Origin of the sequence: Streptomyces achromogenes subsp. achromogenes (assembly GCF_000720835.1) — a bacterium.
Taxonomy (GTDB): domain Bacteria; phylum Actinomycetota; class Actinomycetes; order Streptomycetales; family Streptomycetaceae; genus Streptomyces; species Streptomyces achromogenes.
In genome coordinates, this window is record NZ_JODT01000049.1 from 1 (window position 1) to 49,392 (window position 49,392).

Genomic DNA, 49,392 nt, shown 5'->3' on the forward strand with positions numbered 1-49,392 from the left:
GAGTTCAGGTGGGGGGCGTGGGGGGAGTTCAGGGCGGGGGGAACACGTGGGGGGAAGTGCGGTTGGGGGAAAATCGGTTGTGGGTAGGTGCTGCAACAGCCCAGCGCGTTCGGTGCGTTGACCTGCGCCTATGACGCTACGGCCCGGCAGACGGGTCGGCAATGTCATCTAGCATGCAGAAACAGACATCGACGTTGCCGGCCGGGGGAGCTTGTGCACACCGTTGAACGACTGATCGTCATCGTCCTGTTCGAAGGCGTCGACCTGCTCGACGTCACGGGGCCGCCGGAGGTGTTCTCGCTCGCCCGGCGCGAGACGGAGGACGCGGCGGGTTATCACGTGGTCCTCGCCGCCGAGACCATGGCCCCCACCGTCACCGCCGCCGGAGTCCGGATCCTGCCCGATGTCACCTTCGACGAGCTGGCGAACCGGAGCATCGACACGCTCGTCGTGCCGGGCGCGGTCGAGGTCGACGGGCACCGGCGCGTGCACGCGCTGGTCGAGCCGGCCGTGGTGGAACGGGTCAGACAGCTCGCGCCCCGGACCCGGAGGGTCACCTCCGTCTGCGTCGGGGCCCACATCCTCGCCGCGTCCGGGCTCCTGGACGGCAAGCGTGCCACCACCCACTGGTCGACCGCCCAGCAGCTCGCCGCCGACCATCCCGCGATCGAGGTCGACTCCGATCCGATCTTCATCCGCGAGGGCAACGTGTGGACCGGCGCGGGCATCAGCGCCTGTCTCGACCTGTCCCTCGCGCTCATCGCCGAGGACCTCGGCGAGGCCGTCGCGCTGCGCGTCGCCCGGCAGCTGGTGATGTATCTCAAACGGCCGGGCGGACAGAGCCAGTTCAGCGTCCCCCTGGAACAGGTCGCCGCCACCCGGCGCATCGAGGTGCTCCGCCACTACATCCTGCGCCACATCACCGAACCGCTCACCGTCGCGCACCTCGCCGACCACGCCCACGTCAGCGAACGGCAGCTCACCCGGATCTTCAAGAACGAGCTGGGCACGACACCGCACGCCTACATCGAATCGGTACGCGTCGAACGGGCCCGCAATCAGCTGGAGGCCACCGACGCCACCCTGGAACGCATCGCGACGGCCTGCGGGTTCGGCACCGTCGACACACTGGTCAGGGCCTTCCGCCGCCGTCTCGACACCACACCCACCGACTACCGGCGCCGGTTCCGGACCAGCCCGGGCTGAGCGCCGAGGCCCTGCCACGGCCCGACCGTGTGCCGTGGCTGTGCCGCGCCCGCCGAGGACCGCAGCCCTGCCGCGGCCCTCGGCCGGTCGTGGCGCCACCTCGGACCGGCGGTGTCACTCGTCCGAGAGCGTCAGGTTCGGCACCCGCCAGGCCGCGATCAGGAAGGCGACCAGGGCCACCGCCGCACCGGTGAGGAAGACGAGCCGCATCGAGGCGATGTACCCCTCCAGGAACGGCAGCGCCGCACCCCGGTCGAGCGACCGCAGGAAGGCCGAGTCCTCCAGGTCGACACCCCCGCCGGGGCGCAGCACACCCGCGAGGGCGTGGGCGTTGTCGGGCTGGGCCAGCAAACGGCGGTAGGCCGGGTCGTGGCGCGCCTCGGCCAGCCGCTCCGCGATGCGGCCGCCCGCCGTGGAGAACAGGATGGACAGGAAGGCCGCGGTGCCCACCGTGCCGCCGTTGGAGCGGAAGAAGTTGACCGACGCCGTCGCCGCGCCCATGTCCGTACGGGGCACCTCGGACTGCGCGAGCGTGGTGAGCGTCTGCATCGACGCCCCGAGCCCCGCGCCCATCAGCGCCATGCCGAGGGCCGCCTGCCACAGCGGACTGTCCACGCGCAGGGTCGCGAACACGAGCATCGCGGCACTGAACGAGCCGATACCGGCGACGAGATGGACCTTGAACCGGCCGGTGCGCGCGATCAGCCGGCCCACCAGCAACGTCACGGCGAGGTTCGCGGCGACCGTGGGAAGGGTGGCGAGCCCCGCCTCCATGGGGCTCATGCCGCGGACGAGCTGGAGATAGAGCGGCAGGGTCGTCATCGCGCCGAACATGCCGATGCCGACGACGAAGTGCAGCCCGACACCCAGCCGGAAGGAGCGGATGCGGAACAGCCGCGGCGGCAGCAGCGCGGCCGCACCCATCCGCCGCTCCACCACGACGAAGGCGACGAGCCCCAGACCGCCGACGACGTACATCAGCAGCGCCGGGAGCGAACCCCAGCCCCAGGTGCGGCCCTGCTCGGCGACGGTCAGCAGCGGCACGATCCCCACGGCCAGCGCGAGGGCCCCGCGGTAGTCGAGCCGGTGCCGCACCCGCCGGTGCGGGAACCGCAGGACCCGGACGATCGCCACGGCGGCCACGGCCGCCAGCGGCACGTTGAGCAGGAAGATCCAGCGCCAGCCGTCGATGCCCAGCAGCGATTCCCGGTCCGCGAGGGCCCCGCCCGCCAGTGGGCCGACGATGCTGGCGCCGCCGAACACGGCCATGAAGTAGCCCTGGTAGCGGCCCCGTTCACGCGGGGTGGTGATGTCGGCGACGATCGTCATGGCCAACGACATCAGCCCGCCGCCACCGAGCCCCTGTACGGCCCGGAACGCCGCCAGTTCGTAGATGGACGTGGCGCATCCGCACAGCAGCGAGCCGGCCGTGAACAGGCCGATCGCCGCGAGGTACACGGGCCGCCGGCCGTGGATGTCGGAGAGCTTGCCGTACAGCGGGGTCGCGAGGGTGGCGGTGATGAGGTAGGCGGTGGTCGCCCACGCCTGGGCCGTCAGCCCGTGCAGGTCGTCGGCGATGGTCCGCAGCGCGGACGCGACCACCGTCTGGTCCAGCGCCCCCAGGAACATGCCCAGTACCAGTCCGGACATCACCGTGGTGATCTGCCGGTGGCCGAGCCGCACGGGCGCGTCCCCGGCCGCGTTCTGCCGTCGGGTTTCGGAGGAGGTCACGTGTCGTCCTAGAGGGGTGGGTGCCGGGGGAGTGGTGCCGGGGGCCGTGCCCGTGCCGTGGGAACGACCCCCTGTGTGCCGTGACCCGGGAAACTATCCGGCGAGCCCCTCCAGGTCGCCGACCGCCTGCTCGATGTCCGGCAGGGTCAGCATCGCCAGCTGGGCCGCCCGGGCCCGCGCCCTGGGCGCCGGGTCGGCGAGCAGCGTCCGGCACGCCTCGGCGATGCCTCGCGCGCTGCGGTCGGTGATGTGACCGCCGAGGCCCAGCTCCACCACGCGGTCCGCGTTGGCGTACTGATCCCCGAAGTGCGGCAGCACCGCCAGCGGAGTGCCGGTGCGCATCGCCTCGCGGACGCTGTTGAAGCCGCCGTGGGTGAGGAACAGGTCCACCGACTCCAGCAGCAGCGGCTGCGGCACCCGCTCGGCCACGCGGACGTGCCCGGGCAGCCCCTCGGTGTCCACGGGGAGCCCGGAGGTCGACACGACCACCGTGCAGTCGTCCAGCTCGGCCGCCGCCCCCAGGATCGCCTCCAGGCTCTCGGTGGCGTCGGGCATCTCCACCGGCAACGGGTTGGTCCCGCTCCCCATCTGCTCGCGCACCAGCGGCAGTGCGGTGCCGATCGCGGCGTACACCAGGGGCCGGTCCGTGGGCAGTCCGACGACCCACTCGGGCAGCACCTGGTGCCGCTCGACGTCCACCGTCTGCCGGTACGACAGCGTCGGCGGCAGGTGCCGGGAGAAGGAGAAGGCGGGCGGTACGTAGTCGACGCGGCCGTGCGCCACGAGGGAGAGCGGATCGTCCCGTTCGGGCAGCCCCAGTTCCCGGCGCCGTTCGTTCAGCCGGGGCAGTACCTCTTCGGGCTCGATGGTGTTGGAGAACCCGGAGGGCGTCGGCAGCTGCGGCACGCCCAGCCGCTCGGCGGTGAGCAGCGCGCCCATGTCCATGCCGTCCCGCAGGATCAGCTCGGGCCGGAAGTCCCGGGCGATGGGGGCGAGGATGTCCAGGTGCGGTTTGACGCCCGGCCCGGCCAGGGCCCGCATCAGCAGGCGCGGCAGCACCGGCGAGGACAGGGACAGCCCGGCGCTGTCCTGGAGTTCGCCGAGGTGCGGGCCGAGCAGGGCGACCGGGTCGAACTGCGGTAAGACGGCGCGGACTTCCACGTCGTCGTCGCGGAACACGGGGGCCAGGGCCTCGGTGGTGACCACCAGGACCTGGTGCCCGGCTTTGGCGAGGGCGCGCAGCAGGGGCAGTTGAGCACGCCCGTGCGAGGGGCTGCCGAGCGTGGTGCACAGGACTCGCATGGGGGGTGGGCCTTTCTTTCGTGGAGTTTCGGCGGTGGCACGCGAAGGGGGAGGGTGGCGCGGGGCGTTGGGCGTCGGGCGGGGTGGATACGGTGCCGGTCGGGCGCGTCAGGGACGGTCGGCCATGGTGCTGGTCGGGCGCGTCAGGCGCGGTCGGCCACGGCGCCGGTCGTCCGCTCCCGGCTCAGGCCACCCGCGCCGACGCGCTCGCGCGTCCGATGCCCTGCCAGCTCAGTCCGGCCCGGGCGAGCCGGTCCGGGTCCAGCAGGTTGCGGAAGTCGTGGACCTCGTGGCCCGCCATGCGCGCGGCGATCGCCGCCCAGTCGAGGTCGCGCAGCTGCGGCCACTCGGTGAGGACGACACAGGCCGCGGCCCCCTCCGCCGCCCGCACCGGGTCGTCGGCGAGCTCCGCCAGATCGCTCAGGTCGGGTTGCTCCTCGCACAACGCCGGGTCGTACGCGGTGAGTTCGGCACCCCGCTCCCGCAGCAGCCGGGCGACGGCGAGCGCGGGCGAGTCGCGCAGGTCGGAGGTGCCGGCCTTGAACGTCAGTCCGTACAGGGCGAGCCGTACGCCGTCCAGCGAGCCGTCCGGGCCGCGCCCGCACGCGGCGGCGATCCGCTCGACGAGCCGGCGCTGATGGATGACGTTGGTGTCGATCGTGGCCCGCAGCAGCGGGAAGTCGACCCCGGCCTGCTCGCACACGGTGAGCAGGGCGTGGGTGTCCTTCGGCAGGCAGGAGCCGCCCCAGCCGGGCCCGGGCAGCAGGAAGGAGGAGCCGATGCGCGGGTCCCGCCCGATGCCCTCGGTGACATCGCCGATGTCGGCGCCGAACCGCTCGCAGGCGGTGGCGAGGTTGTTGGCGAAGGACAGCTTCATCGCGAGGAAGAAGTTCGCCGCGTACTTGGTCAGTTCGGCGCTCGCCGGGTCGGTGAGCACCAGCGGTGCGTCCAGCGCGACGTACAGGTCGGCCACCCGCCGGGCCGCGTCCCGTTGGGCGGCGCCGATCACGATCCGGTCGGGGTGCAGGAAGTCGTGGACGGCGCGGCCCTCGCGCAGGAACTCGGGGTTGCTCACGACGGCCACGTCCGCGCGGCCGAGCAGTGCGGCGACGCGCTCGCTGGTGCCCACCGGCACCGTCGACTTGTTGACGACCACACAGCCGGGCGGCAGGACGTCGCGTATCTGCTCCGCGACGGCCTCCACGGCGGCGAGATCGGCCGCGCCGCCCGCGCCCATGGGCGTGGGCAGGCACAGGAAGACCACCTCGGCCTCCGCGACGGCCGCAGCGGTGTCGACGGTGAACTCCAGCCGGCCCGCCTCCAGGGCGTCCCGGACGGTCTCGGGCAGGCCGGGCTCCAGGATGTCCACCCGGGCCGCGCGCAGCCGTTCCACCTTGCGGGGGTCGGCGTCCGCACACACCACCGCATGGCCGAGAGAGGCGAGACAGGCACCGGTGGTCAGACCGACGTAACCGGTACCGACCACGGCGACGCGTTGAGCAGGCACAGTAGATCACCATTTCCGGTCGATGGGGCCCGGGGGACGGCCTCGGAGACGCGCGGGGAGGGCACGCGCCGCCGTGCCGTGCGGGCGACCTGGAACGGGCCGACTCCGTCGTACGGCCCTGGGACTGAGGGGAACCGAAGTCATCAAACGTTGACCTGTTCCAGGTATGGCATGCGAAGCGAACACAAGTCAACGATTGATGACAACGATCGGTGACTTTGAGCCAGCCGCCACAGGCTGGAACATGGGCCGTTGGCGGGCGGGCCGCCTGACGATGGAGGTTTGGTGACGTGACGGGAGTACAGAACGGCGAGACGTCGAAAGCGGTGGCCGACCGGCCCGCCCGGAGGCGCTCGGCCACGGCCACGCGCGCGGCGCTCAGGACCGCCGCGGCCTTCCGGTTCGGCAAGTACGGCTACGAGGGCACCAGCGTGCGCGACATCGCCGGTGACGTGGGTGTGGACGCGGCTCTCGTCTACCGCTACTTCGGCTCGAAGGAAGCGCTGTTCAACGATGTGACGGGCGCCGGCAAGATGTTCGAGCCCCTGCTCCAGGAACCGGTGGAGGCGATACCCGACTGGCTGTGCGCCATGCTCCTGGGAGCGCCCAAAAACGGAGAGTTCACCCACCCGGTGCTCTCGGTGCTGCGGTCCTCCGGCAGGGACGAGGCGGTCGCGCGGCTGCGGGCGGACTTCAGCGAGGTGTTCTCCACCCGCCTGGCGGCCCGCCTCGGCGGCCCCGACGCCGAGCTGAGGGCTGAGCTTTTGGCGGCCTGGATGCTCGGTACCAGCCTCGTCCTCACGGAGATCCGCCCCCCGGCGCTCCAGTCGGCGCCGGACGCCAAGCTGGAGAAATACCTCCGGTCGGTCATCGCGACCCTCCTCGGCCCGCCGGCATGCGACTCGGGGACGCCCGAGGCGGAGGGCGGCGGCCGGGTCACGGGCGACCACTGAGCCGCGGTGCGGACCGGCCGGCTTGTGCCGGGCCCGCCGTCACGCGGCGATGGTCGGCACTTGGCCCGGTACGCCCCTGCCCAAGGCGCACCCCCGCCCAAGGCGCACCCCTGCCCAAGGCGCACCCCCGCCCAAGGCGCACCCCCGCCCAAGGCGCACCGCCGGCGAAGGCGTGACGGCACGGGGTGGGCGGACCGGCGTTCAGGGCCTGCGGTGAGCCAGGGTGGCGACGGGCTCCCGGACCCTCGCCATGGTGGCCCGGCCCGACGCGCAGAGGTGCACGCGCTCCGCGCTCGGCTGGTTCTCCGGGAGGTGGCGGGCGTCTGTCAACGCTCGCCGGGCGCGGTGGGCGCTCTTCGCCCGGCTTCGCCCAGTACGGCGGCGAGGAGTCCCGGGAAGCGGGCGTCGAGAACGGCGCGTCGCAGGGTCATCAGGCGGGCCTTCCCGGCCCGGCGGGTCTCGGTGATCCCGGCTTCGCGCGCAGGATCCGCCAGTGGTGGGACAGCGTCGACCTGGGCACGTCCAGGCCGTCCGGGCTGCACGCGCTCCCGCCGTCCTCGGCCATCCGGCGGATCAGCGCCAACCGGACGGGATCGCCCAGGGCGTGCAGCACTGCGGCCAACTCCGCGTCCCCACGCTCGCGTTGTTCCCCCGGCCCACCCCCGTGTCCGCCCGATCGTCGAGTCCATCGACCAGGTCCTGGGCCTCACCGAGCGGCACGGCGGGGAGATTCTCGACGGTTCCACGCGACCGCGCGCTCGGCGTTCGCCTGAGCGGACCGGTGGGATGGGCCGGTGTCAGTGGAATTGCGTCGTGTAGAGCCGCGCCTTGTAGATCTGGGCGCCGGGACGGGTGCGGTCGCCGCCCGCGGAGAAGTGGACGGTGGGTCCGCCCCACACGGAGTCCTCCGCGTTGGGGTCGGTGGTCCACATGGCCTGACCGTTCGCGTGGCGCACGTAGGACTTGGGGTGGGGCAGCGAGGCGACGGTGGTGAGGGCGCGGGTCGCCTTGTTCAGCGAGTAGACGTGGCGGCTGTCGGCGACCAGCAGGGTGCCGGGCCGGCTGTAGTCCGGCTGGAGGTCGTGGCCGTTCCCGGCGATCTTGATGTCCGGTCCGTGCTTGACCAGCCGGGAGTCGCGCATCGAGCCGGTCACGCGGTAGCTGCGCACGACGGTGCCGCCGGTCACCCACAGCAGCTTGTTCTGGTCGTCCCACAGAACGGCGTGGGCCTTGGTGAACTCGAGGGTCTGCACCTCCTTCAGGGTCGCCGGGTCGCTGCTGGACGGCCCGAAGACGTGCAGCCGGTCCCGTGACCCGGCGACCACGACCGTGCCGGCGTCGGGCACCCGCTCGACGCAGTGCGGGTAACTGGTGATGCGCGCCGACCACAGCAGGTCGGCCCGGGTCAGATGCGCCTTCGAGGTCACGTTGACGATCGCGGCCCGGCCCTCGCCGGGGCGGCCGAACGTCATCAGCGCGATCATGCCGTAGCGCCGGGTGTCGCGGAAGCGGATCTCGAAGGGATGGTCCCAGCCGGGGGCGTTGCCCGTGCTGAAGCTCCAGCGGACATTGGCGTCGGTCCACTGGGCGTTCCGGTCGAAGAGCAGGATCCGGCCGGTGCGCTGCTCGGTGATCGCCACCTGGTACGTCGCCGCCGCGGCCGCGCCGGAGCTGTCCTGGGAGGTGCTCATCTGCGGTTCTCCTGGTCCGTGAGGGAGGGATGAGGTGGGGGACGGACGGGAGGGGACGGGCGATGCCCGTCCCCTCCGCGCGGGACCGGAAGGCCGACCCCCGTGACGGTCTTCCGGTCCCCGTGTGCCGACCGTGCCGACCGCTCAGAACGAGTCGGCGTTCAGGGCCTTCTGCAGGGCGCGGGTGGTCGTCGCGTCCCACTCGCCGCCTGCCGGCGTGGCCAGGTGGTTCTGCAGGGCGGTGACCGTCTTGGGCCCCACGATGCCGTCCGCCGTCACCTTCAGGTAGCGCTGGAGCGCGGTGATGGTGAGCGGACCGAACGCCCCGTCGACCTCCAGGCCCGCCTTGTCACGGCTGTTGAGGGTGCGCTGGAGCGCCGCGCAGGTCGCCGGGCCGAAGATCCCGTCGAGCTCCAGCGTCGCGGGAGCGGCGACGAGGGCCTTCGGGCGGATCGGCGCCTTCTTCCCGGCCAGCGCGGCCTTCATCATCGCCGCCGACTGCGGACCGTACTCGCCGTCGGCCTTCAGGTGGTGGTTGGCCTGGAAGGTCTTCACCGCCTTCTGCGTGGCCGGCCCGAACTCGCCGTCCACGGTGAGCCCGGCCTTCTGCACGGTGTTGAGGTTCTTCTGCAGGGTCTTGACGGCCTGCCCCTTCGAGCCCAGCCGCAGGATGCCGTCCCCCGACGGCAACGGCGCGCTGCCTCCGGTGTAGGCGGGACGGCCGTAGCCCACTATGCAGGCGGAGCTGCGCCGCCTGCGGCGGAAGGCGTTGGAGGTGTTGCCCTCCAAGGTGGTGATGGTGCGGTTGGAGTGCACCGCCTCGACGATGCCGACGTGGTCGATGGCACCGATGGAGCGGGAGCCGGACCAGTCGAAGAACACGATGTCGCCCGGGCGGATCCCGCCGATGCCGTAGTGCCAGCGGCCCTTCTTCTGGAAGGCGCGGGCGTGGGCGGTGGTGAGGGCGAACTTGCCGCCGATCGCCGGGAGGTTGTCGGAGTGGGCGGCGGCGTAGCTGACGGCCATGTCGCACCACGGGCCGGTGAAGCCGTACCACTTGGTGATCGCGTTGCGGTTGGAACCGGGCGGGTGCTCGGTGGTGCCCAGCAGCTTGCGGGCGGCGGCGAGCATGCCTTGAACGTTGCCCATGTCAGAACTCCACGTCTTCGGGAAGGGCCTGGATGTCTCCGGTCACCGCGTCATCGGGGTTCTGGCTGACGCCGGCCTGGTCGGGGTCGACGTCGAAGATCCCCGCACCGCCCACCGGATAGGGCGGCTGCTCCACGGGCTCGGTCATGAGCGCTCCTTCGTGTGCGAGATGTGTGAGATGTCCGGACGGACGGCGGCACGGACGGCCCGGAAAACGGCCGGCCGGCACGTTGCGGCGTGCCGTGGCGGTGCCGCCGGACAACGAGTTCAGCCGCCGCGGAGTTGGTTAGCAGCCCCTGTTCGCGCAGGTAATCAATGTGCGGCGGGCCGACGCGCCGCCTGGCCGCCGCAAAGGCCCGGCCCTACCGTGGTGGCGCGGCGCGAGGGGACGGCGCCGATGCGGTGAAGGGGGAGCGGGGATGGGGCGTCCGGAGAATCCGATCGACCCGGAGGCGGGGCCGGTCCAGCGGTTCGCGGTGGAGTTACGGAGCCTGCGGGCGCGGGCCGGCGGGCCGACGTACCGCTCGATGGCACAGCGCACCCCGTATTCGGCGGCGGCGCTGTCCCAGGCGGCGGCGGGCGAGCGGCTGCCGTCGGCGGAGGTGACACGGGCGTACGTCACGGCGTGCGGCGGGGACCCGGACGAGTGGGAGAAACGCCGTCAGGCCGTCGCCGACGAACTGACCGCCCTGCCCTCCGAGAGCCAGGACGCCCGGGACTCCCCGTACCGGGGGCTGGCCCGGTTCGAGCCGGGCGACGAGGCGGTCTTCTTCGGCCGCGACCAGCTCGTGGCGGACCTGACGGAGCTGGTGCGCGGTCACCGCTGCGCGGTGGTGCTCGGGCCGTCGGGCAGCGGCAAGTCCTCCCTGCTGCGCGCCGGACTGATACCCCGGCTGCGCCGGACGGCCGACGCCGGCGCACCCCTCGCCGCCATCCGCGTCCTCACCCCCGGCCCGCACCCCGCCCGCTCCCACGCGGACAAGCTGCGGCCCGCCGGGGAAACCGGCGACACCCTGGTCGTGATCGACCAGTTCGAAGAGGTCTTCACGCTGTGCCCGGACCCACGGGAACGCGCCCGCTTCATCGATGCGCTGCTGGCGGCCCGGGAACCGGGCAGCCGGCTGCGGGTGGTCCTGGGCGTCCGCGCCGACTTCTACGGCCGCTGCCTCGAACACCCCGAACTGGCCCGCGTCTTGCGGGACGCCGCGGTCCCGGTCCCGGTCATGGGCCGCGAGGAACTGCGCGAGGCCGTGGTCAAGCCGGCCATGGCACGCGGCCTCACCGTCGAACGGGCGCTGACCGCGCAGTTGGTGGAGGAGGTGGCCGGCGAGCCCGGCGGCCTGCCCCTGCTGTCCCACGCGCTGCTGGAGACCTGGCGGCGCCGCTCCGGCCGCACCCTGACCCTGCGCGCCTACGAGGCGGCCGGCGGAGTGCGCGGCGCCATCGCCCAGACGGCCGAAGACCTGTACGCCGGACTCTCCGACAGCCAGGCCGACCTCGTACGCCGGGTATTGCTGCGGCTGATCGCGCCCGGCGAAGGCACCGCCGACACCTGCCGGCCGGTGCGCCGCGCCGAACTGCGCACCGCCGACCCGCACTCGGCCGGCACCGTCGACACGGTCCTGGAACGCCTGGCCCGCGCCCGGCTGATCACCCTGGACGGAGAGACCGTCCACCTCGCGCACGAGGCACTCATCACCGCCTGGCCACGGCTGTGGGGCTGGATCGAGGACGACCGGCACCGGCTGCGGGTACTGCGCCGGCTCACCGAGGCCGCCGAATCATGGCGGGAACTGGGCCGGGAACCGGGCGCGTTGTACCGGGGCACCCGGCTGGCCGAGGCCGCCGAGGCCTTCGACCCGGCCGACCGGGACCGCGAACTGAGCGCCGTGGAGCGGGACTTCCTGCACGCCAGCACGGCCGCGCACGCCCGCGAACGCAGACGGCTGCGCGGGCTGGCCGGGTCGGTGTCCGTGCTGCTGGTGCTCGCCCTGGTGGCCGGTGCCGTGGCCTGGCAGCAGCACCGTACGAACGAACGCCGGCACCTGGCCGCCACCGCCCGCCGCGCGGCCACCACCGCCGACGGCCTGCGCACCACCGACCCGGGGACGGCACTGCGGCTGGGGGTCGCCGCCTGGCGGCTCAGCCGGACCCCGGAGACCCGGTCCGCCCTCATCGGCGCACTCGCCCAGCGCGACCTGCCCACGTTCACCGTGCCCGGCCCCGCGGACACCCAGCTGCTCAGCCCGGACGGGCGGACCCTCTTCGGCCTGGGCGACGGCAGGTTCGTCCGCCGGGACCTGGTGACGCACCGGGTGACCGACAGCAGACGGCTGCCCGTCGGCGCGGACGACCTCACCATGGCCGACCTGAGCCCCGACGGACGGTATGTGTCCGTGCCGGCCGGGGAGGACGGCCTGCGCGTGCGGATGTGGGACACCCGCACCGGCCGGTACCACGGAACCGTTCTCGGGCCGTCCGACGACGAGTCCGGCGCGCTCGGCGAGCCGCCGCCGGAAGACGTCCCCGAGGGCGCCGGAGGGGAGGAGGGCACGCTGGTCGAAGACATGAGCGGCACGCGGGCGGAGTTCGGCTTCAGCTCCAGCGGGCACGCCTACCTCTTCCTCACCGGCAGTCGCCTTCAGGTGTGGGACACCGGCAGCGGGCACCGCCTGTTCACCCACACCGCCAAGGAAATGGAGACGGCGGGCGGCGGCGACATCAGCCCCGACAACCGGCTGGTGGCGATGTGCGCGCAGGGCGGCGTCAGGGTCTGGGACATCCCGGCCCGGCGCCGTGTCGACACGGGCTGGCACAAGCGGTTCGCCTGCGGACCGGAGGCCCAACTCCAGTTCTCGCCCGACAGCCGTACCCTGACGACGACGGACACGACGGGGATCCGGCGGGTCACGGTCCGGACCGGAGCCCAACCGCCCCGGCTCGCCCAAGTGGCGCCGCTGAGCTGTGTGTTCAGCGCGGACGGCACGCTGCTGGCCGGGGTGGGCGGCAACGACCTCCTGCTGTGGCGGCTGGACCATCCCGAAGCGCCCGTGGTCCGGTACCCGCTGACCGACATCCAGCCGGACGACATCCGCATCGACACCACCGCCCGCGTCCTGCGCTACACCGCCGCCGGTCCGAACGGGGCGACCGTCGTGCACGGCGTCGACATCAGCGGCGCGCTGTCGCCGCACTGGAGCACGCGGGCCGCCGCCGCGGCGGCCCTGAGCGCCGACGGCTCGGTGCTGGCCGTCCTGGACGGCGGCGGCAAGGACCCGGCCCGGCTGCGGATCCACGACGGGCGGACCGGCCGGCCGCGGTACTCGATCCCCGTGGCCGGGGTGCCCGAGGAGCCCGACGCCGTACGCGACAGCGGCTGGACGACGATGTTCCTCAGCGCCGACGGCCGGCGCCTAGCCTTCGGTTCGGGCCCGGCCGACCCGATGGGCCCGACCCGCATCACCGTGTGGGACACCGTCCGCAACCGCAAGCTCACCGAGCTCAAGCCCTACGAGGACGACATACCCCTGGCCGGGTGGGTGCTCAGCCCGGACGGCCGGGAACTGCTGACCACCGGTCTCGGCGACGCGACGGTGACCGTGTGGGACGCCGGCAGCGGCCGGAAGGCCAGGGACATCCGCTTCCCGGACCCGGACAAGGGGCAGGACGATGCCGGCGCCGGGGACTCCGTCAACTCCATGTCGGACGACGGCGGTGTCCTGCTGATGAGCGACGGGACCCTGCTGCCGGCCGACGGCCACGGCCGGCGTCGGGAGACCATGGACTGCGCGTGCGCGAGTGTCCTGAGTCCCGACGGCAAGCGCGCCGCCTTCGCCGGCATCGACGGCGGCATCACGGTGTGGGACGTCGAGCGGGCCACCTCGCTCGGCACGTTGCCCGGCGGCTACTTCAGAGGCGCCACCGGCGAACAGGAGGAGACGACCGCGCTGGAGTTCTCCCCGGACGGCAGCGTACTGGCGGCGGCCGGAGCGCAGGGCACCGTACGGCTGTGGGACGTCGACTCCCGTCGGCAACTGGGCACCGATCTGCCCGCGGCCGGCGACCGCGTCCTGGACCTCGCCTTCACCGCCGACGGCGGAAGCCTGTACGTCGCGGGTGAACACGTGCCCTTCCAACGCGTCGACCTGGACCCGGACCGCGTGGCCGAGACGGTGTGCCGCCGCGCCGGGGGCGGGCTGTCCCACGCGGAATGGCGGGTCTACGTGGCGGACGTCCCCTACCGGAGGGTCTGCTAGCGGGCGCGTGCACGGCGGGTGGCCGGCGGACAGGGGCCGGGAGGCTGTCGGCGGCGGGTGTGCGCCGGAGCGTTGTACGGGCGTGTGCCCCGGTGTCGTACGGGCGTGTGCCCGACCGTTGTACGGGCGTGTGCCCGGACTGTTGCAGGCGTGCGCGGGTGGGTGCGCCGGCCGGAGCTAGGCGTCGTCGGGGCGGGCGCCGCGGGTGGCGCCCGCCGATGCGGCCACCACGCACAGCACCGCGATCCACTGCGTCCAGTGCAGCGACTCCTTGAGGACGACCAGGCCGATGAGGGCCGCCATCGCCGGTTCCAGGCTCATCAGGATCCCGAACACGTGCGGTGGGACCTTGCGGAGCGCTTCCAGGTCGAGCGAGTACGGGATCACCGACGACAGCAGGGCCACGCCGAGCCCCGCGACCAGGATCCAGGGCCGTGCCAGCGCCGCTCCGCTGTCGGCCACACCGAACGGCACGGCGACCAGCGCCGCGACGGCCATGCCCAGAGCCAGGCCGTGGCCCTCCGTGGTGTGGCGGCCCAGCGCCGCGCCGACCAGGATGTACAGGCCCCAGCACGTTCCCGCGGCGAGGGCGAACAGCAGACCGACCAGGTCGAGTTCGCCGCCTCCCTCCATCAGCAGGACCACACCGCCCCCCGCGAGCAGGGCCCACAGACCGTCCAGCCAGCGCCTGGATCCGGCCAGGGCCACCGCCAGCGGTCCGAGGAACTCGGTGGTGACCGCGATCCCCAGGGGAATCCGGGACAGCGCCAGATAGAAGCACAGGTTCATCAGGCCGAGCGTCACGCCGTAGCCGAGCACCACCGCCGACGCGCGGCGCGGCATGCGCAGCGACGGCCGCCACAACAGCAGCAGGACCGCCGCCGCGAAGAACAGGCGCAACGCGACCGTCCCGAAGCTGCCCACCGCGTCGAACAGGTGCTTGGCCAGGGCCGATCCCACCTGGACGCTGACGATGCCGAGCAGCACCAGGGCGGTCGGCGGGATCGCGCCGAAGCCGCGTCCGGCCAGTGCGGTCAGGGAGGACCGGGGGGACGGGCCGCGTTCCGTCCTGTCAACACTCATGGTGGCCACGCGTGGATTATCGGCGCCCGGGCTTCGCGAGGCACATGATTTTCCGGCGCCAGGGTGCTACGGCACGAGAGTCATTCCCGTTGCCAAATCCCTTCAGCCTCCTTCCCCTTGGTCCACCGCCGCCGCACACGGCGCCCCGTGCCGCTGGTCTCCGGCTTGCTCGAACGCGAGGAACTTCGCGGACTTCTCGGCGAGCACGGCGGTGAAGAACGCGGGCGCCTCCTCGCCGAGCATCCGGTACAGCGACACCAAGCTGGTGATCGCCGTGTCCGCGACTTCCTCCTGCACGTGCCGCCAGGTGTGGCTCCGGCCCTTTCTGGGGTTGGTGCCCCAGGCGCCGATCACCGCCTGCGCGGTCTCCCCGGCCTCCTCGGAGATCTTCAGCACCTGCAGCGTCCATTGCTGTTCCGGCGTGATCCCGCGCTCGGTGTCCAGGCTGGTGAAGAGCGCGGCGAGGCGGCCGATGTCGTCCCACGGCGGTGCGTTGGAGGGAATGTGTCCGTCGGGGATGCCCATAGAGGGTCACGCTCCTTCGAGTCGCGCCGGCTCGGCGGCCGGACCGCGTTCATGATTGCGGGCGGCGGGGCTGCGGCGGGGCCCTTTCCCTGAGCCGGCCCGGACCTTTTCCGCCCTGGGGCCCGATTGTCCCCTGAGCGATCCCGGACCGGTCCCGGAGAAGCCCCTGACACGGGCTCCACAGCGTGGACGGCGCGCCTAACCTGACGACGGTGCCCCGGCCGGGTCCGCACACCCGACACCACCGCTCCCTTTACGAGGAGGACCATGCTGTCAAGGAACAGATCCGCGCCGTGGCGCATCGCCGCGCGGGGCACGGCCATGGCCGCGGCAGCCACCATGGCCGTCATCGCCGGCCTCGCCGCCGCTCCCGCGGTCCACGCGTCGCCGTCTGCCGAAGGGGCCTTGCGGTGGGCACCGTGTGACGACCCGGAGAAGCCGGGAGCCGAGTGCGCCACTTTGTCGGTGCCGGTCGACTGGAACCACCCGGACGGGCCCGGAATCGACCTGGCCGTGGCCCGCCGCAAGGCCACCGACCCCGGTGCACGTGTCGGTTCGATGGTGTTCGGCCCCGGCGGGCCGGGCGATTCGGGTGTGGCGATGGTGGTGGGCCGGATCGGCCGGTTCAGCCCCGAGGTCCGCCGCAGGTTCGACATCGTCGGCTTCGACCCGCGCGGCGTGGGCGGCAGCAACCCGGTGACCTGCTCCGGAGCCCTGCTCGCCGAGCGGCCGTCACCCGAGCTGAGGAGCCAGGCGGACTTCGACGCCACCATGGCGTACAACAGACGGCTCCGTGCCGACTGCCGGGCCCGCACGGGCCCGGTGTTCGACCACCTCGACACCAGCCAGACGGTCCGGGATGTGGACGCCCTGCGTGCCGCCCTCGGCGAACGGCAACTCACCTTCCACGGCAGCTCGTACGGCACGCTGCTCGGCGCCCAGTACGCCGAGACCTACCCGCGCCGGGTACGCGCGATGGTGCTGGAGAGCGTCATGGACCACAGTGTGCGGACCACCCGCCACTTCCTGCGGTCCGAGGCGGCCACGGCGGAGGATTCCTTCCAGGAGTTCGTGAAGTGGTGCGACAGTGCCGCGGACTGCGCGCTGCACGGCCGCGACGTCCGCGCGGTCTGGCAGGGCCTGTTGGGACGAGCCGGGCGCGGCGAGCTGGCGGACCCGGCGAGGCCCGGTACCCCGTTGTCGTCCGCGGACCTGGTCAACAAGACGGCCTTCAGAAGCTTCTACCAGGCCGACTACGCGGGCCTGGCCAAGGCGATAGCGGGGATGGAGGCGAGCGGTCCGCTCCCGGCGTCGCCCACCTCGGTGGCGCCGCTGCCCGCGGCCACCCCGGTCTTCTGCTCGGACTGGCACCTGCCCGTGCGCGACTACCGGGAGTACGCCTCGCTGGTCGCCGAGATGAACACGACGGCGCCCGACCTGCCTTATCTGCTGCCGATCCACATGGCAGCGGCGTGTCTGGGCGCGCCGACCGCCAACCCGCAGCACCGCCTGGACGTACGGGGCGCCCCGCCGATCCTGGTGTCCAACGCGCTGCACGACCCCGCCACCGGCCACCCGTGGGCGGTCTCGGTGGCCCGGCAGCTCGGCCGCAGCGGCGTGCTTCTCACCTACGAGGGCCACGGCCACGGCAGCGTCACCAGCGGCCCGTGCATGGAGGAAGCCGTGGACAGCTACCTCACCGACCTCACAGTCCCCCCACCGGGCACCCATTGCCCCGCCGTGCCGTTCTGAACAAACGCCGATCCGGTACCGCTTGGAAGGCGGATCCGGTAGGAAGACGGATCCGGTAGGGAGGCGGCCCCCGCGCACGCTGCCGGTACTGCCGGTGCCGCCACCGGTCAGCGAACGCGGCGCAGCGCCTCCGGGGTGAGGTCGGCGAGCGTGGGATAGCCGTCGACGGCCATGAGGAGGTCGGTCTCGGCGAGCAGGGAGCGCAGGACGTGGACGATGCCGTCGGTGCCGCCGAGGGCCGCGCCGTAGGCGTAGGGGCGGCCGACGCCCACGGCCGTGGCGCCCAGGGCGATGGCCTTGACGATGTCGGCTCCGGTGCGCACCCCGGAGTCGAACAGCACGGGCAGGCCGTCGGCGGCCTCCACCACGGCGGGCAGCGCGTCGAGCGCGGGCAGGCCGCCATTGGCCTGCCGGCCGCCGTGGTTGGAGCAGTAGACGCCGTCGACACCGCCGTCCTTGGCGCGGCGGACGTCCTCGGGGTGGCAGATGCCCTTGAGGATCAGCGGCAGATCGGTCATCGACCGCAGCCAAGGCAGGTCGTCCCAGGTGAGCGGGTTACCGAAGAGCCCCACCCAGTGCATCACGGCGGCCGCCGGATCGTCCTCGGGAGACTGGGCGAGCCGGGAGCGGAACACCGGGTCGGAGAAGTAGTTGGCCAGGCAGTGGCCGCGGAGCTGGGGGAAGTTGGCGGTCGTCAGATCACGCGGTCGCCAGCCGGGGATCCAGGTGTCGAGGGTGACCACGATGCCCCGGAACCCGGCGGCCTCCGCCCGGTGCACCAGGCTCTCGGCCACCTCCCGGTCGTTGGGGGTGTAGAGCTGGAAGAATCCGGGCGTGCCGCCGAACTCGGGGGCCACCTCCTCCAACGGGTCGACCGTGAGAGTGGAGGCGACCATGGGCACGCCGGTGCGGGCGGCGGCCCGCGCGGTCGCGAGATCACCGTGGCCGTCCTGCGCGCACAGCCCGATCACCCCGACCGGCGCCATGAACAGCGGCGTGGCCAGCCGCATGCCGAACAGGTCCACCGACAGGTCGCGTCGGGTGGGGCTCACCATCATCCGCGGCACCAGCCCCCACCCCTCGAACGCGGTGACGTTCGCGCGCTGGGTGTACTCGTCGCCGGCACCGCCCGCCACGTACGAGCGCACCGACGGCGACATCGCCGCCTGGGCCTGTGCTTCGAGGTCCGTGTAGGTCATCGGCAGGCCGGGCAGCACTCCGCGCAGCCCGTCGAGGTAGATCTCGTACTGGTAGTCGGCGTAGGTCATGATCCGGCTCCCCGGTGCTTCGCTGTTTCCGGTACGGCCCGTCGGTACGGGCTTCGAGCCCTACAGTGGAAGAACAGTCCCACCGACCCGACCGAACGCAGGATTCTCGCCAGACACATGCCCCGGATGCAGGAATCGGCGACGCCGCTCAGCGAGGACGACCTGACGCTCATCCACGCCCTCCAGCTCCGGCCCAGGGCGTCCTGGACCGAACTCGGCCGGGCCCTCGGGGTGGACCCGGTCACCGTGGCCCGCCGCTTCCACCGTCTCACCGAGCGCGGTACGGCCTGGGTGGGGCTCTCGCCCGGGCCACGCCTGCTCGACCGACTATGCCTGGCCTACGTCGAGATCGACTGCGCCCCGGGAGCCACCGCCCGGACGGTCGACGCGCTCGGCCGGCACGCGCACATGCTCACCATCGAACGTGCCGCCGCGGACCACGACATCCTCGCGACCGTCGCCACCGCCGACCTGCCCGCCCTGTCGCGTTACACCCTAGACCTGCTCCCGCGGATCCCGGGCGTCACCGCGGTGCACGCCAGGATCGTCACCCACATGTTCACCGAGGGCGGCCGCTGGCGTATCGCCGCCCTCGACCCCGGTCAGCGCACCCGGCTGACCGCACCGCCCACCGCCCGGCCTCCCCGCCGCGGACACCACGAGATCACTCCGTTCGACCGGGCCCTGCTGGGCCGCCTGGTGCACGACGGCCGCGCCTCCTACCAGAGCCTGGCCACCGGTCTGGGCGTGAGCCTCTCTACTGTCAGACGGCGCGTCGAGCAACTCGTCCGCCTCGATGTGCTGCGCTTCCGCTGCGACTTCGCCCGTCCCCTCGGCGGCTGGCCCGTCGCCGTCACCTTCTGGGCCAGGGTTCCGCCGACCGACCTTGCCGAGGTCGGGCACGCCCTCGTCCGCCGGCCCGAGACCCGTAACTGCGCCGCGATCAGCGGGCCTCGCAACCTCATCCTCCAGGCCAGCCTCCACTCCGTGGACGACGTCCTGCGCCTGGAGTCCCGACTGGCCGACGCCCACCCGAGCCTGGACATCACCGACCGCGTCATCACCCTGCGCCACGACAAGCTCCTCGGCCACCTCCTCGACCCCTACGGCCGCTCCACCGGAGTCGTCCCACCCGACGTCTGGGCCGAGCCACGGGCCTGAACTCCCCGCCGGTGAAGGCAGATCGGGCCCAGCCGCCGGTTGATCGCGTCGACGGCGCGTGCAAGGCTCGGGCCCCGTGATCGACGATGCCGCGAAGGAATACCTGCACAGTGATCTGCGCGAGGCACGGGAGGTGATGCTCTGGAAGCTCGACGGACTCGGCGAGTACGACGTGCGCCGCCCCCTGACCTCGACGGGGACCAACCTTCTCGGCCTGGTCAAGCACCTGTCGGTCTGGGAATCCCGGTACTTCGGCGAGGTCTTCGACCGGCCGTTCCCCGAGCCGCTGCCCCGATGGGACGACCTGGGGGCGCGCGGTACCGACCTGTGGGTGACCGAGCACGAGACGCGGGCGGAGATCATCGACCGTTACCGTCGCGTAGGGCGGCACGCGGACGCGACGATCAGCTCGCTTTCCCTCGACTCCCCGGGCCATGTGCCCTGGTGGCCGCGCCCCCGGGTGAAGCTGTTCAACATCCTGGTCCACATGCTCACCGAGACCAGCCGGCACGCCGGGCACGCCGACATCCTGCGCGAGCAACTGGACGGCTCGACCGGGACCGCGGCCCGGTCGGCGGCTCCGGGGCAGGACGCGGCCCACTGGGAAGCCCATCGCGCGAGGATCGAGCGAGCCGCCGAAGCAGCCGTCGCCGCGCCCGCTCAGCACGGAGACGGCCCGGCCCCGGGGCCCGCTCGCACCGCCCCGTGACGCCGGTCGGAACGAGGTCGCCGGGTGATCGTAGGGCGGCCGATGTCACTGACGGTACGTCACATCCCAGTGCCCGGGCCTCCATTGCGGCTGCCTGACCCCCCGGATAGATTCCCTACTCGCCAAGTCATTCGGGGCGAGTGCCGAGGTCCGGCCCTGAGTCGATCGGGCCGATTCCGGCGGCGGCGAGGAGGGGGAACGTGAGCGGACATCACGACGAAGGCCACACGGTGGCGGGTTGGACCGGTTGCGCCGTGGCGACCATAGGGACCACGGTCATCGGTGTCGGCATCTGCGGCTGGCGCCCGGGGATCTGGCTGGGACTGGCCCTCACGGTGGCGGCAGTGGTCGTCACATGGGTCCTCCACCTCGCCGGCTGGGGCAAGCCGCCCGGGGTGCGGCCGACCGACCAGCACCCCCTGGGCGTGCGGGACCGGTCCGTCCGGCAGGGTCACGCGGGCTGTGTCGCCTGCCGGCTCGCCGGGCGACGCCCGGCCTGGGCCCCCGCGAAGGCGGTACCCGTGCCCGCCCCCGAGACGGCGGGTGCCGGGGCGGACACGCCGGCCTGAGTGTCCGAAGAGCACCTACGCCAGGCCCGGACCGCCACTGCACGCAGCGACCGCCCCGGGCCTGACCTCGCCCGCGCCCGCACCTGGCCCGTACTCGTACCTCGCTCGCGCCGCTGCCCGCACCGTATCGGGCCCGCCCCCGCGCCCGCACCTCACTCGAGCGCGTACGTCGCCTCAGCCCGTACCCCGCGCGCGCACGCACCGCCTGCGCCCCCCGCCGCGCCGGCTCACGTGCGGCGCGCGGCCCGGCCGCGCGGCGCGGCTACTCGCCCGCCACGGCGTCCAGTGCCGGCGCGATGACCGCGAAGCACCCGCCGGTCAGTGCGGCGGGGTCCTCCGTGCCGTCGCTCTCGCTCCACCGTTGCAGCACCGTGTGGAAAGCGGTCAGCGCCATCCCGGCGGCCATGCGCGGGTACAGCTCCGTCGCCGGGTCAAGGCCGAGGCGTCCGGCCAGCACCGCCGCCAGCTCCTCGCGCCACTGGGCCTGGCGTTCGAGGAAACGGGCGAGCAGGGCGGGGGTGCCGAGGATCAACTGCACGACGCGCAGGGTTCGTTCGGTCTGGCCGGCGCAGGCGTCGATGGACCGCCACACCGTGTGCCGCAGGGCGGTGGACGGCGGTTCCGGCGCCGGACGGCTCGCCAGCTCCTCCCGCATCGCCTCGCCCAGCCCGGTCAGGAACTGGACGACCACGTCCTCCTTGGAGGCGAAGTACCGGAAGAACGTCCGCTTGGACACCCCCGCGGCGGCGGCGATCTCGTCCACCGTGACCGCGTCGAACCCGCCGCGCGCCAGCAGCCCCAGCGCTGCCTGGGTCAACTCGTCGGCGACGAGCTGCCGCTTGCGCTGGGCGAGGGTTCCTGCGGGGCGGGACGTCATGCGCCCATCGTATCCGCCGTGCCCTGTCTGACTCTCGATGTCATACTTGACACTCGATGACACGTCGGGCACGGTGAGCCGTATGACACGTCAGAAGAGCTGGACCGCCGAACGGATTCCGGACCAGAAGGGGCGGGTGTTCGTCGTCACGGGCGCGAACAGCGGCCTCGGTCTGGCGACCACCCGGGCACTCGCACGCAAGGGCGCCCAGGTGATCCTCGCCGTCCGTGACGAGGCCAAGGGGCGGCGAGCGGTCGCGCAAGTGACGGCCGGCGGAGCCGGGGCCCGGCTGGAGGTGCGGCGGCTGGACCTGTCCGACCCGGACTCCGTCCGCGCGTTCGCCGACCGGCTGCGCGCCGACGGCGTGCGCCCCGACGTGCTCGTCAACAACGCCGGTGTGATGGCGCCGCCCAGGACGCTCACCGCGCAGGGCCAGGAAGTCCAGTTCGCCGCCAACCACCTCGGCCACTTCGCCGTCACCGGCCTGCTGCTCGACCTGCTGGCCCGGGGCGACGACCCCCGCGTGGTCACGGTGACCTCCACCAACCACCGCCAGGGCAGGATCTTCTTCGACGATCCGACCGGTGAGCGCTCGTACGCGCCGATGGCGTACTACAACCAGTCCAAGCTCGCCAACGCCGTGTTCGGCCGGGAGCTGCACCGGCGGCTCCGCGCGGCCGGCAGCCCGGTCCGCAGCGTGCTCGCCCACCCCGGTTACACGGCCACCCACCTGCAGACGGCCGCCCCCGTCGGCATGGTGAAGTTCCTCTTCGGCCGCCTGCTGCTGCCGCTCGCCCAGACCCCGGACCAGGGCGCCCTGCCTCAGCTGTACGCGGCCACCGCCGAGGACGTGCGCGGCGGTGAGCTGTACGGGCCGGACGGCATGGCCGAACTGCGCGGCGCGCCGAGGCGAGTCGAGCTGGCCCCGCGGGCCGCCGACCCGGCGACCGCCGCCCGGCTGTGGGAGCTGTCGGAGCGACTGACCGGCGTGCGCTACGCGCTCCCGGCCGCGGCCTGACCCGCGACCGCGGTGCCCCTACCCGCCAGGGCTGAGTACGACAACTCATGCGCGCCACGGCGCGCCCTGGCAGGCTCCGCGCCATGACGAGTGACAGAGGGGCGCAGACCGCCCTGCATCTCCTCCTGGTCTGGGCGCTCATGACGGGCGCGATGCCGGTACTCGGCTTCGCTCTGATGGTGACGGCCTGGAGCGACGGGAACGGGGCGCTGGTGCCGGTCCTGGCCTTGGGCGTGCCGTTGGCGGTGGTCCTGCTGTCCGTGGCGGGTGCACCGGTGCGGACCGTGGCACCGCTGTGCGCCTCCGCGCCGAGGCGGCTCGGCTGGGCGACCCTGGTCTTCGTCCTCGGCACACTCGGTGTCCTGGCGGGTCTGGCCGTCTACGACGACGGCGTCTACCTCGGGAGCGCGTCCACCCGGGTCGCGCTGACGGGAGCACCGTACGCGGTGGCCGCCGCGTTCTTCGTGCCGGACCGATGGGTCCGGCTGGGGGCGGCGGCCGCCCTCGCCGCCGCGGTGGCCTACGGAGGCTTCATCGGACCGGAGCAGGCGCGGCAGCGCCGGCACACGGCGGAGGTCGCGCGGTACCGCGAACACCAGGAACTCCTGTACACGATCGACACGCCCCCCGGTATGCGCGTGGCCCGCGCCCAGGCCGGCCCCGCATCCTTCACCGTCGAGTACCACTCCACCCGCTTCGACGGCTACGTGGCCCTCGGTGTCCGCAAGCCGCTCACCCCGCGCCCCTCATGCCCCACGCCCCCGGAGAAGGACGTGACCTGCGCGGTGGACAGGCGCGGCGACATGCGCGTGGTCCAGGCATTCCCCGGCGGCGGCCACCACATCACCCTCACCCGCCGGCACGGCGCCGTGGAGGCCGAGGTCACCAGCAAGACCCTGGACGAACCGGCCCTGCGCCACCTCCTGGACACGCTGCACCCGCTCTCCGACGCGGAACTGGAGAGCCTGATGGGGGAGAAGGTGATCGCCCGGGCGATCGGTCAGACGGCCTTGACCATACCGCCGTCGATGACGTAGTCGGCGCCGGTGATGTTGCCGGCGACGCCGGAGAGCAGGAACAGGATCAAGGCCGCCACCTCGTCGGGTTCGGTGATCCGGCCGGTGGTGATGCCGAAGGCCTCCGGGACCCGCTGAGGGAAGGCCGCGTGCTCCGCGCCGGCTCCGGCCGCCACCTTGGCGCCGAAACCGTCGGGGTCGTCCCAGACGGAAGTGCGGGTCACTCCGGGGGAGACGGTGTTCACCCGCACGCCCTGGGGCCCGAACTCCTCGGCCAGCGACTTGCCCAGTGCGTTGAGGGCCGCCTTGGCCGCGCTGTAGGCGGCCGGGCCGGTGGCGGGCATCCGGGCGGAGACGGACGAGACGTTGACGATCGCTCCGCGGCGCTCGATCAGGCTGGGCAGGGCCGCGCGGCTGACACGGACCGCGCTGAGCAGATTGAGGTCGAGGACGCGGGACCACCGCGTGTCATCGGTGTCGAGGAAGCCGACGGGCTCCACGTCGTCCCCGGCACCGACGTTGTTCACCAGCAGGTCGATGCCGCCCAACTCGGCGAAGGCGCTGTCCATGAGGGTGGCGACGCCGTCGGCCGTGCTCAGGTCGGCCGACACCGCGTGCGCACCGGTCTCCTTCAGTTCGGGCGTGAGGGTGCGGGCCGCGCCGACGACGCGGACGCCCTCGGCCGTCAGGGCCCGGACGGTGGCGAGCCCGATGCCCCGGCCGGCACCGGTGACGACGGCCGTCTTGGAAGAGAGGTCGAGATGCATGACACTCCAGTTCTTGAACTGTAGGTACAAAATGTGGGCAGCGGACGCCCCGGGAGGAGCGAGCGCCATGGCTCGGTTCAGAGGGAGTCGACGGTCGCGTCGATCACCCGGACGAGCCGGTCGGAGCCTTCGGCGATGCGCGCCATGAGGCGCAAGCCCATGGCCGTGTTCAGCAGCAGACTGCCCAGCGCGACGGGATCCCGGCCGGGGCTGATCTCTCCGGTGCGCTGCCCTTCCTCGATCAGCGCCCGGAAGGCGTCCTCCGTGCGGTCGAACATGCGCCGGACGAGTTCCGCCGCCGTCTCGTCCGTGCGCGCCAGTTCCGCCGCCACGTTCACGGCCAGGCAGCCCCGGCGGTCCGGGGCGGCGAGGTCCAGTTCGGCGAGGAACTCCAGCGCCTTGCGCAGCCGCGCCTTGACCGGGCCGGGCTCCTCGAGCATCTCCAGGAGGATGACGGCCTGGCTGTCGCGGTAGCGGCGGAGCGCCTGCTCGAACAGGGCGTGCTTGCTGCCGAAGGCGTTGTAGAGACTGCCCTTGCCGATGCCGAGCGCGTCGACGAGGTCCTGCGGGGTGGTTCCGGCATACCCCTTCCGCCAGAACACCTCCATGGCCTGCTCGACGGCCGTGTCCGGATCGAACTGCTTGGGCCTTCCCATGATCAGTACGCTAACACGATTTTTGAGCCGCAGGTCAAAAAAGTCGGCCGGGCGAGGAAACGGGACGGCGGCCGTCACGTCATCCGCGTGCTCGTCTCCAGCAAGGACGCCGTGAACGGATGCTCCGGCGAGGTGAGGACGCGCCGGGCGGGGCCCTCCTCCACGACCTCCCCGCCGTCCAGTACGGCGATACGGGTCGCCAGGGCGGCGGCCGTGCCGAGGTCGTGGGTGATCAGGACCAGCGACAGGCCCCGCCGGTCGCGCAGCAGGCCGGCGAGCGTGTCGAGGATGCCCCGGCGGGTCACCGTATCGAGCCCGGAGGTGATCTCGTCGCAGATCAGCACGCGGGGCCGGGCGAGCAGGGCCCGGGTGAGGGCGGCCCGCTGGAGCTCGCCACCGGACAACTGCGCGGGCCGGCGCCGCACCTGCCGCTCGGTGAGCCCGAGACCGGTGACGGTGGACACCGCCTCGGCCAGGGCGTCCGCCTCCGCCGCCCCCCGTAACCGCACCGCCGTGCGCGCCACCTGCGCCAGGACCGGGCGGTGCTCGTCGAAGGCGGCCCTGGCGTCCTGGAAGACGTACTGGACGGCGGCCAGTTGGGCGCGCGTACGGTCCCGCAGGCTGCGCGGGAGCGGCGCGCCGTCGAGGAGCAGCTCCCCGTCGTGGCCCCGGTGCAGGCCCGCCAGACAGCGCGCCAGGGTGGTCTTTCCGCTGCCCGAGCGGCCGACCACGGCCAGGCACTCGCCGGCGCGGAGGGTGAGTGCGGAGGTGCGCAGCACCGTGGTCCGGCCGTGCCGGGCGGTCAGACCGCCGACCCGCAGCACCTCCCGACCGGCGCCCGGAAGCCCGGTCCGGTCCGCCGGGCCGTGTACCGCCGGCAGCTCCGCCGGGCCGTCCGTCGCCGGCGGCTCGGCCGTCCGGAGGCGCCGCGGCGCCGGCCACAGGCGGTCCACCGGACCGGACTCCACCACCCGGCCGTCGCGCAGGACGAGGACTTCGTCGGCCAGTGCCCGTACGACGTCCAGGTCGTGGCTGAGCAGGACGACGGCGATGCCCTGGCGGGCGACGGCCGCGAACCGGTCCACGATGCGCTGCTTCGTCAGCGCGTCCTGGCCGGTGGTCGGCTCGTCGGCCACCACCAACCGGGCCCCGAGCAGCAGTGCCTGGGCCAGGACGACGCGCTGCTGCTGGCCGCCCGACAGCTGATGGGGGTAGCGCCGCAGCACCGCCTCCGGGTCCGGGAGCTGGGCCAGCGACAGGGCCCGCAGGACGCGCTGGTGCGCGGCGGCCCGGCGCTCCCGCCGGGGCAGTGCGCGTACCCGCGTACGGGCGATGTCCCGCAGCAGCGCGCCGACGCGGCGCGCCGGGTTGAGGGCGGTGCCCGGGTGCTGGGGCACGTAGCCGGCCGGCCCGCCGGGGAGGCGTACCTCACCGGTGACGCGGGCACCGGCCGGGTACTCGCCCAGCAGCGCCAGGCCCGTGGTCGTCTTGCCGCTTCCGGAGGCGCCCACCAGGGCGGTGACCTTCCCGGCCGTGACCCGCAGGCTCACTCCGTCGACGAGCGCCCGGCCGTCGACCTCGACGCGCAGGTCCCTGATCTCGGCGACCGCGTTCATGTGCGTCTCCTCTTCCCGAGCGCGGCGTCGGCGAGCAGGTTGCCGCCCATGGTGAGGGCGACGATCAGCAGGGCGGGCACCACCACGGCCCAGGGCTGGACGAACAGCCCGGTGCGGTTGCGGTCCACCATCACCGCCCAGTCGGCCGCGTCCGGTGCGACGCCCACGCCGAGGAACGCGGCGGTGGCCACGAGGTAGAGCACCCCGGTGAACCGTACGCCGGCGTCGGCGACGAGCGTCCGTGCCACCGACCTGCCGACATGACCGACGGCCGTGCGCCACCAGGTCTCGCCCTGCATGCGCAGCGCCTCGACCGCGGGACGCGATGCCACCTCCGCGGCGGCGGCCCGTACGATCCGGGCGGCGTCCGGGATGTCGACCACGGCCACCAGCAGCGCAAGACCCACCGCCCCCGGGGTGACGACGGAGGCGACGAGCAGGATCATCAGCAGCGACGGCACGGCGAGCAGCACGTCCAGGGGCCGCATCAGCACCTCTTCCAGCCAGGCGCGGTGAGTGAGCGCAGCGGCCAGCCCGAGGGGCAGGGCGACCAGGTACGCCAGCGCGGTCGCCGCGAGCGCGACGAGCACCACGGACCGGCCGCCGAGCAGCACCTGGCGCCACACGTCCCGGCCGACGAAGTCGGTGCCCAGCCAGTGCCCGCCCCCGAGGGTGAAGGACGCGGCACGCGGCCCCGGATCGCCCGCGAACAGCGGCCCGAGCAAGGCCAGGAGCAGCGGTACGGCGACGACGAGTCCCCCGGCGACGAACCGCGCTCTCATGCCGCCACCTCCGCACGCGGTGCGAAGCGGCGGACGACCAGGTCGGCGCCCAGGTTCAGCACGACGGCCGTCACGCCGAACACGACGGCCAGGCCCTGCACCACCGGGACGTCGCGTTCGGCGACGGCGTTCATCAGGACGGTGCCGAGCCCGGGGATCACGTACAGCGCCTCCACGACGATGACCCCGCACAGCAGCCAGTCGACGGTCCGGGCCAGCTGCTGGGCGGCCGGTGCGATCGCGTTCGGCAGGGCGTGCCCGTACCGGAGACGAGCGCCCGTAACGCCGTGACGCCGGGCCTGGGCGACGTACGGCGAGGCGAGCGCGTCGATCATCCCGGCCCGCACCAGGCGGGCCAGCGAGCACACCGGGCGGGACAGCAGCACCAGCACGGGCAGCACCAGGGCCGACGGGTGGGCCAGGAGGTCGGTGCCGTAGCCGACGGCGGTGGGTGGCAGCCAGCCCAGGCGCAGCGCGAACACCGTGGTCAGCAGCACACCGAAGGCGAACTCCGGCACCGCGTACACGCCCAGCGTCACCGAGCTGACCAACCGGTCCGTGAACCGCCCCTCGTGGCGGGCCGCGAGCACGCCCAGACCGACACCGGCCGGCACCAGCAGCACCAGCGTGAGGGAGGCGAGCAGCAGCGTCGGACCGAAACCGCCGGTGAGGTAGGTGCTGACGGGCCGCCCCGAGGCCAGCGACGTGCCGAAGTCGCCGTGTAGCAGCCCGCCCGCCCACTCCAGCAGCCGTTCGTGAGCGGGCCGGTCGAGGTCAAGGGCCTTCCGGACGGCCGCGATCCGCTCCGGGTCCGGCTGGTCGCCGGCGAGGGCCACGGCGGCGTCGCCCGGCAGCGCCTCGGTGAGCGCGAAGACCAGCAGCACGACGGCCGCCGTCTGCGCGGCGCCGAGCAGCAGCCGCCGGGCGGTCCAGGAGGCGAGTCCGGTCACGCGAGCCACACCTTGTCGAACCGCGCCCAGTCGAGGGAGTTGGCGGGCGCCCCGGCCGCGACACCCCGGACGGCGCGGGCGGTGCCGATGATCCAGTCGGCGAACCCCCACACCAGGAAGCCGCCCTCGGCGTACAGGCGGCGCTGCATGCGCGCGTAGACGGCGGCCCGCTCCCGCTTGTCCCTGGTGGACTGGGCCTGCCGGTACAGGGCGTCGAAGTCCTTGTGGTGCCACTTGGTGGCGTTCGTGGTGGAACCGGTCAGCAGCCGCTGGGAGATGTGCGCCTCGATGGGCATGGCGCCGGAGCGGTAGGAGCAGAGGGTGCCGGAGTCGAGGATGTCCCTCCAGTAGCTGTCCTTGCCGCCGGTCCTGATCTCCACGGTGACACCGGCCTTGGCGGCCTGGTCCCGGAAGATCGAGGCGGCCTCGGTGAACCCGGCGGCGACCGGCGAGGTGTCCAGGGTGACCTTCAGCCTCTCCGCGCCGGCCTGCCTCAGCAGCGCCTTGGCCCGGTCGAGGTCCTGCTCGCGCTGCGGGAGGTCCGCGGCGTAGTACTCGTAGCCCTTGCCGAACAGGTCGTTGCCGATCTCGCCGGTGCCGGACAGGGCGCCGTCGACCAGTTCCCTGCGGTCGGCCATCAGGAAGAACGCCTCGCGCACCCGCCTGTCGTCGAACGGCGGACGGTCGGTCTTCATCGCGAAGGACTGCATGACGCTGTTGCGCAGCCGCACGACCTGGACGTGTCCCTTGCCCTCGTGGGCGCGGGCGGTCGCCGGGTTCAGTTCGTGGGCGTACTCGACCTGGCCGCCCAGCAGGGCGTTGATCCGCGCCGACTCCTCGTTGGCGACGACGAACTCCACCTCGTCCAGGTACGGGGCGCCGTCCCAGTAGTCCTCGTTGCGCCGGAAGACGGCCGACCTGCCGGGCGCGAAGGAGACGAAGCGGAACGGGCCGCTGCCGACCGGCCGGCCGTCGAAGTCCTGCGCGCCCCGCGGCACGATGTACGCGCCGAACGCGGCCAGCACGTTGGGGAACTCGGCGGTCGGCCGCTTCAGGACGAACTCGACGGTACGCGGGTCCAGGGCCCGGCTCGCGGCGAGGTCGATGGGCTCCAGGGACGCCTTGGCGCGGAACGCCCCGCCGGGGTCGGCGATGCGGCGGTAGCTGTACAGGACGTCCTCGGCGGTGACGGGTCTGCCGTCGTGGAAGACGGCCTCGCGCAGGGTGACCTTCCAGCGGTCCAGGCCCGCGCCGGGTTCCCACGCGGCGGCCAGGCGCGGCCGGGCGGACAGGTCGGCGCCGTAGTCGGCGAGCTTGTCGAAGAGGGCCTTGGCACGGGCGGCGTCGGCGAACAGGTTGGCGAGGTGTGGGTCGAGGGTCTCGGACGCGCCGCCGCCGGCGAACGCGGCCCGCAGCCGTCCGCCGCGCCTGGGCTTGCCGTCGCCCTCACCGGCCGCGCCGGCGGGGCCCGAACCGGCGCATCCGGTGACGGTGAGCGCGCCGAGACCGGTCACGCCCCCGGCCGCGGCGAGGAAGCCCCGGCGTCGCAGACCGGGGGAGCGGGAGTCGTAGAGAGGTATCCGGGGTGAGTTCATGGCATGTCCTTGGTGAGCCGTGCGAGCGGTTGTCGGCGTGGGGACTTCAAGGGACTCAGCGGCGGTGTGCCAGGCGGGCGACGAGGTGCAGCCGGTCGGCGTCGGCCGTCTCGCCGGGCGGATCGCCCTCGCGCCACACGGGTTCGGTGCGCGGGCCCGGCCCGTCGTGCAGGGCGAGCACCTCGAAACCGTGGGCGGCGAGGAGCCCGCGCAGCTCCTGCGGGAGGAGCAGCCGCCACGCGGAGCGCTGCTCCACGGGCGGGGGGCCGTCGTCGGTGGTCCACACACGGGTGCGGCGCAGCAGCTGCGCGGTGCGGTCGACGTACAGCCGGGTGGTGGAGCGGTAGGTGACCCCCTGCCACACGAAGCCGTCGACGGCCGGGGCGTCGAGCAGTTCCGTACGGCCGAGGAAGAACGCGCCGTTGCGCATCTCCGCGACGAGCAGCCCGCCGGGGACCAGCGCGTGGCGGCACGCGGTCAGGAAGCCGTCGAGCTGGTCGTTGGTGTGGCAGTACAGCAGGGCGCTGTCCAGGCACACCACCGCGTCGAAGGCGCCCTCCCCGAGGTCGAAGCCGCGCAGGTCGGCCCGGACGTAGACGGGCCCGGGACGGTGTGCGCGGGCGTACTCCAGCATGGCCTCGGACAGATCGGCGCCCGTGACCGTACGGCCGCACGCGTGCAGGTGGGCGGCGTCCCGGCCGGTGCCACAGCCCAGGTCCAGCACGCGCGGGCCGGGAGCCGCGTACCGCCGCAGGCAGTCCTCGGCCCAGCGCCCGGCGAGCCGCCCGGGATCGGGGAAACGCGCCTCGTACAGCGCCGGGTTGTCGGTGAGCAGGTTCCTGGAGAGCGGGTCGTCCACGGGTGTCTCCTCACACGGGCGCCGGTACGGGCGCGGCGACGGCGGGCAGGACGCGGCGGCGGTGCAGCCAGGCCACGCCGGCGGCGGAGGCGAGCCCTGAGGCCAGACAGCACGCCCAGGGCAGCCAGGGCGCGCCCGCCCGGCCGGCGGTGTCCATGGCCCAGCCGACGACGGTGTTGCCGACGGCGGCGGCGACGCCCGACACCCCGTAGAACAGGCCGAAATACGTACCGGTCAGCTCCGCGCGGCCGAAGCCGGGGATCAGCTCCATCACGAACGGCTGGGCCGTCATCGCGCCCAGCTGGAGCAGCAGGGCGCCGGCCAGCACGGGCACGGCGCGCAGCACCGCGTCCGCGGGACCGACGGGAGCCGTCCCGTACCCCGTCACCGCCATCGGCGGTACGAAGGACAGCGCCATCAGCACGAGCCCGGCGCCGATCCAGCGCGCCCTGGCGCCCCGCGTCTTCAGCGCGTGCGTGACCCGCAGCTGGAGCCCGAGGCCGGCGAGGGTGCCGACGAGGAACACCAGCCCCGCCGCCCCGTCCCAGCCGGTCGCCCGCCGCGCCCCGTCGGGCAGCAGCAGGTAGAGCTGGTTCTCCATGGTGAACATGCCGGCCATCGCCAGGGCGAACAGCAGGAAACGGCGGTTGCCGGCCACCTCCCGCCAGTCCCCGAGAAAGCCGCCGCGGGCCGGCGCGACCTCGTGGGCCGGCAGGACGAGTGCCTGCGCGAGGGTGAGGACGGCGAAGATCCCGGCCGCCGTGAGCGCGCACACGCGGAAGTCGGCCAGCAGCAGCGCGCTGCCCAGCAGCGGCCCGATCAGCGCGCCGGCGGTCGCGAACACGTTGAACAGGGCGAACGCCTCCGCCCTGCGGTCGCCCGCCGCCAGCGCGAGATAAGCGCGCACCGCCGGGTTGAACAGCGCCCCGGCCAGCCCGCTGAGCACCGAGGCGGCGAGCAGCACCGGGAGCCCGTCGCCGAGCGCGAACAGCCCGAAGCCGACGGTACGCAGCGCGCACCCGGCGATGACGACCCCCCGTGCGCCCAGCCGGTCCGCGGCCGAGCCGCCGATCAGGAACAGGCCCTGCTGGCTGAGGTTGCGCACGCCGAGGACGATGCCGACGACCGCCGCCGACATCCCCAGGTCCTCGCCCAGGTGCACCGCCAGGTAGGGGACGAGCAGGTAGAAGCCGGTGTTGACGCCGAGCTGGTTGACGAGCAGCAGCCGGATCGCGAGCGGGAAGCGGCGTATCTCGTGCCACGTCCTCATGGCGCCGCCCCCTCGGTGCGACGGGTGCGGGGCCGCACTCCCAGGCCGGGTTCCCGGCCCGCCCGTACGGTGCCGTCGTGGCCGCCGATGCCGGTCCAGGGGTCGTCGGCGAGGAGCAGGTGCCCGTCGAGGTCGGCCCAGCGGGCGCGGTCGGCGAGGTGCACGGCCGGGGCGATGCCCAGGGTGCTGGCGGTCAGACAGCCGAGCATCAGCTCGGTGCCGCTGCCCTCGATCAGCTCGGCGATCCGCAGCGCCGCGTGCACGCCGCCGCACTTGGCGAGCTTGACGTTGATGCCCTGCACCCGCCCCGCGAGACGGCGGGCGTCCTCGACGCCGACCGCGTCCTCGTCGGCGATGACCGGCAGCGGCGACCGCTCGGCGAGCCGCGCGAGCGCCTCGGGGTCGCCCGGCACCAGGGGCTGCTCGACGGCCTCGACGCCCAGGTCCGCGAAGCGCGGCAGCAGGCGCTCGGCGGTGTCCGCGTCCCAGGCGCCGTTGGGGTCCAGCAGCAGCCGGGCGTGCGGAGCGGCGGTGCGTACGGCCCGTACGCGCTCCACGTCCTCGGCGGGGTCCCGGGCGCCGGCCTTGATCTTCAGGACGCGGAAGCCGTCCCGGACGAGGCGGGCGGCCTGCGCCTCGGCCCGGCCGGCCGGGATGACGCCGATGGTGCGGGCCGTCTCGGCGGCCGGAGCCGCCGGGGCTCCGAGGAGCTCGTGCACCGGGACGCCGGCGCGCTTGCCGACGAGGTCGAGCAGCGCGGACTCGACGGCCGCCACCACGGCGGGCGGAGCGTCGTGACGGTCGCCGTCGCGCAGGGCCTCCAGGGCACTCTCGGGTGCGGCGAAGCGGGCGAGCCACCGCGCCTCCACGTGCAGCAGCCGGGTCAGGGTCTCGGCGTCGAGACCGTAGTAGACGCTGGTGACGGCCTCACCGTGGCCGTGCCGCCCTTCGTGTGCGACGGTCAGCCAGACGGCCTCACGGTCCGCCATAGTGGAGCGGGATATGCGCAGCGGCTCGGTGAGACGCAGGTGGGCGGTGCGCTGACTGGCCTTCACAGGGGTTCTCTTCCGTAGGGGTGACGAGCAGGGGATCGCGGACGGTCCGGCACCGCGCCCAGCCGGTCGCCTCCACGGCCCCGGGGTGCGGGATCTCGACGGGGCGGGTGGCGGCGCGGGCCGGGTCGAGCCCGTGGGCGGCGGCGAAGTCGTCGTCGTACACGCTGCCGAGATAGCGGTGCGGCCCGTCGGGGAAGACGGTGGCGACCACCGCGCCGGGCTGCACCCGGGCGGCCCAGGCGGCGACGAGGGCCACGGCTCCGGTGCTCCAGCCCCCGCTGACGAAGTTTCCGGCGGCCAGCCGCCGGCAGGCGTCCGCGGCCTCGGCCGGGCCGACCCAGTGCACCTCGTCGAAGGCGTCGTAGGCGACGTTGCGCGGGTGGATGCTGCTGCCCAGGCCCCGCATGAGCCGGGGCCTGGCCGGCTGGCCGAAGATCGCGGAGCCGGTGGCGTCCACCCCGATCAGCCGCAGCCCCGGCCAGTGCCGTCGCAGCGGGCCGACGACGCCGGCGCTGTGGCCGCCGGTTCCGACGCTGCACACGAGGACGTCCAGGTGGTCGAGCTGGGTGGCCAGCTCGGCCGCCAGGGACGCGTAACCGGCGCTGTTGTCGGGGTTGCCGTACTGGTCGGGCCAGTACGCGCCGGGCAGCCGTGCCAGCAGTTCGCGCAGCCGGGCGAGCCGGGCGGCCTGCCAGCCGCCCTCGGCGGCCGGGCGGTCCACCAGCTCCAGCCGGACGCCGTAGGAGCGCAGCAACCGCCGCATCGACGGCTCCAGTTCGATGTCGCCGACCAGCACGATGGGATGGCCGAGGGCCTGCCCGGCGAAGGCCAGGCCGACGCCGAGGGTTCCCGAGGTGGACTCCACCACCGGTGCGCCCGGCCGGAGTTCACCGCGCTCCCGGGCGCCGAGCAGCATCGAGACGGCCGCGCGGGCCTTCATGCCGCCGACGCCGAGCGCTTCCAGCTTCGCCCAGAAGCCGGGGTGCGGACACGGCAGGTCGACGGTGATGCGGGCGAGCGGCGTACGGCCGAGCAGGCCGAGCAGTTCGCGGTTGCCCGCCGGGCTGAGGACGGCCGTGGTCACAGGGCGGCTCCGTAACGGTGGACGGTGCCGGGGCCGCCGTCCAGCCAGAAGAAGGGGTAGGGCTCCGCGCACACCGCGCTGACCCCGGCGCCGATGAGGCGCGGCAGGACGGCGCTGCCGGTCTGGGCGAACATCACCAGCTCCTTGCCGTGCCGCAGGGCGTGCTCCCGCAGCGGCTCGAAGCTGCCGTTGCCGAGCGTCATGCCGGAGGCGAGGATCGCGTCGCAGCGCTCCAGTTCCGCCTGCGCGTCGGTCCGCACCGGTTCGCCCCACTCGGTCGTGCCGCCCTTGAGGTCGCACGGGACGTACCCCAGCCCGCGCCGGCGCAGCGCCTCCAGCAGCGAGTTGACGACGCCGACCACGAGCACCGTGCTCCCGGGCGGGGCGCCGAGCAGCTCCACGACCGCGCGGGCCCGGGCCCGCGACTTCCGCAGCGACGTGCCCGCCGGCAACGGGCAGGGCCGCGCGCCGTTGGCGGGGACGTGCGGCCGGACGTGCATCAGGTACGCGTCGAGGGCGGCCACGCGCACCGGCGGCAGCTCGTGGCCGAGGAGCCGGGCGACGTCGGCTCCGACACAGTCCTCGACGGCCCCGTCCGGCAGCGTGCCGGGCTCGACCGCGCACGAGCCGACGGCTTCGGCCAGGCGCAGGCTCAGCACCTCGTTGCGGTACCCACCGGCGCGCCCGTCGTGGCGTACCGCCTGCCGGGTGGTGAACGCCACGGTGATGCGCTGGGTACACGGGTCCGGTCCGAGGCGGCCGTCGAGAACGCGCCGGACGAGATCGTCGTACGAGGACGCCGTGGGCCGTATGCCGGCGAGGGCGGTCATCGGGTCACCACCCGGGGGCGCAGCCCGGCGAGCAGGGTCTCGACGCGGTCGCGTGCGCCGGGCCCGTCGGCGTCACCGGCCATGATGTGGCCGAGGTACTCGTTGTTGCTGGCCGCCGCCCGCACCGCGGTACCGGGCCCGGGGAGCCGGACTTCCAGCACACCGGCCGCGGCGCGCACCTCGTCGGCGCCGTCGACCGCCGCCAGCACGCCGTCGCCGTCCGGCACGAGGAAGGCGATGGCGGCGCTGGTGAGGCCGGTGTCCGCGCGCCGCAGGTCCGGTGCGCGGCCGAGGGCCACCGCGACACCGGCGGCGGCCAGGTCGATGCCGGTCACATGGCGTACCAGCTCGGTGATGCGGTTGCCGGCCGGGCGCGGATTCACCTCCACCAGGCGTGGCCCGCCGGGCGTCAGCTTGATCTCGGTGTGTGCCACGCACGCGTCGAGTCCGAGTGCCTTCAGCGCGTGCAGCGCCGTCCGTTCGGCCGCCTCGGTGTCGGCGGGCGAGAGCGTGGCGGGGAACATGTGCCCGGTCTCGATGAAGGCGGGAGCGCCGCCGACACTCTTGTCGGTGACGCCCACGACGTGCGTGGTACCGCCGTGGGTCACGGTCTCGACGCTGACCTCGGGCCCTTCGAGGAGCTCTTCGAGGAGGACGACGGGGGAGCGGCGCTGTCCGCGGGCGTTGACGGGGAAGCCGGCCAGCGCGCGGTAGGCGTGGGCCAGGGCGGGTTCGTCGTCCACGCGCCGTACGAACATCCCGGCGCACAGGTCCACCGGCTTGAGCACCAGCGGGTAGCCGAGGTCCCGGGCCGCGGCGGCGGTCTCGGCCCAGTCGCCGCAGACCGCGAAGCGGGGGCCGGGGACACCGGCCTCGGCCAGGATCCGGCGGGTGGCGTCCTTGCGGCACGCGTTCTCCACCGCCTCGGGGGCGGGGCCGGGCAGCCCGAGCCGCCCGGCGATCCGCGCGGCGGTCGGGAGGTAGTAGTCGCAGGAGGTGATCACCCCGTCGAACCCCAGGCTTTCGTGGGCCCGTTGGACGAAGGGCAGCAGTGCCTCGACGTCGTTCGTGTCGGTGGTCAGCACATTGCGGGCGGCGAGCAAGGGGTGTGCGGTGCCCTCGGGGGCGGAGCGCAGGTAGTGGTGGAGGTCGCGGGTGAGGAAGGTGAACTCGTGCCCCTCCTCGCGGATCGCCCGTGGCAGCAGTCTGCTCATCGATCCGACCCAGCTCTCGACCATCAGCAGATGAGCCACGGCATCCCCTTTTCACGGCGTGGACGAAGGACTGCTGGCACGCCGACGGCGTGTCGCCCATGCGTCGGCTTGACCGAGGGGGACCTTATCGATATTCGTTTTCATTGTCATCTGATGCGGCGTCGGTTCTCCGCATGCGAGACTCGCGCCCCCGCCCCTGGCACCTCCCGCACCCCAGGAGACCGAGATGAGCCGCCCCCCGTACCCGCCGTACGTCATCCGTCCCGCCACGGCGGCCGACGTGGAAGGCGCACGGCGGCTGATGCTGGACACCTTCTACCGGGACTTCGGCTACGGCTACGTCCCCGAGTGGCATCGCGACGTCGTCGACATCGGGGCCACGTACCTGGACCACCCCCGGCACATCCTGCTCGTCGCCCGCCACGGTGACGAGGTGGTGGCCACGACCGGCGTGCGGTCGGCGGGGCCGGCCCATCCGCCGCACCCCCGCCGGCTCGCCGAGCGCTATCCGCCGGGCAGCACCGCCCAACTCGTCCGCGTCTACGTACGCCCCGGACACCGCCGTCGGGGGCTGGCGCGGAGGCTGGTGCGGCAGGCGTGCGGCTTCGTCGCCGGGACCCCCGGTTACGACAGGGTCTATCTCCACACCAACGTCGACGTGGAGGGCGCGGAGGCCTTCTGGCGCGGCATCGCGCAGGAGGTGTTCGACGCGCGCACCACGGGCGAGCACGGTCCGGGCGTCGGCACCGCGCACTTCGAGATCCCCCTGCGCGGCAACCCCTGGCTAGGAAACGGGAATCATTTTCATCTAGAGTAGGCCGAGTCCCGTTTCCGACCTGGAGTTCCCATGGCTGTCCCGAAGCGCAAGATGTCCCGCAGCAACACGCGTCAGCGCCGCGCCCGGTGGAAGGCGAACGCGCCCCGGCTCGTGCCGGTCACGGTCGACGGCGTGTCGTACCTGGTGCCGCGGCGGCTGGCCAAGGCGTACGAGCGCGGCCTGCTGCGTCCGGAGGGGTGACGTACCTCTGCTCGGCGGCGCGAGGGCGGCGGCCATGGCCGCCGCCCTCAGGTGCCGGTGCGGTCGGGCCGTCACCGCACGATGCGCCACCGGTTGTCGGCCGTGCCGTCGTCCGGGGCCTGCACCGCGAAGGCGCCCATCGCGGAGGAGTTGTTCTCGATACCGAGCAGTTTCCCGCTGTGCGCGTTGCGGATCTTGAAGGTGCCGTCACCCTGGTCGATCAGGGTCCACCGGTGGTCGGCGGTGCCGTTGTCCGACCACTGGAGCACGGCGGCGCCGTCGGCCGTGGACATGTCCCGTACGCCGAGCACCTTGCCGCTGTGCGCGTTGCGGAAGCGGACGGCGTCACCGTCGGGGACCATCTCCCAGTCGTGGTCGGCGGTGCCCGAGTCGCTCCACTGCAGGGCGCGGCCGCCGTCGGCGGTGGACATGTCCTGGATGCCCAGCACCAGGCCGCCGGCCGCGTTGGCGAGCCGGACGGTCGCCGCACCCCCGGTGTTCCAGTAGACGGTGTAGTTGTGGCCGTGCGCGTCGTGGAACGGGCCCAGGGCGACGGGGGAGCCGTTCGCCGTGGCGGTGAAGGCGAGCGCGGTGGAACTGGTCCGCCTGATCGAGGAGACGTCCAGGGCGGGGAGCGAGCCGAGCGCGGTGTCACCGTAGTCGCCGGCCAGGACGACCGGCCCGTAAGTGACCGTGGCGACGGCGGGGTTGTCGTTGGCCGGCCGCAGGACGGTGCGCATCGGCAGGCGGACGGTCACGGTGTCGCCGGAAGTCCAGGCGCGGGTCAGGGCCGCGTAGCTGCCGGGGGCCGTGGCGATGTCCTGGACGACGCCGTTGACGCTGACGGTGGCCCCGGCGGTCCAGCCGGGGATGCGGACGCGCATCGTCCAGGTCCCGCCGGCGTTGCCGGTGACACGCAGGGTGGTGGTGTCGCTCGCCGGGTACGACGTGGTCTGGGTGACGGTGATGCCGCGCTGCGTCCAGGTGAGCACCGAGGGCACGAACAGGTTCACGGTCAGGGTGGTGCCGGCGTGGAAGTACACGGAGTCCATCAGCCGGGTGTGCATCTCCAGGCCCGTGCCCTGGCAGCACCAGAAGGTGGTGTAGTCGGTGCTCCAGGTGCCGCCGCCCCAGGCCGGCCCCACGCCCCGCCGGCCGCCGGGGTTGAGCGGGGTGAAGTAGGTGACGTGCCCGTGCGGATCGGCCGGGTTCTGCTGGCCGATCATCTGGTTCAGCCACGCCTGCTCGTAGAAGTCGAACAGCTCGGCCCGGTCCGGCGTCAGCGCGAACAGCTCCCGGGTCAGGGTGAGCATGTTGACGGTGTTGCAGCTCTCGCAGGTGTCCTGGCGCAGGTAGGCGGCGATGGCGTCCGGGGCGCGGAAGTGCTCCGCCTGGCTGTTGCCGCCGATGGCGTAGGTGTGGGCGTGGACGCAGAAGTTCCAGGCGTTGGTGGCGATGTCCCGGTAACGGGTGGCGCCCGTGGCCTTGTACGCGCGGACGGCCCCGATCCACTTGGGCACCTGGGTGTTGGCGTGCAGCCCGGCCAGCCGGTCCTGGCCCGCCGCCAGCGGGTCGAACACCGCGGCGTGGTCGAAGCGCTGGGCGACGGTCAGCCATCGCGCGTCGCCGGTCTGCTGGTACAGGTCGGTCAGCACGGCGTTCATACCGCCGAACTCCGTGCCCAGCATGGCCTGGAGCTGCGCGGTGCTCAGCCGGCCGGTACGCCGGTCGACCCAGCCCGCCAGGGCCAGCAGCACCTCACGGGCCTGCGTGCTGCCGATGTACCGCCACACGTCCAGCAGACCGGTCAGCGTCTTGTGGATGGTGTAGTACGGCACGTTCCCGTTGGACAGGGTGCGCGCCTCCAGGGCGGTGAAGTCGGACTCGGGATAGCCGGAGAGGTACCCCGCGCCGAACCCGGCGGCGCCGTTGTTGGCCTGGCACTTGGCCAGCTCCGCGACCATGTACAGGGCCTTGTCCCGGCAGACGGTGTCCCCGGTCACCGCGTACGACTGTGCCCACGCGGTGAGGAAATGCCCCTGGACGTGGCTGCGGAAGGGGAAGTCGGGAGCCTCCCAGCCGCCGGTCGCGGCGGCTCCGTTGGTGGACAGACGGTGGTTGGCGCGGAAGTTGTACAGCAGCCGGTCGACGTCGACGAACCGCAGGTAGCTCTGGGTCCGGTTCTGGTTGTCCAGCCATCTGCTCGCGGTCAGCCTGACCTGGCCGAGGTCGAAGGGGAGGGCCTGGGCCCCGATGTCGGGCCGGGCGGGGGGTACGACCGCGTGGGCGGCGGAGCCGCCGAGGACGGGGCCCACGGCGGATGCCGCGGCGGTGACCCCGGCGAGCTGGAGGAGACGTCGTCTGCTGACGGAGGAGGACATGGACACACCCTTTCGGTGAGAGCCCGTGCTGGTGGGGGACGCGCGGCGCGCACCTCCGGCATCCGATATATCGAACATTGTTCGCGAAATCGTCGAGAACATAGTTGGGCGACCGACGGGCCGTCAATGTCCTCGACGTCCGCGATCGGCCGCCGGGAGTTCATCCCGTGAAGGGGCGTACGCCGGGCCGCTCGACCGCTTCGGTGCGCCCCGTGCGCCGCGCGCCCGAAGGCGTGTTTCCCGCCGGGCGGACCCCTTCGTCGTGCCACTGTGGCGTCGCCGAAAGGGCACCGGTGGTGTGCCGGACCGGGCATGCCGCCGCGCAGGGAGGGAGCGTGGGACGTGGAACTGCGGAAGGCCGGGCGGGTGGGCGTCGCGGGGACGGACGACGACGCCTATCGAGAAGCCTTGGACATGTTCCTCTCCAGGACGGACGAGAAGGTCACCACCCACGCGTACCTGCGCCGGGTGGTGGACCGGCTGCCCGCCCGGCGGACGTTCCTGGACATCGGCGCCGCCCAGGGCACGACAACGCGGTATCTCGCCCCGTACTTCGAGCGCGTCGTGTGCGTCGAGCCGAGCGCGCCCATGCGGCGCGCGCTGGCGCGGGCGTGCCCGCGGGCGGAGGTGGTGGCCGAACCGGTCGGCGAGGCCCGGGTGGACGCGCGGGCCGATCTGGCCCTGCTGTCCCACGTGCTGTACTACATCCCCCGTACGCAGTGGGCGGCGACGACGGCACGCGTCATGGAGTGGGTGGCGCCGGGCGGCGTCCTGGTCGTGCTGCTGCAGGATCCCGACAACGCCTGCATGCGCATGGTGCGTCACTTCACCGGCCGCCGTTTCGACGTGCGGGAACTCGTCGGTGAACTCGCCACCCTCCCACCCGGACTGGTCGGCCGCACCGAACTGGACGCCGTACCCGCCCGCTACCACGGCCGCGACCTGGAGGAGACCCTCAGGGTCGCCGACTTCCTCCTCGGCGTCCCCGGCGCCCCGCCCCCGGCCCGTGAGGCGGTCGAGGCGTACGTACGGCGGCACTTCGGCAACGAGGACGGTACCTACACCATCCGCCACGACCAGCACGTACTGCGCATCGAACGCCCGGCATCCTGAGCACGCGGCGGCGACTTGGGTTCGTCCGATGGGCTACGGTGTCGGGCATGAATACCGGGACGGCATCGCGCCACGCACGGACGGGTGACCCGGTGCCGCCCTGAGCGCCGTGCGGGCCGGTGAGGGCCCCCTGTTCGGCCAAGGGTCTCGCGCCGCCGCGCGCGCCCCGCCCCCCTGTCGTGTTGATCGCGGGTCCGACACATCAACCACGACAGGAGAGTTCATGCCCACCAAGACGCTGCTGATCCCGACCGCCGACGGCCTGGCCGACGCCTTCGCCGCCTTCCCCGACCACGGCGAGCGGCACCCGGCGGTGCTGATGTACCCGGACGGCTTCGGCATCCGGCCCGCCCTGCGGGAGCTGGCCCGGGAGCTGGCCGGGCACGGGTACTACGTGCTGGTCCCCAACGTCTTCTACCGGCACGGCCCGGCACCGGTGATCGGACTTCCCGAGCACATCGGAGAAGCGGACCGGCCCGAGATCTTCGCCCGGCTGATGCCTCTGATCGAGGCGCACACCACCGAACACGCCCGGCGCGACGCCGAGTCCTACCTGGAATTCCTCACCACCCGGCCGGAGACCGGCACCGGACCGGTCGCGGTGACCGGTTACTGCATAGGCGGCCTCCTGGCGGTGCGCACCGCCGCGGCCCACCCCGGTCACGTGGCCGCCGTCGCCGCGTTCCACGCCCCGGTGGGCGCCGACGGCCCCGGCCTCCTGTCCAGGCTCACCGGCCAGGCCCACTTCGGCCACGCCGAAGGAGACTTGACCCCCGAGGCCCTCGGCGAACTCAACGAGGCCCTGGATGCCGCGGGGGTCGGCTACACCTCCGAGATCTACCCCGGCACCGTCCACGGCTTCACCATGCCCGACACCGACGCCTTCAGCCCCGCCGGACTGCGCCGCCACTGGGACCGCCTGCTCCCCCTGCTGGACCGGGCACTGTCCGACCGGTGAGCCGGATCAGCCGGTGGTGTCCTCGAACGTGGGGGTGACGGCCCGTACGAGCCGGTCGGCGTACTCCCGTTCGGCGTCGCGGAAGCGGGGGTACTCGGTGACGAAGTGCTCCCACTCCACGAAGCCGACCGCCTCCGTCACGTCCTCCAGCAGGACCTTCTCGCGGTACGGGTACGGCCACTCGCCCGAGAGCCGGAACACCTCGTGCAGCAGCTCGTAGCGGAGCGGATGCCGTTCGGCCAGCAGCACGGCGTCGTACAGGTCCTTGCCTTGGGCGTGCACATCGTTGATCAGCCACATCAGCTTCCAGGCCAGGGACAGCTCCGGCGTGGCCGCCTGTACGACCGTGCCGCCCGGCAGTTCGGCCGGCGCGGGTTCCTCCGGCAGCCGCTCGTTGAAGACGAAGTCCAGCTGGACGTGGCCGCCGGGCAGCCCGGGCGCGCCCCACGGCAGCACCATCCGGCGGCCCGGTACCCGGTCGTAGGTCCAGATGTCCTCGACCACCGCACCCCGCGCCGAGATCCCGATCCCGTGCCCGCGCGCGGCGGCCACGTCCTGTGCGGCCGCCGCGATCCCGCGCAGCATCCGCTCCGTGCGGCCGTCGTCGACCCGCCAGGTGTGCGGGACGACGACGAAGTCGAGGTCACCCGGCTCGCGGGCGGACTCCGGGAACCACACCGACATCAGCACGCTGCCCCGCAGTACCAGCGCCTCCCCCCACTGCGACGCGGCGATGGCGTCCAGCACGAGGCGCAGGGCCCGGCGCCGGGCCGCCCGCCACCGTGCGTCCCGCGCCGGGTCGCCGAACCGAGGGTCGGTCGCGCGGTAGGCGTTCCGGTGGTGCTTCAGCGACGGGTCGAAGACGGGACGCTGGACCACGTCGTCCCCGGGCACCCACCGCAACGTCCTCGGCAGGTCCGCGGCCTTGCGCGTGGCCTCGTCCAGCGGCTCCCGGGGCAGCTCGGTGTGCCACCGGCCGAACCGTTCCCACGACGTCCCGCTCATGTCCGTACCCCCACAGGCTCCTGGATCCAACCGTCGTCCACGGACAGGTCGCTGTCGTACAGCACGAACTCCCGCTCCACGTCCAGCACGACGCACCCGCCCAGGTCCGTCAGCAACCGCTCCAGCGCCCGTCCCGCGCCGTCCGCGCCCACACCGCGGCACCGCTGCGTCACGAACCGCTCGTGCCGTGCGCCGGCCCGCACCCGACGGGCGTTCCACGACAGATGGGCGCCGTGCGGCACGACCCGGGCGGCGAGAGCGTCCAGGTCGGTGTCCGCGCCGAGCAGCAGCTTCACGTGGTGTTCGAAGTAGCGCTCGTCGTCCGCGCCGAGCAGCACCGGTACCTCCGGAGCCCAGGGCACGGACTCGGTCTTCACGCGTACCGGCTCGAAGCCGTCCGTCCGCAGCCTCGCGACGACGCCCCGCACCCGCGCGGACTGCTCGGCGTACGACGCGGAACCGGACAGGGTGAGCATGGGCTGCTCGCGCATCCGGCCGCGCGCCAGCACGATGTGGGTGAGCTTCAGACCGGCCACGGCCGCCCACCGGCGCAGCCGCGCCCATGCGGCGGGGCCGGCGCAGCGGACGGTGACATGTGATTCGTACAGGCAAGCGGACACCCGGGGATCGTGCCAGATCAGGGCCGTTCCGGGCATCCACGTTTCCCCGGACGGCCATGGGCCGGGCACGGTGTTCACGCCAGGCGAGGGCGCCGAAAATCCTTAGCGCCCGCTCGTCTCGCCGTATACGGTCTCGACCGTGTTCCCGCTGTGGGGAGGCCGAGAGCTGCGCGCGGCCGTCCGTCAGCTCCCGCGCTGAGAGTAGGTTTGGTCGATGGCATGTCGTATCGGTGAGCTGGTGCTGGGTTGCCGCGAGCCCGAGGTGCTGGCCCGGTTCTGGTGCGAGGTCCTGGACTTCGTGGTGCTCGGCCGCGAAGACGACGGCAGTATCGAGATCGGGCCGCGTGAAGGGTTCGGCGGTGCGCAGCCGACGCTCTTCCTCAGCCGCAGGGACGAGCCGGAGCCGGGCAAGTCCCGGCTGCACATCGACGTCAACGCCACCGACCGCGACCAGGAAGCCGAACTCGAACGGCTCCTGAGGCTCGGGGCGCGCCGGGCCGACATCGGCCAGACCGGCGAGGAGTCCTGGCACGTCCTGGCCGACCCCGAAGGCAATGAGTTCTGCCTGCTCAAGGCTCGCATCAAGCCGCTGTGACGGTGCCGCGCCCCGGCCGTCCCACGAAGCCGCAGGGCGGTAGAGCCGCGGGGCGAGCGTCAGGCCGCGACCTGCGCCGGGACCGGTACGAGCCGGTAGGCGTCCTCATGGGTGACGACACGGCCGACGGTGGGCGGTGCGAAGTGGGTGCCCAGGAGAAGCGTCCCGGTGCCGGCGAGCGCGCCGAGCAGTGAGCGGCGCGTCGCCTCGGACCGTTCGGGGTCGATGTCGACGCAGGCGCCGACGGCGGGATGGGCGAGCTGGACCGGGTGGTGGACGCAGTCGCCCGTGATCAGGGCCCGCTGTCCGCGGCTGGTCAGTTCGACGGCGAGATGACCGGGGGTGTGCCCGGGCGTGGGGATCAGGCGCAGGCCCGGGACGACGCGGACGCCCTCGGCGGGCACGTCGACGAGGTCGAGCAGCCCCGCCCGCTCCACCGGGATCACGGAGTCGCGGAACATCTGCCTGCGCGGCTCCTCCATGTCGTACCCGGCCCAGAACTCCCGCTCGGCGCGGGAGGTGAGGTGGCGGGCGTGGGGGAAGGTGGGAACCCACGCGCCGTTCACCTTCCGTGTGTTCCAGCCGACGTGGTCGGCGTGCAGGTGGGTGAGGATCACCAGGTCCACCGATTCCGGGGGGAATCCCGCGGCGGTGAGGCGCTCGAGGTAGTCGGTGTCCAGGTCGTGCCACGCGGGATTGGCCCGCTCCTTGCCGTTGCCGATGCCGGTGTCCACCAGGACGCGCCGCCCGCCGACGGTGAAGGCGAAGCTGTGGCTGTCGAGGCGCAGGACCCCCGCGTCGTCCGCGAAGTGCGGGCGCAGCCAGTCCTGCCCGGCGACGAGGTCCGGGGTGGCACCGGGCAGCAGCCACGGTCCGGTCGCGGGCGGCAGGGGGACCTCGTCGACGCGGTGGACGACGAGGTCGCCCACGGTCCAGGAGGGGACGGCGGTCGGGCCGGTGGGCGGGGGAGTGCTCATGATCCGTCGTTTTCCTCGGGGGGAGAGGGGTGGGGAACGGGGTGCGGGCGCGCGGTGGTCCGGCGCCGGGCCGGGGGGTAGACCGCACCGCTTAAAGCCAACTGTTTGCGTTAAGGGACAGTAGGCCCTAGAGTCCGGTTAACGCAAACATTTAGCTTTTGGTGGCGCTCCGCCGCTCCTGCCGTTGAACCCGCTCCGGACCGCCCCAGCCCACTCCAGCTCCGAGGGAGAACGCCCATGTCCTCCGCCGAACTCACCCCAGCGGAGGCGGCCCGCTGGGCCGCCCGCGCCGGGCTCCCACTGCCCGCCGACCGGCATGCCGTGGTGGCGGCCACCGCCGACCACATCCACTCCGTCGTCGCGGTCCTGCGGGAGCTGGACCTCGGGGACACCCCGCCCGCCCTCGCCTACCGCGCGGAACAGGAGACGCACGATGCAGCCGTATGAACTTCCGCTGAGCGCCGCGGCCGAAGCCATCCGGGCTCGGCAGTTGTCCCCCGTCGAGCTGGCGGACTCCGTCCTCCAGCGCGTCGAGCGGGTGGAGCCGCACCTCCGGGCGTACGTCGCCGTCACCGCCGAACACGCCCGCCGGGCCGCGCGCGAAGCCGAGGACGAGATCGCGGCAGGCCGCCACCGCGGTCCGCTGCACGGCATTCCGATGGCCCTGAAGGACCTGATCGACGTCGCCGGCGTGCCGACCTCCGCCAGCTCCCGGGTCAGAGACGGCCACAGGGCGCGGGCCGACAGCACGGTCGCCGCCCGGCTGTCGGCGGCCGGCGCGCTCCTGATCGGCAAGACCCACACCCACGAGTTCGCCTATGGTCTGACCACCCCGCAGACCGGCAACGCCTGGGACACCGGCCGGGTCGCCGGCGGCTCCAGCGGAGGATCCGCCGTGGCCGTCGCCGCGGGCACCGCCACCTTCGGCCTGGGCACCGACACCGGCGGGTCGATCCGGGTGCCCGCCGCGCTCAACGGAGTGGTCGGCCTGAAGCCGACCTACGGCCTCGTCCCCCGCCACGGCGTCACCTCGCTGTCCTGGTCACTGGACCACGTCGGCCCCCTCACCCGCACCGTCGAGGACGCCGCCCTGGTCCTCACCGCCCTCGCCGGACACGACCCCCGCGACCCCGCCTCCCTGACCACTCCCGCCACGGACTACCGGCCGACCGTAGGCACGGACCTCACGGGGCTGCGCGTCGGCGTGCCCCGCAACTACTACTTCGAGCACGTGGACGTGGAGGTGGAGGCCGCCGTCCGGTGCGCGATCGACCAGCTCGCGGCCCTCGGCGCACACCTGGTGGACGTCGAGATCCCCATGACCCGCTACATCCAGGCCACCCAGTGGGGCCTGATGGTGCCCGAGGCCACCGCCTACCACGAGCGCACCCTGCGCACGGTCCCCGAGCTGTACCAGGCCGACGTCCGCGTACTCCTCGAGGCCGGCGAACTGATGCCCGCGGGGGACTATCTGCGGGCCCAGCGCGCCCGCACCCTCATGCGGCGGGAGTGGGCGCGCATGCTGCGGGAGGTCGACCTGATCGCCGCCCCCGCCGTCCCGGCGACCGCGGTCAAAGCCGGCCAGGAGACGATCACCTGGGCCGACGGCACCGTGGAGAACGTCTCCGACGCCTACGTACGCCTGTCGTCCCCCGCCAACATCACCGGAGTGCCCGCCCTGACCGTACCGGTCGCCCTCGACGCGGCGGGCCTGCCGATCGGCATGCAACTGCTCGGGCGACCGCTCGCGGAGAGCGTGCTCCTGCGGGCCGGCCACGCCTACCAGCAGACCCGGCCGGCACCCACACTCGCACCGGCGGTCTGAGAACCGCCCGGCCCCGCCGGCCCTCCGCGCCCGGCCGGACCACCCCGGCCCGGCCGGGCGTGCTCAAGTCCCACGCGGAGGGGAGGCGGGCCGCCCGTACTAGACGCAATGAATGAGCTTTAAGCTGGGTTCCATGAGCAGGCAGATGGTGCGCCCCGGCGGGCGCAGCGCCCGGATCCAGGCGTCCGTGCACGCCGCCGTACGCGAACTCGCGGCGGAGCTGGGCCGGGACGCCCTGACGGTTCCGCTGGTCGCCCAGCGCGCGGGCGTGACGCCTTCGACGATCTACCGCCGCTGGGGGGATCTGCAGGAACTGCTGTCGGACGTCGCGGTGGAGCGTCTGCGGCCCGACACCGAGCCCGAGGACCACGGCACCCTGGCGTCCGACCTGACCGCCTGGGCCGAACAGTTCCTGGACGACATGACCGCCCCCGCCGGCCGCGCCTACATCCGTGACGCACTGCTCGGCGACCCGGACGGCGGCAACGCCGGCCGGTGCTCCGACTACGCCGCCGCGCAGATCGACGTCATCCTCGCCCGGGCCGCCGAACGCGGCGAGCACACCCCCGGGACCGAGACGGTCATGGACCACGTCGTGGCCCCCCTGATGTACCGCATCCTCTTCCGCCCTGACGGACTCGACGCCTCCTACGCCCGGCGACTCGTGGCAGGAACGCTCGCCCCCCACCACCGGTGACCGAGGCCGACCTGGGCGAGGACTACGCCCGCCGGCCGGTGCCCTCTCTGTTGCCCGGCGAACCCATCCGGATTATGAACAGCTCGCATGTCTCAGTCCCCCTTCTGTCTCAGCAACGCCCAGGTGAGACCCAAGAGTGATCCACTACGGAGCGCGCGGGTGAGTGTCTCAGCGACAGCCGCGAACCGTTGCACGTTCGTGACCCATGAGCCTGACCTCTGGATGCTTCTTGCAGGGTCCGCATCGAGTGGGCATCGCAGAGTCATTGACTGCTGTTCTTGTCGACCAAGGCCACTAAAGGGTGTTGCAGAAGGCCGTGATCAGGCAGGTCGGGACGGTGTTCGAGACTGTGCGGTCATGCGGTGAGGGCGAGGTTGTGCATGCGGGCAACGGCCTGGACGGCGTGGTGGAGGCCGTCGCCGCGTTGCCGGCAGTCGCGGAGGATCTTGTAGTTCTTCATGCGGGAGAAGGTGTGCTCGACGCGGGCCCGGATCTTGCGATGCTGCGCGTTGTCCTCTTCCTCGCCTTTCAGCAGCGGCCGTCCGGGGCGTTTGCGGTGCGGGACGATCAACCCGGTGTTGATGTAGGCATCGTCGCCGAGGACCGTCACACCCTCGCAGTGGGCGGCCAGTCCCGAGTCCCGCCAGGCTTTCGCGTCCGCCGTGGTGCCGGGCACCGGGCGGGCCGCGGCCACCACCAAGCGGGTCTCAGCGTCCACGATGACCTGCACGTTTGCCGAGAACCGGTAGTTGCGCGAAGACGCGCCGATCTTGCGGTCGCGGACCGGGACGAGCGTGCCGTCCACGATCCACAACCGGTCAGCGGCATCGGCACGCGCGCGGGCCGGCTCCACCGCCAACAGCGGACCGAGCCGCTGGATCACCCGGCACACCGTTGCCGGGGAGACGCCGAACAGCGGGGCAAGCTGCCGCATGGTGAGGTTCGTACGGTAGTACACGGCCACCAGCAGCACCCGCTCGGCCAGCGGCAGCCGCCACGGCCGACCCCACCCGCACCCCTCACCACCGCGTTCCCGGACCGCTTTCAACAGCCGGCCGAACTGATCGACCCGCAACCCGGTGAACGTCTCGACCCACACCCGCTCAGCCCTCAACACCCCACCCATACAAGGAAGATGCCCTGATCACGGCCTTCTGCAACACCCTTTAGTCTCGTGCGCTGTCGTGTTGAGCTGCATGTCCGTCTCCTGGTATCGCGCCGACGTGGTCACGACGGGGTTATGGATCAACCTAGGAGCTCGGGCCTGTGGATAACGGCCGTAGAGAATCACGTCCCGTGGCCACCGATAATGCGCGGCTGAATGAACGACTCGGGCCGCTTGTGACCTGAGCGTTCTCGCGGTGAGGACGGACCTCTCCGTGTAGCGTCAGGGTCAGCTGTCGTGGTTACGAAGTACCAGTCGCCCGTGCGCGATGCGCACGGGCGATTCCGCTGTTCACAGTCTCTGAGGACCAGGGCGATCACCTCTGGCTCCCGCACGGTGCGGGAGCCGACTTCGAGTCCCCTTGGAGGGCGCAATGGCCAGCCGGAACCGTCAAGTGGTTCAACTCGGAAAAGGGCTTCGGTTTCATCGAGCAGGACGGCGGCGGCCCCGACGTCTTCGCCCACTACTCCAACATCGCCAGCTCCGGTTGTCCAGGTACTCGTGTGAGTGCACCACCGAGTACGAAGTTATGTGCACCACTCGTTAGGCCACGTCGGTGTCCCGTTCGATGGCCTGAAGGCGGTTCT

Annotated in this window: 45 protein-coding genes and 1 pseudogene; 18 read left to right on the top strand and 28 right to left on the bottom strand. The window is 72.9% G+C overall.

What is annotated here, in order from left to right; translation table 11 throughout:
- Window positions 1-213 precede the first annotated feature (213 nt).
- On the top strand, window positions 214-1,206 hold the full coding sequence (locus IH25_RS0133880) for a GlxA family transcriptional regulator (RefSeq protein ID WP_030619733.1): 993 nt from the start codon (window positions 214-216) through the stop codon (window positions 1,204-1,206).
- Between the two features lie 114 nt (window positions 1,207-1,320).
- On the opposite strand, the gene IH25_RS0133885 is transcribed toward IH25_RS0133880, so the two are convergent.
- The 3 genes from IH25_RS0133885 to IH25_RS0133895 all read right to left on the bottom strand — a co-directional run bounded on the left by IH25_RS0133885 (window position 1,321) and on the right by IH25_RS0133895 (window position 5,746).
- Window positions 1,321-2,937 (bottom strand): MDR family MFS transporter, encoded by a 1,617-nt coding sequence (locus IH25_RS0133885; protein WP_030619735.1) that lies wholly within the window; start codon window positions 2,935-2,937, stop codon window positions 1,321-1,323.
- A 93-nt stretch (window positions 2,938-3,030) separates the two neighbouring features.
- A complete protein-coding gene (locus IH25_RS0133890; protein WP_030619736.1) occupies window positions 3,031-4,239 on the bottom strand; it encodes a glycosyltransferase in 1,209 nt (402 codons plus the stop codon).
- A 184-nt stretch (window positions 4,240-4,423) separates the two neighbouring features.
- A complete protein-coding gene (locus IH25_RS0133895) occupies window positions 4,424-5,746 on the bottom strand; it encodes a UDP-glucose dehydrogenase family protein (RefSeq protein WP_030619739.1) in 1,323 nt (440 codons plus the stop codon).
- A 290-nt stretch (window positions 5,747-6,036) separates the two neighbouring features.
- Here IH25_RS0133895 and IH25_RS0133900 point away from each other — a divergent pair, with 290 nt between their 5' ends.
- Window positions 6,037-6,699, top strand: a complete 663-nt coding sequence (locus IH25_RS0133900) for a TetR/AcrR family transcriptional regulator (protein WP_030619741.1) — start codon at window positions 6,037-6,039, stop codon at window positions 6,697-6,699.
- 430 nt (window positions 6,700-7,129) lie between these two features.
- On the opposite strand, the gene IH25_RS42675 is transcribed toward IH25_RS0133900, so the two are convergent.
- The 4 genes from IH25_RS42675 to IH25_RS41445 all read right to left on the bottom strand — a co-directional run bounded on the left by IH25_RS42675 (window position 7,130) and on the right by IH25_RS41445 (window position 9,687).
- Window positions 7,130-7,312: an ArsR/SmtB family transcription factor gene (locus tag IH25_RS42675; protein WP_245172970.1), complete on the bottom strand. Its 183-nt coding sequence runs from the start codon at window positions 7,310-7,312 to the stop codon at window positions 7,130-7,132.
- Between the two features lie 184 nt (window positions 7,313-7,496).
- Window positions 7,497-8,390: a DUF6528 family protein gene (locus tag IH25_RS0133905; protein ID WP_051754348.1), complete on the bottom strand. Its 894-nt coding sequence runs from the start codon at window positions 8,388-8,390 to the stop codon at window positions 7,497-7,499.
- Window positions 8,391-8,534: 144 nt separating this feature from the next.
- A complete protein-coding gene (locus IH25_RS38765; protein WP_051754349.1) occupies window positions 8,535-9,539 on the bottom strand; it encodes a peptidoglycan-binding protein in 1,005 nt (334 codons plus the stop codon).
- Window position 9,540: 1 nt separating this feature from the next.
- The gene (locus IH25_RS41445) at window positions 9,541-9,687 is read right to left on the bottom strand and encodes a hypothetical protein (RefSeq protein ID WP_157847071.1); all 147 of its coding nucleotides are present in this window, start codon (window positions 9,685-9,687) and stop codon (window positions 9,541-9,543) included.
- 271 nt (window positions 9,688-9,958) lie between these two features.
- Here IH25_RS41445 and IH25_RS0133920 point away from each other — a divergent pair, with 271 nt between their 5' ends.
- A complete protein-coding gene (locus IH25_RS0133920) occupies window positions 9,959-13,795 on the top strand; it encodes an nSTAND1 domain-containing NTPase (protein ID WP_030619748.1) in 3,837 nt (1,278 codons plus the stop codon).
- Window positions 13,796-13,972: 177 nt separating this feature from the next.
- On the opposite strand, the gene IH25_RS0133925 is transcribed toward IH25_RS0133920, so the two are convergent.
- Both IH25_RS0133925 and IH25_RS0133930 read right to left on the bottom strand, forming a co-directional pair.
- The gene (locus tag IH25_RS0133925; protein WP_030619751.1) at window positions 13,973-14,878 is read right to left on the bottom strand and encodes an EamA family transporter; all 906 of its coding nucleotides are present in this window, start codon (window positions 14,876-14,878) and stop codon (window positions 13,973-13,975) included.
- Window positions 14,879-14,980: 102 nt separating this feature from the next.
- Window positions 14,981-15,403, bottom strand: a complete 423-nt coding sequence (locus IH25_RS0133930; RefSeq protein ID WP_051754350.1) for a MazG-like family protein — start codon at window positions 15,401-15,403, stop codon at window positions 14,981-14,983.
- A gap of 267 nt (window positions 15,404-15,670) precedes the next feature.
- On the opposite strand from IH25_RS0133930, the gene IH25_RS0133935 reads away from it, so the two are divergent.
- Entirely contained in the window at window positions 15,671-17,155 is a 1,485-nt protein-coding gene (locus tag IH25_RS0133935; RefSeq protein ID WP_030619757.1) for an alpha/beta hydrolase, read from the top strand.
- 107 nt (window positions 17,156-17,262) lie between these two features.
- Here the strand turns inward: IH25_RS0133935 and IH25_RS0133940 are convergent, their stop codons facing one another.
- The gene (locus IH25_RS0133940; RefSeq protein WP_030619760.1) at window positions 17,263-18,423 is read right to left on the bottom strand and encodes an alpha-hydroxy-acid oxidizing protein; all 1,161 of its coding nucleotides are present in this window, start codon (window positions 18,421-18,423) and stop codon (window positions 17,263-17,265) included.
- 117 nt (window positions 18,424-18,540) lie between these two features.
- Here IH25_RS0133940 and IH25_RS0133945 point away from each other — a divergent pair, with 117 nt between their 5' ends.
- From IH25_RS0133945 to IH25_RS0133955, 3 genes are all read left to right on the top strand, one after another.
- Window positions 18,541-19,584 carry an Lrp/AsnC family transcriptional regulator gene (locus IH25_RS0133945; RefSeq protein WP_030619762.1) on the top strand — a complete coding sequence of 348 codons (1,044 nt, stop codon included), beginning with the start codon at window positions 18,541-18,543 and terminating at the stop codon, window positions 19,582-19,584.
- Between the two features lie 76 nt (window positions 19,585-19,660).
- Entirely contained in the window at window positions 19,661-20,293 is a 633-nt protein-coding gene (locus tag IH25_RS0133950) for a DinB family protein (protein ID WP_037656186.1), read from the top strand.
- Window positions 20,294-20,493: 200 nt separating this feature from the next.
- Window positions 20,494-20,862 carry an HGxxPAAW family protein gene (locus IH25_RS0133955; RefSeq protein WP_030619768.1) on the top strand — a complete coding sequence of 123 codons (369 nt, stop codon included), beginning with the start codon at window positions 20,494-20,496 and terminating at the stop codon, window positions 20,860-20,862.
- A 262-nt stretch (window positions 20,863-21,124) separates the two neighbouring features.
- On the opposite strand, the gene IH25_RS0133960 is transcribed toward IH25_RS0133955, so the two are convergent.
- Window positions 21,125-21,739, bottom strand: a complete 615-nt coding sequence (locus IH25_RS0133960) for a TetR family transcriptional regulator (protein ID WP_030619772.1) — start codon at window positions 21,737-21,739, stop codon at window positions 21,125-21,127.
- A gap of 82 nt (window positions 21,740-21,821) precedes the next feature.
- Here IH25_RS0133960 and IH25_RS0133965 point away from each other — a divergent pair, with 82 nt between their 5' ends.
- Window positions 21,822-22,757 (top strand): oxidoreductase, encoded by a 936-nt coding sequence (locus tag IH25_RS0133965; protein ID WP_030619775.1) that lies wholly within the window; start codon window positions 21,822-21,824, stop codon window positions 22,755-22,757.
- Between the two features lie 83 nt (window positions 22,758-22,840).
- On the top strand, window positions 22,841-23,794 hold the full coding sequence (locus tag IH25_RS0133970; RefSeq protein WP_051754351.1) for a hypothetical protein: 954 nt from the start codon (window positions 22,841-22,843) through the stop codon (window positions 23,792-23,794).
- Here the strand turns inward: IH25_RS0133970 and IH25_RS0133975 are convergent.
- The 12 genes from IH25_RS0133975 to IH25_RS0134030 all read right to left on the bottom strand — a co-directional run bounded on the left by IH25_RS0133975 (window position 23,758) and on the right by IH25_RS0134030 (window position 36,490).
- Window positions 23,758-24,540, bottom strand: coding sequence for an SDR family NAD(P)-dependent oxidoreductase (locus IH25_RS0133975; protein WP_030619780.1), 783 nt, complete (start codon window positions 24,538-24,540; stop codon window positions 23,758-23,760). The two genes, IH25_RS0133970 and IH25_RS0133975, sit on opposite strands and share 37 nt — an antisense overlap.
- 77 nt (window positions 24,541-24,617) lie before the next feature.
- Complete coding sequence (locus IH25_RS0133980; RefSeq protein WP_030619783.1) at window positions 24,618-25,196, bottom strand: TetR/AcrR family transcriptional regulator; 579 nt, start codon at window positions 25,194-25,196, stop codon at window positions 24,618-24,620.
- A gap of 74 nt (window positions 25,197-25,270) precedes the next feature.
- Entirely contained in the window at window positions 25,271-26,812 is a 1,542-nt protein-coding gene (locus IH25_RS0133985; RefSeq protein WP_030619786.1) for an ABC transporter ATP-binding protein, read from the bottom strand.
- Window positions 26,809-27,594, bottom strand: coding sequence for an ABC transporter permease (locus IH25_RS0133990; protein ID WP_030619789.1), 786 nt, complete (start codon window positions 27,592-27,594; stop codon window positions 26,809-26,811). The genes IH25_RS0133985 and IH25_RS0133990 overlap by 4 nt, the downstream gene beginning before the upstream one ends.
- Entirely contained in the window at window positions 27,591-28,544 is a 954-nt protein-coding gene (locus IH25_RS0133995) for an ABC transporter permease (protein ID WP_030619792.1), read from the bottom strand. Before IH25_RS0133995 ends, IH25_RS0133990 begins: the two co-directional genes overlap by 4 nt.
- Complete coding sequence (locus IH25_RS0134000) at window positions 28,541-30,139, bottom strand: ABC transporter substrate-binding protein (RefSeq protein ID WP_030619794.1); 1,599 nt, start codon at window positions 30,137-30,139, stop codon at window positions 28,541-28,543. Before IH25_RS0134000 ends, IH25_RS0133995 begins: the two co-directional genes overlap by 4 nt.
- 55 nt (window positions 30,140-30,194) lie before the next feature.
- Entirely contained in the window at window positions 30,195-30,998 is an 804-nt protein-coding gene (locus tag IH25_RS0134005) for a class I SAM-dependent DNA methyltransferase (protein WP_030619798.1), read from the bottom strand.
- Between the two features lie 10 nt (window positions 30,999-31,008).
- Window positions 31,009-32,268, bottom strand: coding sequence for an MFS transporter (locus tag IH25_RS0134010; protein WP_030619800.1), 1,260 nt, complete (start codon window positions 32,266-32,268; stop codon window positions 31,009-31,011).
- The gene (locus tag IH25_RS0134015; RefSeq protein WP_030619802.1) at window positions 32,265-33,323 is read right to left on the bottom strand and encodes a dipeptide epimerase; all 1,059 of its coding nucleotides are present in this window, start codon (window positions 33,321-33,323) and stop codon (window positions 32,265-32,267) included. The genes IH25_RS0134010 and IH25_RS0134015 overlap by 4 nt, the downstream gene beginning before the upstream one ends.
- A complete protein-coding gene (locus tag IH25_RS0134020; protein ID WP_030619805.1) occupies window positions 33,244-34,407 on the bottom strand; it encodes a PLP-dependent cysteine synthase family protein in 1,164 nt (387 codons plus the stop codon). The genes IH25_RS0134015 and IH25_RS0134020 overlap by 80 nt, the downstream gene beginning before the upstream one ends.
- Window positions 34,404-35,237, bottom strand: coding sequence for a Rossmann-like domain-containing protein (locus IH25_RS0134025; RefSeq protein WP_030619810.1), 834 nt, complete (start codon window positions 35,235-35,237; stop codon window positions 34,404-34,406). The genes IH25_RS0134020 and IH25_RS0134025 overlap by 4 nt, the downstream gene beginning before the upstream one ends.
- Window positions 35,234-36,490 carry an ATP-grasp domain-containing protein gene (locus tag IH25_RS0134030; RefSeq protein ID WP_030619813.1) on the bottom strand — a complete coding sequence of 419 codons (1,257 nt, stop codon included), beginning with the start codon at window positions 36,488-36,490 and terminating at the stop codon, window positions 35,234-35,236. The genes IH25_RS0134025 and IH25_RS0134030 overlap by 4 nt, the downstream gene beginning before the upstream one ends.
- Window positions 36,491-36,677: 187 nt before the next feature.
- Between IH25_RS0134030 and IH25_RS0134035 the strand changes: the two genes are divergently transcribed.
- Together IH25_RS0134035 and rpmF are read left to right on the top strand one after the other, a co-directional pair.
- Window positions 36,678-37,268 (top strand): GNAT family N-acetyltransferase, encoded by a 591-nt coding sequence (locus IH25_RS0134035; protein ID WP_051754352.1) that lies wholly within the window; start codon window positions 36,678-36,680, stop codon window positions 37,266-37,268.
- Between the two features lie 30 nt (window positions 37,269-37,298).
- A complete protein-coding gene (gene rpmF / locus IH25_RS0134040; protein WP_030619819.1) occupies window positions 37,299-37,469 on the top strand; it encodes a 50S ribosomal protein L32 in 171 nt (56 codons plus the stop codon).
- Window positions 37,470-37,540: 71 nt separating this feature from the next.
- Here the strand turns inward: rpmF and IH25_RS0134045 are convergent, their stop codons facing one another.
- Window positions 37,541-39,850, bottom strand: coding sequence for a beta-L-arabinofuranosidase domain-containing protein (locus IH25_RS0134045; protein ID WP_030619821.1), 2,310 nt, complete (start codon window positions 39,848-39,850; stop codon window positions 37,541-37,543).
- Between the two features lie 342 nt (window positions 39,851-40,192).
- Between IH25_RS0134045 and IH25_RS0134050 the strand changes: the two genes are divergently transcribed.
- Window positions 40,193-40,963, top strand: coding sequence for a class I SAM-dependent methyltransferase (locus IH25_RS0134050; RefSeq protein ID WP_030619824.1), 771 nt, complete (start codon window positions 40,193-40,195; stop codon window positions 40,961-40,963).
- Window positions 40,964-41,186: 223 nt separating this feature from the next.
- Entirely contained in the window at window positions 41,187-41,921 is a 735-nt protein-coding gene (locus tag IH25_RS0134055; protein ID WP_030619827.1) for a dienelactone hydrolase family protein, read from the top strand.
- 6 nt (window positions 41,922-41,927) lie between these two features.
- On the opposite strand, the gene IH25_RS0134060 is transcribed toward IH25_RS0134055, so the two are convergent.
- Both IH25_RS0134060 and IH25_RS0134065 read right to left on the bottom strand, forming a co-directional pair.
- The gene (locus tag IH25_RS0134060; RefSeq protein ID WP_030619830.1) at window positions 41,928-42,926 is read right to left on the bottom strand and encodes a nucleotidyl transferase AbiEii/AbiGii toxin family protein; all 999 of its coding nucleotides are present in this window, start codon (window positions 42,924-42,926) and stop codon (window positions 41,928-41,930) included.
- Window positions 42,923-43,582, bottom strand: a complete 660-nt coding sequence (locus tag IH25_RS0134065) for a hypothetical protein (RefSeq protein WP_037656189.1) — start codon at window positions 43,580-43,582, stop codon at window positions 42,923-42,925. Before IH25_RS0134065 ends, IH25_RS0134060 begins: the two co-directional genes overlap by 4 nt.
- A 178-nt stretch (window positions 43,583-43,760) precedes the next feature.
- Here IH25_RS0134065 and IH25_RS0134070 point away from each other — a divergent pair, with 178 nt between their 5' ends.
- A complete protein-coding gene (locus IH25_RS0134070) occupies window positions 43,761-44,141 on the top strand; it encodes a VOC family protein (RefSeq protein ID WP_030619833.1) in 381 nt (126 codons plus the stop codon).
- 59 nt (window positions 44,142-44,200) lie between these two features.
- On the opposite strand, the gene IH25_RS0134075 is transcribed toward IH25_RS0134070, so the two are convergent.
- Window positions 44,201-45,118 (bottom strand): MBL fold metallo-hydrolase, encoded by a 918-nt coding sequence (locus IH25_RS0134075; RefSeq protein ID WP_030619835.1) that lies wholly within the window; start codon window positions 45,116-45,118, stop codon window positions 44,201-44,203.
- Window positions 45,119-45,355: 237 nt separating this feature from the next.
- On the opposite strand from IH25_RS0134075, the gene IH25_RS0134080 reads away from it, so the two are divergent.
- From IH25_RS0134080 to IH25_RS0134090, 3 genes are all read left to right on the top strand, one after another.
- Window positions 45,356-45,565: a hypothetical protein gene (locus tag IH25_RS0134080; protein ID WP_030619837.1), complete on the top strand. Its 210-nt coding sequence runs from the start codon at window positions 45,356-45,358 to the stop codon at window positions 45,563-45,565.
- Window positions 45,552-46,943, top strand: a complete 1,392-nt coding sequence (locus IH25_RS0134085) for an Asp-tRNA(Asn)/Glu-tRNA(Gln) amidotransferase GatCAB subunit A (RefSeq protein WP_030619839.1) — start codon at window positions 45,552-45,554, stop codon at window positions 46,941-46,943. The genes IH25_RS0134080 and IH25_RS0134085 overlap by 14 nt, the downstream gene beginning before the upstream one ends.
- Window positions 46,944-47,076: 133 nt before the next feature.
- Window positions 47,077-47,640 (top strand): TetR/AcrR family transcriptional regulator, encoded by a 564-nt coding sequence (locus IH25_RS0134090; RefSeq protein ID WP_030619841.1) that lies wholly within the window; start codon window positions 47,077-47,079, stop codon window positions 47,638-47,640.
- A gap of 355 nt (window positions 47,641-47,995) precedes the next feature.
- Here IH25_RS0134090 and IH25_RS0134100 read toward each other — a convergent pair whose 3' ends face one another.
- Complete coding sequence (locus IH25_RS0134100) at window positions 47,996-48,766, bottom strand: IS5/IS1182 family transposase (protein ID WP_030619843.1); 771 nt, start codon at window positions 48,764-48,766, stop codon at window positions 47,996-47,998.
- A gap of 326 nt (window positions 48,767-49,092) precedes the next feature.
- Between IH25_RS0134100 and IH25_RS43250 the strand changes: the two are divergent.
- Window positions 49,093-49,293, top strand: a pseudogene (locus tag IH25_RS43250) (cold-shock protein); the annotation flags it as partial.
- Window positions 49,294-49,392: the final 99 nt, after the last annotated feature.

Bases quoted from the DNA above. Each gene is read 5' to 3' on its own strand.
- IH25_RS0133890 (WP_030619736.1), bottom strand. From the start codon at position 4,239: ATGCGAGTCCTGTGCACCACGCTCGGCAGCCCCTCGCACGGGCGTGCT.
- IH25_RS0133905 (WP_051754348.1), bottom strand. From the start codon at position 8,390: ATGAGCACCTCCCAGGACAGCTCCGGCGCGGCCGCGGCGGCGACGTAC.
- IH25_RS38765 (WP_051754349.1), bottom strand. From the start codon at position 9,539: ATGGGCAACGTTCAAGGCATGCTCGCCGCCGCCCGCAAGCTGCTGGGC.
- IH25_RS41445 (WP_157847071.1), bottom strand. From the start codon at position 9,687: ATGACCGAGCCCGTGGAGCAGCCGCCCTATCCGGTGGGCGGTGCGGGG.
- IH25_RS0133920 (WP_030619748.1), top strand. From the start codon at position 9,959: ATGGGGCGTCCGGAGAATCCGATCGACCCGGAGGCGGGGCCGGTCCAG.
- IH25_RS0133925 (WP_030619751.1), bottom strand. From the start codon at position 14,878: ATGAGTGTTGACAGGACGGAACGCGGCCCGTCCCCCCGGTCCTCCCTG.
- IH25_RS0133930 (WP_051754350.1), bottom strand. From the start codon at position 15,403: ATGGGCATCCCCGACGGACACATTCCCTCCAACGCACCGCCGTGGGAC.
- IH25_RS0133935 (WP_030619757.1), top strand. From the start codon at position 15,671: ATGCTGTCAAGGAACAGATCCGCGCCGTGGCGCATCGCCGCGCGGGGC.
- IH25_RS0133940 (WP_030619760.1), bottom strand. From the start codon at position 18,423: ATGACCTACGCCGACTACCAGTACGAGATCTACCTCGACGGGCTGCGC.
- IH25_RS0133945 (WP_030619762.1), top strand. From the start codon at position 18,541: ATGCCCCGGATGCAGGAATCGGCGACGCCGCTCAGCGAGGACGACCTG.
- IH25_RS0133960 (WP_030619772.1), bottom strand. From the start codon at position 21,739: ATGACGTCCCGCCCCGCAGGAACCCTCGCCCAGCGCAAGCGGCAGCTC.
- IH25_RS0133965 (WP_030619775.1), top strand. From the start codon at position 21,822: ATGACACGTCAGAAGAGCTGGACCGCCGAACGGATTCCGGACCAGAAG.
- IH25_RS0133970 (WP_051754351.1), top strand. From the start codon at position 22,841: ATGACGAGTGACAGAGGGGCGCAGACCGCCCTGCATCTCCTCCTGGTC.
- IH25_RS0133975 (WP_030619780.1), bottom strand. From the start codon at position 24,540: ATGCATCTCGACCTCTCTTCCAAGACGGCCGTCGTCACCGGTGCCGGC.
- IH25_RS0133980 (WP_030619783.1), bottom strand. From the start codon at position 25,196: ATGGGAAGGCCCAAGCAGTTCGATCCGGACACGGCCGTCGAGCAGGCC.
- IH25_RS0133985 (WP_030619786.1), bottom strand. From the start codon at position 26,812: ATGAACGCGGTCGCCGAGATCAGGGACCTGCGCGTCGAGGTCGACGGC.
- IH25_RS0133990 (WP_030619789.1), bottom strand. From the start codon at position 27,594: ATGAGAGCGCGGTTCGTCGCCGGGGGACTCGTCGTCGCCGTACCGCTG.
- IH25_RS0134000 (WP_030619794.1), bottom strand. From the start codon at position 30,139: ATGAACTCACCCCGGATACCTCTCTACGACTCCCGCTCCCCCGGTCTG.
- IH25_RS0134010 (WP_030619800.1), bottom strand. From the start codon at position 32,268: ATGAGGACGTGGCACGAGATACGCCGCTTCCCGCTCGCGATCCGGCTG.
- IH25_RS0134025 (WP_030619810.1), bottom strand. From the start codon at position 35,237: ATGACCGCCCTCGCCGGCATACGGCCCACGGCGTCCTCGTACGACGAT.
- IH25_RS0134035 (WP_051754352.1), top strand. From the start codon at position 36,678: ATGAGCCGCCCCCCGTACCCGCCGTACGTCATCCGTCCCGCCACGGCG.
- rpmF (WP_030619819.1), top strand. From the start codon at position 37,299: ATGGCTGTCCCGAAGCGCAAGATGTCCCGCAGCAACACGCGTCAGCGC.
- IH25_RS0134045 (WP_030619821.1), bottom strand. From the start codon at position 39,850: ATGTCCTCCTCCGTCAGCAGACGACGTCTCCTCCAGCTCGCCGGGGTC.
- IH25_RS0134055 (WP_030619827.1), top strand. From the start codon at position 41,187: ATGCCCACCAAGACGCTGCTGATCCCGACCGCCGACGGCCTGGCCGAC.
- IH25_RS0134060 (WP_030619830.1), bottom strand. From the start codon at position 42,926: ATGAGCGGGACGTCGTGGGAACGGTTCGGCCGGTGGCACACCGAGCTG.
- IH25_RS0134065 (WP_037656189.1), bottom strand. From the start codon at position 43,582: ATGCCCGGAACGGCCCTGATCTGGCACGATCCCCGGGTGTCCGCTTGC.
- IH25_RS0134070 (WP_030619833.1), top strand. From the start codon at position 43,761: ATGGCATGTCGTATCGGTGAGCTGGTGCTGGGTTGCCGCGAGCCCGAG.
- IH25_RS0134075 (WP_030619835.1), bottom strand. From the start codon at position 45,118: ATGAGCACTCCCCCGCCCACCGGCCCGACCGCCGTCCCCTCCTGGACC.
- IH25_RS0134080 (WP_030619837.1), top strand. From the start codon at position 45,356: ATGTCCTCCGCCGAACTCACCCCAGCGGAGGCGGCCCGCTGGGCCGCC.
- IH25_RS0134085 (WP_030619839.1), top strand. From the start codon at position 45,552: ATGCAGCCGTATGAACTTCCGCTGAGCGCCGCGGCCGAAGCCATCCGG.
- IH25_RS0134090 (WP_030619841.1), top strand. From the start codon at position 47,077: ATGAGCAGGCAGATGGTGCGCCCCGGCGGGCGCAGCGCCCGGATCCAG.
- IH25_RS0134100 (WP_030619843.1), bottom strand. From the start codon at position 48,766: ATGGGTGGGGTGTTGAGGGCTGAGCGGGTGTGGGTCGAGACGTTCACC.